Origin of the sequence: Yokenella regensburgei ATCC 49455, from assembly GCF_000735455.1 — a bacterium.
GTDB classification, from domain to species: domain Bacteria; phylum Pseudomonadota; class Gammaproteobacteria; order Enterobacterales; family Enterobacteriaceae; genus Yokenella; species Yokenella regensburgei.
In genome coordinates, this window is sequence record NZ_JMPS01000064.1 from 56,358 (window position 1) to 113,394 (window position 57,037).

The 57,037-nt window shown below is 54.9% G+C and carries 56 protein-coding genes and 1 pseudogene (2 of these 57 only partly in view); 42 read left to right on the top strand and 15 right to left on the bottom strand.

What is annotated here, in order from left to right; translation table 11 throughout:
• Positions 1-1,405: the 5' portion of a sigma-54 interaction domain-containing protein gene (locus tag GYRE_RS14665; RefSeq protein ID WP_006820990.1), read on the bottom strand. The gene continues 17 nt to the left of window position 1, outside the view; the window shows 1,405 of its 1,422 coding nt (coding positions 1-1,405); the start codon lies at positions 1,403-1,405; the stop codon falls past the left edge of the window.
• Positions 1,406-1,615: 210 nt separating this feature from the next.
• Between GYRE_RS14665 and dokD the strand changes: the two genes are divergently transcribed.
• From dokD to hisP, 10 genes and pseudogenes are all read left to right on the top strand, one after another.
• Entirely contained in the window at positions 1,616-3,010 is a 1,395-nt protein-coding gene (gene dokD / locus GYRE_RS14670) for an ornithine/lysine decarboxylase DokD (RefSeq protein ID WP_038256237.1), read from the top strand.
• Positions 3,011-3,058: 48 nt separating this feature from the next.
• Positions 3,059-4,480 (top strand): APC family permease, encoded by a 1,422-nt coding sequence (locus GYRE_RS14675; RefSeq protein ID WP_038256239.1) that lies wholly within the window; start codon positions 3,059-3,061, stop codon positions 4,478-4,480.
• Positions 4,481-4,482: 2 nt separating this feature from the next.
• Positions 4,483-5,586 (top strand): alanine/ornithine racemase family PLP-dependent enzyme, encoded by a 1,104-nt coding sequence (locus tag GYRE_RS14680; protein WP_006820987.1) that lies wholly within the window; start codon positions 4,483-4,485, stop codon positions 5,584-5,586.
• Between the two features lie 60 nt (positions 5,587-5,646).
• Positions 5,647-7,038, top strand: a complete 1,392-nt coding sequence (locus GYRE_RS14685) for an amino acid permease (RefSeq protein ID WP_038256242.1) — start codon at positions 5,647-5,649, stop codon at positions 7,036-7,038.
• A gap of 61 nt (positions 7,039-7,099) precedes the next feature.
• Complete coding sequence (locus tag GYRE_RS14690; protein ID WP_038256391.1) at positions 7,100-7,669, top strand: UbiX family flavin prenyltransferase; 570 nt, start codon at positions 7,100-7,102, stop codon at positions 7,667-7,669.
• A gap of 283 nt (positions 7,670-7,952) precedes the next feature.
• Entirely contained in the window at positions 7,953-8,735 is a 783-nt protein-coding gene (argT, locus tag GYRE_RS14695) for a lysine/arginine/ornithine ABC transporter substrate-binding protein ArgT (protein ID WP_006820984.1), read from the top strand.
• A 239-nt stretch (positions 8,736-8,974) separates the two neighbouring features.
• Positions 8,975-9,758, top strand: a pseudogene (gene hisJ, locus GYRE_RS14700) (histidine ABC transporter substrate-binding protein HisJ).
• A 62-nt stretch (positions 9,759-9,820) separates the two neighbouring features.
• A complete protein-coding gene (locus GYRE_RS14705; protein WP_006820981.1) occupies positions 9,821-10,507 on the top strand; it encodes a histidine ABC transporter permease HisQ in 687 nt (228 codons plus the stop codon).
• The gene (locus tag GYRE_RS14710; RefSeq protein ID WP_006820980.1) at positions 10,504-11,220 is read left to right on the top strand and encodes an ABC transporter permease; all 717 of its coding nucleotides are present in this window, start codon (positions 10,504-10,506) and stop codon (positions 11,218-11,220) included. The genes GYRE_RS14705 and GYRE_RS14710 overlap by 4 nt, the downstream gene beginning before the upstream one ends.
• Positions 11,221-11,227: 7 nt before the next feature.
• Complete coding sequence (hisP, locus tag GYRE_RS14715) at positions 11,228-12,001, top strand: histidine ABC transporter ATP-binding protein HisP (protein ID WP_006820979.1); 774 nt, start codon at positions 11,228-11,230, stop codon at positions 11,999-12,001.
• A 25-nt stretch (positions 12,002-12,026) separates the two neighbouring features.
• Here the strand turns inward: hisP and GYRE_RS14720 are convergent, their stop codons facing one another.
• From GYRE_RS14720 to yfcG, 6 genes are all read right to left on the bottom strand, one after another.
• Positions 12,027-12,587 carry a helix-turn-helix transcriptional regulator gene (locus tag GYRE_RS14720; protein ID WP_038256244.1) on the bottom strand — a complete coding sequence of 187 codons (561 nt, stop codon included), beginning with the start codon at positions 12,585-12,587 and terminating at the stop codon, positions 12,027-12,029.
• 43 nt (positions 12,588-12,630) lie between these two features.
• Entirely contained in the window at positions 12,631-12,852 is a 222-nt protein-coding gene (locus GYRE_RS23855; protein ID WP_071777551.1) for a hypothetical protein, read from the bottom strand.
• 209 nt (positions 12,853-13,061) lie between these two features.
• Positions 13,062-13,571 carry a GNAT family N-acetyltransferase gene (locus GYRE_RS14725; protein ID WP_038256246.1) on the bottom strand — a complete coding sequence of 170 codons (510 nt, stop codon included), beginning with the start codon at positions 13,569-13,571 and terminating at the stop codon, positions 13,062-13,064.
• Positions 13,572-13,629: 58 nt separating this feature from the next.
• Positions 13,630-14,523: a TIGR01777 family oxidoreductase gene (locus GYRE_RS14730; RefSeq protein ID WP_006820975.1), complete on the bottom strand. Its 894-nt coding sequence runs from the start codon at positions 14,521-14,523 to the stop codon at positions 13,630-13,632.
• A 19-nt stretch (positions 14,524-14,542) separates the two neighbouring features.
• Complete coding sequence (gene folX, locus GYRE_RS14735) at positions 14,543-14,905, bottom strand: dihydroneopterin triphosphate 2'-epimerase (protein ID WP_006820974.1); 363 nt, start codon at positions 14,903-14,905, stop codon at positions 14,543-14,545.
• Between the two features lie 55 nt (positions 14,906-14,960).
• Entirely contained in the window at positions 14,961-15,590 is a 630-nt protein-coding gene (gene yfcG / locus GYRE_RS14740; protein ID WP_038256248.1) for a GSH-dependent disulfide bond oxidoreductase, read from the bottom strand.
• Positions 15,591-15,727: 137 nt separating this feature from the next.
• Between yfcG and yfcF the strand changes: the two genes are divergently transcribed.
• Genes yfcF through yfcD form a run of 3 tightly spaced genes read left to right on the top strand, consistent with a single transcriptional unit; the run spans position 15,728 to position 17,579 of the window.
• On the top strand, positions 15,728-16,372 hold the full coding sequence (gene yfcF, locus GYRE_RS14745) for a glutathione transferase (protein ID WP_006820972.1): 645 nt from the start codon (positions 15,728-15,730) through the stop codon (positions 16,370-16,372).
• 50 nt (positions 16,373-16,422) lie between these two features.
• Positions 16,423-16,977, top strand: coding sequence for a phosphodiesterase (gene yfcE, locus GYRE_RS14750; protein ID WP_087943290.1), 555 nt, complete (start codon positions 16,423-16,425; stop codon positions 16,975-16,977).
• A gap of 59 nt (positions 16,978-17,036) precedes the next feature.
• Positions 17,037-17,579 carry an NUDIX hydrolase YfcD gene (yfcD, locus tag GYRE_RS14755; protein WP_038256395.1) on the top strand — a complete coding sequence of 181 codons (543 nt, stop codon included), beginning with the start codon at positions 17,037-17,039 and terminating at the stop codon, positions 17,577-17,579.
• A 4-nt stretch (positions 17,580-17,583) separates the two neighbouring features.
• On the opposite strand, the gene GYRE_RS14760 is transcribed toward yfcD, so the two are convergent.
• On the bottom strand, positions 17,584-18,600 hold the full coding sequence (locus GYRE_RS14760; RefSeq protein ID WP_038256250.1) for a LacI family DNA-binding transcriptional regulator: 1,017 nt from the start codon (positions 18,598-18,600) through the stop codon (positions 17,584-17,586).
• Between the two features lie 216 nt (positions 18,601-18,816).
• Between GYRE_RS14760 and GYRE_RS14765 the strand changes: the two genes are divergently transcribed.
• From GYRE_RS14765 to GYRE_RS14785, 5 genes are all read left to right on the top strand, one after another.
• Complete coding sequence (locus GYRE_RS14765; protein ID WP_038256251.1) at positions 18,817-19,260, top strand: PTS sugar transporter subunit IIA; 444 nt, start codon at positions 18,817-18,819, stop codon at positions 19,258-19,260.
• Positions 19,261-19,341: 81 nt separating this feature from the next.
• Positions 19,342-19,614, top strand: coding sequence for a PTS sugar transporter subunit IIB (locus GYRE_RS14770; RefSeq protein ID WP_006820967.1), 273 nt, complete (start codon positions 19,342-19,344; stop codon positions 19,612-19,614).
• A gap of 21 nt (positions 19,615-19,635) precedes the next feature.
• A complete protein-coding gene (locus GYRE_RS14775; RefSeq protein ID WP_006820966.1) occupies positions 19,636-21,024 on the top strand; it encodes a PTS ascorbate transporter subunit IIC in 1,389 nt (462 codons plus the stop codon).
• Positions 21,021-21,851: a transketolase gene (locus GYRE_RS14780; protein WP_112471366.1), complete on the top strand. Its 831-nt coding sequence runs from the start codon at positions 21,021-21,023 to the stop codon at positions 21,849-21,851. The genes GYRE_RS14775 and GYRE_RS14780 overlap by 4 nt, the downstream gene beginning before the upstream one ends.
• On the top strand, positions 21,844-22,797 hold the full coding sequence (locus GYRE_RS14785) for a transketolase family protein (protein ID WP_038256254.1): 954 nt from the start codon (positions 21,844-21,846) through the stop codon (positions 22,795-22,797). Before GYRE_RS14780 ends, GYRE_RS14785 begins: the two co-directional genes overlap by 8 nt.
• Positions 22,798-22,840: 43 nt before the next feature.
• Here GYRE_RS14785 and GYRE_RS14790 read toward each other — a convergent pair whose 3' ends face one another.
• The 3 genes from GYRE_RS14790 to ackA all read right to left on the bottom strand — a co-directional run bounded on the left by GYRE_RS14790 (position 22,841) and on the right by ackA (position 26,870).
• Positions 22,841-23,266, bottom strand: a complete 426-nt coding sequence (locus GYRE_RS14790) for a hypothetical protein (RefSeq protein ID WP_038256256.1) — start codon at positions 23,264-23,266, stop codon at positions 22,841-22,843.
• A 180-nt stretch (positions 23,267-23,446) separates the two neighbouring features.
• The gene (gene pta / locus GYRE_RS14795) at positions 23,447-25,591 is read right to left on the bottom strand and encodes a phosphate acetyltransferase (RefSeq protein ID WP_038256258.1); all 2,145 of its coding nucleotides are present in this window, start codon (positions 25,589-25,591) and stop codon (positions 23,447-23,449) included.
• Positions 25,592-25,667: 76 nt separating this feature from the next.
• Positions 25,668-26,870 carry an acetate kinase gene (ackA, locus tag GYRE_RS14800; protein ID WP_038256260.1) on the bottom strand — a complete coding sequence of 401 codons (1,203 nt, stop codon included), beginning with the start codon at positions 26,868-26,870 and terminating at the stop codon, positions 25,668-25,670.
• 339 nt (positions 26,871-27,209) lie between these two features.
• Between ackA and yfbV the strand changes: the two genes are divergently transcribed.
• From yfbV to GYRE_RS14820, 4 genes are all read left to right on the top strand, one after another.
• Complete coding sequence (gene yfbV, locus GYRE_RS14805; RefSeq protein ID WP_038256263.1) at positions 27,210-27,665, top strand: terminus macrodomain insulation protein YfbV; 456 nt, start codon at positions 27,210-27,212, stop codon at positions 27,663-27,665.
• Positions 27,666-27,745: 80 nt separating this feature from the next.
• Entirely contained in the window at positions 27,746-28,240 is a 495-nt protein-coding gene (locus tag GYRE_RS14810; RefSeq protein WP_038256265.1) for a YfbU family protein, read from the top strand.
• 11 nt (positions 28,241-28,251) lie between these two features.
• Positions 28,252-28,911, top strand: coding sequence for a sugar phosphatase (locus tag GYRE_RS14815; RefSeq protein ID WP_038256268.1), 660 nt, complete (start codon positions 28,252-28,254; stop codon positions 28,909-28,911).
• 76 nt (positions 28,912-28,987) lie between these two features.
• Positions 28,988-30,820, top strand: coding sequence for an SLC13 family permease (locus GYRE_RS14820; protein WP_006820957.1), 1,833 nt, complete (start codon positions 28,988-28,990; stop codon positions 30,818-30,820).
• Between the two features lie 54 nt (positions 30,821-30,874).
• Here the strand turns inward: GYRE_RS14820 and yfbR are convergent, their stop codons facing one another.
• Both yfbR and alaA read right to left on the bottom strand, forming a co-directional pair.
• Entirely contained in the window at positions 30,875-31,474 is a 600-nt protein-coding gene (yfbR, locus tag GYRE_RS14825; protein WP_038256270.1) for a 5'-deoxynucleotidase, read from the bottom strand.
• 81 nt (positions 31,475-31,555) lie between these two features.
• Positions 31,556-32,773 (bottom strand): alanine transaminase AlaA, encoded by a 1,218-nt coding sequence (gene alaA, locus GYRE_RS14830; protein ID WP_006820954.1) that lies wholly within the window; start codon positions 32,771-32,773, stop codon positions 31,556-31,558.
• Positions 32,774-33,688: 915 nt separating this feature from the next.
• Here alaA and lrhA point away from each other — a divergent pair.
• The 14 genes from lrhA (at position 33,689) to nuoN (ending at position 50,196) form a co-directional block, all read left to right on the top strand.
• Positions 33,689-34,630, top strand: a complete 942-nt coding sequence (gene lrhA / locus GYRE_RS14835) for a transcriptional regulator LrhA (RefSeq protein ID WP_038256272.1) — start codon at positions 33,689-33,691, stop codon at positions 34,628-34,630.
• Positions 34,631-35,259: 629 nt separating this feature from the next.
• On the top strand, positions 35,260-35,706 hold the full coding sequence (gene nuoA / locus GYRE_RS14840) for an NADH-quinone oxidoreductase subunit NuoA (protein WP_006820951.1): 447 nt from the start codon (positions 35,260-35,262) through the stop codon (positions 35,704-35,706).
• A 15-nt stretch (positions 35,707-35,721) separates the two neighbouring features.
• The gene (gene nuoB / locus GYRE_RS14845; RefSeq protein ID WP_000386729.1) at positions 35,722-36,384 is read left to right on the top strand and encodes an NADH-quinone oxidoreductase subunit NuoB; all 663 of its coding nucleotides are present in this window, start codon (positions 35,722-35,724) and stop codon (positions 36,382-36,384) included.
• 85 nt (positions 36,385-36,469) lie between these two features.
• Positions 36,470-38,275 (top strand): NADH-quinone oxidoreductase subunit C/D, encoded by a 1,806-nt coding sequence (nuoC, locus tag GYRE_RS14850; RefSeq protein ID WP_006820950.1) that lies wholly within the window; start codon positions 36,470-36,472, stop codon positions 38,273-38,275.
• Between the two features lie 2 nt (positions 38,276-38,277).
• Complete coding sequence (nuoE, locus tag GYRE_RS14855) at positions 38,278-38,778, top strand: NADH-quinone oxidoreductase subunit NuoE (protein WP_006820949.1); 501 nt, start codon at positions 38,278-38,280, stop codon at positions 38,776-38,778.
• Positions 38,775-40,112, top strand: coding sequence for an NADH-quinone oxidoreductase subunit NuoF (gene nuoF / locus GYRE_RS14860; RefSeq protein ID WP_006820948.1), 1,338 nt, complete (start codon positions 38,775-38,777; stop codon positions 40,110-40,112). Before nuoE ends, nuoF begins: the two co-directional genes overlap by 4 nt.
• A 30-nt stretch (positions 40,113-40,142) precedes the next feature.
• A complete protein-coding gene (nuoG, locus tag GYRE_RS14865; RefSeq protein ID WP_006820947.1) occupies positions 40,143-42,869 on the top strand; it encodes an NADH-quinone oxidoreductase subunit NuoG in 2,727 nt (908 codons plus the stop codon).
• Positions 42,866-43,843 carry an NADH-quinone oxidoreductase subunit NuoH gene (nuoH, locus tag GYRE_RS14870; RefSeq protein ID WP_006820946.1) on the top strand — a complete coding sequence of 326 codons (978 nt, stop codon included), beginning with the start codon at positions 42,866-42,868 and terminating at the stop codon, positions 43,841-43,843. The genes nuoG and nuoH overlap by 4 nt, the downstream gene beginning before the upstream one ends.
• An 11-nt stretch (positions 43,844-43,854) precedes the next feature.
• The gene (nuoI, locus tag GYRE_RS14875; protein WP_038256279.1) at positions 43,855-44,397 is read left to right on the top strand and encodes an NADH-quinone oxidoreductase subunit NuoI; all 543 of its coding nucleotides are present in this window, start codon (positions 43,855-43,857) and stop codon (positions 44,395-44,397) included.
• 11 nt (positions 44,398-44,408) lie between these two features.
• Positions 44,409-44,963 carry an NADH-quinone oxidoreductase subunit J gene (gene nuoJ / locus GYRE_RS14880; RefSeq protein WP_006820944.1) on the top strand — a complete coding sequence of 185 codons (555 nt, stop codon included), beginning with the start codon at positions 44,409-44,411 and terminating at the stop codon, positions 44,961-44,963.
• The gene (gene nuoK / locus GYRE_RS14885; protein WP_006820943.1) at positions 44,960-45,262 is read left to right on the top strand and encodes an NADH-quinone oxidoreductase subunit NuoK; all 303 of its coding nucleotides are present in this window, start codon (positions 44,960-44,962) and stop codon (positions 45,260-45,262) included. Before nuoJ ends, nuoK begins: the two co-directional genes overlap by 4 nt.
• Entirely contained in the window at positions 45,259-47,100 is a 1,842-nt protein-coding gene (nuoL, locus tag GYRE_RS14890) for an NADH-quinone oxidoreductase subunit L (protein WP_038256280.1), read from the top strand. The genes nuoK and nuoL overlap by 4 nt, the downstream gene beginning before the upstream one ends.
• Before the next feature lie 102 nt (positions 47,101-47,202).
• Positions 47,203-48,732 (top strand): NADH-quinone oxidoreductase subunit M, encoded by a 1,530-nt coding sequence (nuoM, locus tag GYRE_RS14895; protein ID WP_006820941.1) that lies wholly within the window; start codon positions 47,203-47,205, stop codon positions 48,730-48,732.
• 6 nt (positions 48,733-48,738) lie between these two features.
• Positions 48,739-50,196 carry an NADH-quinone oxidoreductase subunit NuoN gene (gene nuoN / locus GYRE_RS14900; RefSeq protein WP_006820940.1) on the top strand — a complete coding sequence of 486 codons (1,458 nt, stop codon included), beginning with the start codon at positions 48,739-48,741 and terminating at the stop codon, positions 50,194-50,196.
• Between the two features lie 57 nt (positions 50,197-50,253).
• On the opposite strand, the gene GYRE_RS14905 is transcribed toward nuoN, so the two are convergent.
• Positions 50,254-51,258: a chemotaxis protein gene (locus GYRE_RS14905; protein ID WP_038256281.1), complete on the bottom strand. Its 1,005-nt coding sequence runs from the start codon at positions 51,256-51,258 to the stop codon at positions 50,254-50,256.
• Between the two features lie 78 nt (positions 51,259-51,336).
• Positions 51,337-52,254 (bottom strand): ribonuclease Z, encoded by a 918-nt coding sequence (gene rnz / locus GYRE_RS14910; RefSeq protein ID WP_038256283.1) that lies wholly within the window; start codon positions 52,252-52,254, stop codon positions 51,337-51,339.
• A 52-nt stretch (positions 52,255-52,306) separates the two neighbouring features.
• Here rnz and GYRE_RS14915 point away from each other — a divergent pair, with 52 nt between their 5' ends.
• The 6 genes from GYRE_RS14915 to menB form a co-directional block, all read left to right on the top strand.
• Positions 52,307-52,765 (top strand): GNAT family N-acetyltransferase, encoded by a 459-nt coding sequence (locus GYRE_RS14915; RefSeq protein WP_006820937.1) that lies wholly within the window; start codon positions 52,307-52,309, stop codon positions 52,763-52,765.
• 36 nt (positions 52,766-52,801) lie between these two features.
• Positions 52,802-53,107, top strand: a complete 306-nt coding sequence (gene elaB / locus GYRE_RS14920) for a stress response protein ElaB (RefSeq protein WP_006820936.1) — start codon at positions 52,802-52,804, stop codon at positions 53,105-53,107.
• 108 nt (positions 53,108-53,215) lie between these two features.
• Positions 53,216-54,508 (top strand): isochorismate synthase MenF, encoded by a 1,293-nt coding sequence (gene menF / locus GYRE_RS14925; protein WP_038256397.1) that lies wholly within the window; start codon positions 53,216-53,218, stop codon positions 54,506-54,508.
• An 80-nt stretch (positions 54,509-54,588) separates the two neighbouring features.
• Complete coding sequence (gene menD, locus GYRE_RS14930) at positions 54,589-56,259, top strand: 2-succinyl-5-enolpyruvyl-6-hydroxy-3-cyclohexene-1-carboxylic-acid synthase (protein ID WP_006820934.1); 1,671 nt, start codon at positions 54,589-54,591, stop codon at positions 56,257-56,259.
• On the top strand, positions 56,256-57,017 hold the full coding sequence (menH, locus tag GYRE_RS14935) for a 2-succinyl-6-hydroxy-2,4-cyclohexadiene-1-carboxylate synthase (protein WP_038256285.1): 762 nt from the start codon (positions 56,256-56,258) through the stop codon (positions 57,015-57,017). Before menD ends, menH begins: the two co-directional genes overlap by 4 nt.
• A gap of 14 nt (positions 57,018-57,031) precedes the next feature.
• Positions 57,032-57,037: the start of a 1,4-dihydroxy-2-naphthoyl-CoA synthase gene (gene menB / locus GYRE_RS14940; protein ID WP_006820932.1), read on the top strand. The gene runs 852 nt beyond the window's last position; 6 of the gene's 858 nt are visible here — the first part of the coding sequence; the start codon lies at positions 57,032-57,034; its stop codon lies off the right edge, out of view.

Consider the following 57,037-nt stretch of genomic DNA (forward strand, 5'->3'; position numbering starts at 1 on the left):
CAAAACGAATCGCGTATTTCTGCACTTTGTACTGCAAGGTGGTGCGTGAGATATTCAGACTTCTGGCCGCTGCCGCAATATTTCCCTGAAAACTATCCAGCGCGGACTCTATCAGCCCTTTTTCAAACTGCGCGACCCGTTGTTCAAGCGAACCATGAAACGCTTCGGTGGAGGCGGCAGAGGGGAGCGGTGCCGGGGAAGCATGGCTTTGCAGGTCGAGGCCTTCCTCCTCAAAAATGATTTTCGCCAGCATACCGTCCTGCTCCTGCATGATCATGCTGCGCACGATAGCATTTTCCAGCATTCGGACGTTGCCAGGCCAGTCGTGGGACATCAGCGTTAACCGGGCACTTTCGCTCAGGCCAAAGATATCCTGAGCCACGTCATTGCGGTATTTATCGATGAAGTAGTTGGCCAGCAGGGGAATATCTTCCGGGCGCTTGCTCAAGGGCGGCAGGGTCAGCATCCCGACGCTCAGGCGATAGAACAGGTCTGCGCGCATTTTCCCCTGATTAATCAGCTCCACCGGAGCTTCGTTTAGCGCGGCGATAATCCGCACATCGGAGCGCTGCTGCTGTTGCCCGCCGAGCTTCCAGAACGTTTTATCCTGCAGGAAGCGCAGCAGCTTGCTTTGCATCTCAAGCGGCATGGCGTTCAGTTCGTCGAGGAACAAGGTGCCACCGTGGGCAAGCTCCAGATACCCCTGGCTGTTTTCCGCACCGGTATAGGCGCCGCGCACGGTACCAAAAAGGGTGCTTTCGATGAGCGTTGGCGGCAGTGCGCCGCAGTTCAGCGCGATGAAAGGTTTATCCGCGCGGGTGCTGTACTGGTGGATAAGCCGTGAAAAGAGCTCTTTGCCGGTGCCGGTTTCACCGACAATCATCACTGGGATCTGGCTCGTTGCCAGTCGTTTTCCCTTCTCGATACACTCCAGCATGAGCGGGCTTTCAGTGATAATCGCGGGGTGTTTATCACGATCGGTGGCATAAAGCAGGCGATTAAGTTCGACCACCTGCTCCTGCAGGCGCCTGACGCCGGACATATCGCGGCCAATTTCGATAACGCCAAGCATGTCGCCGCTACTCGAGTAGAGCGGTGCGGTGGTGTGCTGGTAGTCCACTGCCTGGCCTTTGGCGTTGTGGTAGATCTGGTAGTGGCCGATGTACTCCACGCCGCTTTTGAGCGATGAGAGCATGGTGCTTTGTGTCTCTTTCATTGCCGGGTAAACGTCCAGCATGTGTTTACCCAGCGCCTGTTCAATGCTGTACCCGTCGAGCTCCGCACTTTCCTGGTTGTAGTAAATATATTCCCCACGCGAGTTGATTACCGCCAGCGGCTGGTGAATCAAATCAAAAAAACGCGAAAACATCCGCAGCGCGTTATGCAGTTCGCTTTCCCTGGTCATACCGAATGCCTTTTTCTAATATCGATAACTTGATTTTATGTCGACGAAATTTCGTCACTGTGATGAAAATCTCACTTATCGACGAAAAAATAAAAAATATATTTTTGTTATGTTTTTGAATTAGTTGGTTTTTATATCTGGCATGCGGCTTGCAAAACCATTTGCAGAGAAAGGTTACTCCATCCTGTAAACCATTAAGCAGAGGGATTTATGTCAGATACCATAACCACAAACTATAACCAACTGCGCCAGCAGCTTGCCGATGATCGCCGTTTTCAGTTCCGCGATGAACATTTATGCTTTGAAGGCGTGGACCTGGACGCGCTGGCGCGCAAATATCCCACCCCGTTCTTTGTTTTTTCCGAACCAGAAATTGTACGTAACATCCGCGAAATTGAGCAGGCATTCGCCGCTCATGCCAATACTAAAACGTTTTTCGCCTCGAAAACCTGTTCCGTGATGGGGGTGCTGGCCGCCATTCGCGATGCCGGGATCTGCGCTGAAGCTAACTCACAGTTCGAAGTTCGCAAGTGTCTTGAGATTGGGTTTAGCGGTGACCAGATAGTATTTAACGGTGTAGTGAAGAAACCCGCTGACCTTGAGTACGCCATTGATAACGAGCTGTACCTCATCAACGTCGATAGCCTGTACGAGCTTGACCACATCGACCGAATTTCCCGCAAACTCAAAAAAGTCGCCAACGTCTGCGTTCGCGTAGAGCCAAATGTGCCATCTGCCACCCACGCCGAGCTGGTGACAGCGTTCCATGCGAAATCGGGGCTTGATCTTGAGCAGGCGGAAGAGACCTGCCGGCGGATCCTCGAGATGCCGTATGTGCATCTTCGTGGTTTACATATGCACGTGGGCGATCAGGTGCCTGAAGCAGAGCCGTTTGCCAAAGCGACTAAAGTGCTGGTTGATGAATCCCGCCGCCTGGAAGAGGTGCTGGGGATCAAGTTCGATCTGATCAACGTCGGCGGCGGTATTCCGGTGCCGTACAAATATGATGAGAAAAATGGCGACCCGCTGAAAGACAACATGTACGCCGGGATCACCGCGCAGGACTTTGCCGATGCGGTGATCGGTGAAGTGCACAAATGGCGCACCGACGTGCAGATCTGCATTGAACCGGGGCGCAAAGTCACCGGGTCTGCGGCGGTACTGCTGACCGAAGTGGCCTGCGAAAAACGCAAAACCAATTACGACGTCAACGGTAATGTTGAATGCCACGTGGAGTGGAAGTTTGTCGACGCGGGCTACAGCGTGCTGTCGGATAGCCAGCACTTCGACTGGTTCTTCTACGTTTATAACGCCTCACGTATCAGCGCTGCCCACGACGAGTACATCAAGCTTGCCGGTCCTCTGTGTGACGGCGGTGACTACTTCCATATGGGGGTGAAGGGCGAAGAGTTTTTACTGCCGCACCGCACCGCACCTGGCGATATCGTCGCGTTTCTCGATGCCGGGGCTTACTCCATTGAAAGCCAGACCGTCTACAACAACCGCCCGCGTACGGCGGTGGTGATGATTGATAACGCGGGCAACGATCGTCTGATCCGCCGTGAAGATACTTATCAGGACATGGTCGGTTACGACATCTACTAATAAAAAACGGGGGCAGTGATGCCCCCAATATGAAAACAGGAGAGAGCCATGAGCAATAATCAATCTGGCTTGCTTGGCATTAAAGACATCGTCTTTATGAATGTCATTGCGATTCTGAGTTTGCGGCAAATCCCCAACGTGGCGCCTTATGGTGCATCTGCCATGTTGCTGTGGGTTATTGCCGCGTTTTGTCTGTTTTTCCCTCTCGCGATGGTGTGTGGCGAGTTATCAACGGGATGGCCGAAGGACGGTGGTATTTTTGTCTGGATCAAAGAGGCGTTTGGTAAACGTATTGCCTGGATAGTGGTGGTCTGTTTTCTTTTTTCCTGCGTACTGTTTTTCCCTTTGATGCTGCAATTCGGCTTTACCGCGCTGGGCTATATGATTGGCGGCGGTCTTGCGGACAATAAAGCCTTTATCGGCATTGGGTCTGCCGCGATATTCTGGCTACTGACGCTGATGAACATTCGTGGTCTGGAGTGGACCAAAATTATTAACGGCGTCAGCGCCTGGTGCGGCGTCTTTATCCCTTCTGCCATTCTTATTCTGCTGGCCATTGTCTGGCTGTTGACCGGGCATAAAATGCAAACCGACTACACGACCGCCAGCAACTGGGTACCCGATCTCAGCCACTGGGACACGGTGGTGTTCCTCTCCAGTATGATGTTTGCCTTCGCTGGCCTTGAAGTGGCGCCGATGATTGCCGGTCGTACCCGTAACCCGCAGCGCGACTTCCCGCGGGCGATGGCGGTGTCGGCGGCGGTGATCGTTGGTATCTACATGGTTGGCACCTGGGCTCTGAACACGTTGCTGCCTGCCGGACAGACCGACATCGTGGCCGGGGTTATGCAGGCCATGCACGCCGCAGCGGATACTCTGCACATGCCGTGGCTTATTCCGGTAATGGCAATTTGCATGTTCTTTGGCGCGCTGGGGCAAATTAACTCCTGGCTGGTTGGCCCGATCTACATGCTGCAGGAGGCCTCAAGAGAAGATAATTTGCTGGGCGACCGTATTGCCCGCCTGCATCCGGTCTATAAAACGCCGGTGTTTGCGCTGGTAGTACAGGCGATTATCGTGACCATACTGTGCTTCTCCACCTTTATCTCGCCAAGCGTAGCTGCCGCCTACTGGATGCTGACTGCGCTCACCACAATTACCTATTTTATTCCTTATCTGGTGATGTTCCCGGCCTTCTGGCGACTGCGTGTTATCCAACCTGATACGCCAAGAAGTTTTAAAATTCCGGGTAAAGTACTGCCAGCGATATTGCCTGCGCTGGGCTTCCTCTCTATCGCGTTCGCCGTATTCCTGCTGTTCATTCCACCTTCACAAATTGATATGGGCGGATATTTCCAGTACGCCGGGAAAATCATCGGCGGGGCGCTGCTGGCGGTCATTCTGGCCGAATGGATTTTTCACCGTGCGCAAAAACGTAATGCGCGCCTCGGCATGGCTGGAGGTAAATAACCATGTATATGCCCGTTCTGGAAATTAACCTACGCAAGTTGCAGGACAACGCGCGTATTGAAAAAGCGCTGCTGGAGAACAGCGGCATTGAAGTGATGGCGGTTAACAAAGTCTTCGATGGCTGCGTGGAAACCGCGCAGGCGGTATTCGACGGAGGCATTGAGGTCATTGCGGAATCCCGTACCTATAACCTGAAAAAGATAAAAGCGATTGGCTGTACCACCTGCTTACTGCGAAGCCCCTGCCTGAGCGAGATTGAAGAGGTGGTGCGCTATGCCGACATCAGCCTCAACAGTGAGCCCGCCGTGCTGCGCGCGTTGTCGACGGAGGCACAACGGCAGGGAAAAACGCATCAGGTGTTGCTGATGGTTGATATGGGCGATTTGCGTGAGGGTATCTGGTACAGCGAGTATGACCGTCTGCTGTCGGTGGTGAAGCTGATTGATGAGCTGCCCGGGCTTGCGCTGTACGGTCTTGGCACCAACTTCAACTGCTACGGTACGGTGCTGCCGACGGTGAAAAATGGTGATGATTTCCGCGATATTGCGCGCCGCATCGAGCAGGAGAGCGGGGTGCGTATTCCTCGCCTGTCGGCCGGTAACTGCACCAGCTACCATCTGCTGGATAAAGGTATCTGGCCGCAGGGGCTGAATCATCTGCGGATCGGCGGCTTGCACGAATTCGGCATCGAATACGTGGAGATGAAGTACCTCGATGAATTCCATCACTCGCAAAAGCCTGTGGAAAAAGCCTGTTCAGATATGTACGTGCTGGAGGCGGAAATCATCGAACTCAACAGTAAGCCAACGGTGCCGGTAGGGGAGCTTGGGGTCGATGCCTTCCTGCAGAGCAAAACGTTTACCGACAACGGCGTTCGCCGCCGGGCGCTGTTGGCCTTTGGCCGCCAGGATGTGCCGGCGGAAAACTGCGTTCCTTGTGACGACAGCATCAGCGTGCTCGGACAAACCAGCGATCACACGCTGGTGGATATTGAAGACTGCCAGCAGTTGCTGAAACCGGGCGACGTTGTGCGCTTTGAGCTGGACTATACCGGGCTGCTGATGGCCTGTCAGACCAAAGGCGTGGCGATGCGCTTTATTCGTTAACACAGCACCCGCCTTCACGGGCGGGTATTTACTGAGTTGAATATAAGACAGGGAGTAACGATGAGCACCCTGCAGGAGATTTCCCCCGTGGAACACGGGACCGGACTACAACGCAATCTTAAAAAACGCCATCTGCTGATGATGTCGCTCGGTGGCACTATCGGCACGGGATTATTCATCGGTATTGCTGAACCCCTTTATTCCGTAGGGCCACTCGGAACGCTGCTGGCCTATCTGTTCGCCGGGGGCATTATGCTTGCCACCATGATGTGTCTGGGGGAGCTGTCCTGCGCGTTTCCACATTCCGGCTCTTTCCAGCATTACGCGCTGCTGTTTTTACCGCATCCGCTGTGGAGTTATACCATCGGCTGGCTTTACTGGCTGAGCTGGGTATTCTCGCTCGCCGCCGACCTTACCGCCGCCGGATTCATTGCCCACCACTTTTTCCCTGACGTGCCTGTTTATCTTTTCTGTCTGTTGATACTGCTGGCGCTAACCGCCGTTAATCTGTGCTCGGCGAGAAGTTTTGGCGAGTGCGAGTACTGGCTCTCGGCGATTAAAGTCTTTGCTATCGTGCTATTTATTGCCGTTGGCGGGGTGATGATTTTCACGCTGATGGGCAAGACTGGCTGGCAGCCAACGCTTAAAACTGAAACCGGGTGGTTCCCGCACGGCGGCTGGCAAATCCTGGTTTGTATGACCATCGTGATTTACTCGTTCCAGGGGGCTGAACTGGTGGGTAACGCGGCGGGAGAAACCGAGGCACCACACAAAGTCCTGCCAAAGGTGATTAAGGGCATTGGCGTGCGGATAATTCTTTTCTACGGGCTGGCGGTGGGCGTGCTGGCACTGGTCTATCCCTGGCAAATACGGCCTGACGGCAGCAGCCCGTTTGTCTGGGTGCTGAAGAACGCCGGAATACCTGGCGCGCAACTTCTTATGACGCTGGTGATTTTTTCTGCTGCCATTTCGGCGGCCAACTCGGCAATCTATGCCAGCTCGCGCATGCTGTGGTCGATGGCAGGAGACGGTTTTGCCCCGAAGCGTTTCGGAAATGTGAATCAGAACGGTGTGCCGGTCGCCGCGATCCTCGCCACCGGGCTGCTGGCGCTGGTGTCGTTGCTTACTCGCTACATCCCTGCTCAGCAGTTTTATCTTTATCTGATTGCCAGTACCGGGCAGGTGGGTTGTCTCGCGTGGATAACCATCGGCTGGTGTCAGTATCGTTTTCGCCGTGCCGTGGCGCGGGGAGACTATTCAGCATCGCTTATCCGCTATCGTTCACCGTTGTTTCCGTGGCTGGCATGGCTGGTGATTGTCAGCAATATCGCTATTATCTTTGGTACCTGGTTTAGTGAACAGGGGGTCATCATCATGCTGGTGGAACTGCTGCTAATGCTGGTAGTGGTTGCCTCCTGGTTTTGCTGCCATCCGGCGAAAGGTGAGGGCTGAAGGTTGCAACTCGGGCGCGGTTCCGGCAGAGTTTGCGCAATGATTTTTGATGGACAACGGTATGAAACGACTCATTGTAGGCATCTCAGGCGCCAGCGGCGCGATTTACGGCGTGCGCCTTTTGCAGGTGCTGCGTGACGTTGCCGGGGTGGAAAGCCATTTAATCATGAGTCAGGCCGCCCGCCAGACCTTATCGCTTGAGACAGATTTCTCTCTGCGTGAAGTGCAGGCGCTGGCCGATGTGGTACATGATGCCCGCGATATCGCCGCCTGCGTCTCTTCCGGTTCATTCAAAACGGCGGGGATGGCGATCCTGCCGTGCTCGGTCAAAACGCTTTCCGGGATTGTCCACAGCTACACCGACGGCCTGCTAACCCGCGCGGCGGACGTGGTGCTGAAGGAGCGTCGTCCGCTGGTGCTCTGCGTGCGGGAAACGCCGCTGCACCTTGGACACCTGCGCCTGATGACCCAGGCGGCGGAAATCGGTGCCATTATCATGCCGCCCGTTCCGGCGTTTTATCATCGCCCGCAGTCGCTGGACGATGTGATTAACCAGACGGTCAACCGCGTGCTTGACCAGTTCGATATCGAATTACCCGCCGATCTTTTTACCCGCTGGCAGGGTGCCTGATAGCGCACTAAAGTAGTGCAATCTTTTTTGCTTCGCCCCGCCCTGGGGCGATTTTGCAACCCCGATCAAATCCTCGACATTTAATTTGTTTTTTTGCGGTTTGTCGCTGCGGTTTATCTGCCAATGCTGTTATCTTTCCTTTTAGAGACAATATAGCAACTTTTTATTAACATATTTAACGTCGAACCTGCGCCTCCGCGTGAATATGGCATAAAACCTGCAAAGAATTGTCCGCAACACACAACAAGACATCTACTACATCACGACATCCTAAGGGTAATGTATGAAGAAGACGGTTCTGGCTCTCTCTTTGTTGGTTGGACTCAGCAGCGCTTCCAGCGTATTCGCCGCACTGCCGCAGACGGTTCGTATTGGTACTGACGCCACCTACGCACCATTCTCTTCTAAAGACGCGAAAGGGGATTTCGTCGGCTTTGATATCGATTTGGGCAACGAGATGTGCAAACGCATGCAGGTGAAATGTACCTGGGTGGGCAGCGATTTCGACTCCCTGATCCCATCGCTTAAGGCGAAGAAAATCGATGCCATCATCTCTTCGCTCTCCATTACCGAAAAGCGTCAGCAGGAGATCGCGTTCTCTGACAAGCTGTACGCAGCAGACTCCCGCCTGATTGCAGCCAAAGGTTCGCCGATTAAGCCGACTCTTGATTCGCTGAAAGGCAAGCACGTGGGTGTGCTGCAGGGCTCTACCCAGGAAGCTTATGCCAATGAAAACTGGCGTACTAAAGGCATCGACGTGGTGGCCTACCAGAACCAGGATCTGATCTACTCCGATCTGGCTGCCGGTCGTCTGGATGCGGCATTCCAGGACGAAGTGGCCGCAAGCGAAGGGTTCCTCAAGCAGCCTGCCGGGAAAGATTTCGCTTTTGCCGGTCCTTCCGTTAAAGATAAAAAATACTTTGGTGATGGCACCGGTGTTGGCCTGCGTAAGAGCGATACCGAGCTGAAAGCCGCCTTCGACAAAGCGCTGGGTGAACTGCGTAAAGACGGCACCTATGACAAGATGGCGAAGAAGTATTTCGACTTTAACGTTTACGGCGAATAAGTCACACACAGACTAAGGTTATTAATGGGATGTCATGCACCAGAATGAGGCTCTGTTTTGGTGCATGACTGCCGTGATTGCATTATTCCGGTGCAGGTCATGATTTTTTTGTCTTGAAGTGAATAGTTAAGCATTTCTGATGCAAAAAAATATGTCCGCAAGGGCAGAAAAATGGCACGATATCCGGCTGTGCATTTGCTGACTTCCCCCGTTAGTACGACCGTCTGTTGAGGATAGATATGAAAAAACTGGCGTTTTCTCTTTCTTTGATGCTGGCACTTTCCAGTGTCTCTACCGTTTTCGCAGCAATCCCGCAAAAAATTCGTATTGGTACCGATCCGACTTATGCACCCTTCGAATCGAAGAATGCGCAGGGTCAGCTGGTGGGTTTTGATATCGATCTGGCGAAAGAGCTGTGCAAACGCATTAACACCCAGTGCACCTTTGTGGAAAACCCGCTTGATGCGCTGATCCCATCCCTTAAGGCACGCAAGATTGACGCGATTATGTCGTCGCTGTCGATTACCGAGAAGCGCCAGCAGGAAATTGCCTTTACCGACAAACTGTATGCCGCGGACTCCCGTCTGGTGGTGAAGAAGGGCAGTCCGGTGACGCCTGACCTCGCTACGCTTAAGGGTAAACGTGTTGGTGTGCTTCAGGGGACCACGCAGGAAACCTACGGCAATGAACACTGGGCGGCTCAGGGCGTCGAGATCGTCTCTTATCAGGGGCAGGATAATATCTATTCCGACCTGACTGCCGGGCGTATCGATGCGGCGTTCCAGGACGAAGTAGCGGCGAGTGAAGGCTTCCTCAAACAACCTATCGGGAAAGACTACGCCTTTGGCGGCCCGTCGATTAAAGACGTGAAGCTGTTTGGTGTGGGTACCGGTATGGGTCTGCGTAAAGAAGACAACGAGCTGCGCGAGGCGCTGAACAAAGCCTTTGCCTCGATGCGCGCTGACGGCACCTACGACAAGCTCGCGAAAAAAATACTTCGATTTTAATGTGTACGGCGACTAATCATCGCGCGTGAACCTTCGCGCCGCAGGGCGCGGAGGTGGAATTGAGATGGGGCAGACTGAATGCTGTACGGGTTCTCACAAGTCATTTTTCAGGGCGCCATCGTCACGCTGGAACTGGCAATCAGTTCTGTGCTGCTGGCTGTCATTATTGGTCTGGCAGGGGCCGGAGCGAAGCTCTCAAGCAATCGCCCGCTGGCGCTGCTGTTCGAAGCTTATACCACTCTGATTCGCGGTGTTCCGGATCTGGTGCTGATGCTGCTCATTTTCTACGGCTTACAGATTGCGCTAAACAGCGTGACGGATGCCTTAGGAATGGCGCAGTTCGACATCGACCCGATGATCGCCGGTATCATCACCCTCGGCTTTATCTACGGTGCTTATTTTACCGAAACCTTCCGCGGGGCATTCCTGGCGGTTCCGCACGGCCATATCGAGGCGGCAACGGCGTTCGGCTTCAACCATCGGCAGACCTTCCGCCGCATTATGTTCCCGGCGATGATGCGCTATGCGTTACCGGGGATTGGCAACAACTGGCAGGTTATTCTCAAAGCAACGGCGCTGGTGTCGCTGCTCGGGCTGGAAGATGTGGTGAAAGCCACGCAGCTCGCCGGCAAAAGCACGTGGGAGCCGTTCTACTTCGCGGTGGTTTGCGGGGTTATCTACCTGATATTTACGACGGTCTCTAACGGCGTGCTGCTGCTGCTCGAACGTCGCTATTCCGTAGGCGTGAAGAGGGCTGACCTGTGATAGAGATCATTCAGGAGTACTGGAAATCCCTGCTGTGGACCGACGGTTACCGTTTTACCGGCGTGGCGATCACCCTGTGGCTGCTTATCTCCTCGGTGGTGATGGGGGGCATTCTGGCCGTGTTTCTCGCCATTGCTCGAGTTTCCAGCAATAAGTTTATCAGCGGGCCGGTGTGGTTCTTTACCTACGTGTTTCGCGGTACGCCGCTTTACGTTCAGCTGCTGGTGTTTTATTCCGGTATGTACACCCTCGAAGTGGTGAAAGGCAATGAGCTGCTGAACGCCTTTTTCCGCAGCGGGCTGAACTGTACCGTGCTGGCGTTAACGTTGAACACCTGTGCTTATACCACTGAGATTTTCGCCGGGGCGATCCGCTCTGTACCGCATGGCGAAATTGAAGCGGGGCGGGCCTACGGTTTCTCAAGCTTTAAAATGTATCGCTGCATCATTCTGCCTTCCGCGCTGCGTATTGCGCTCCCTGCTTACAGCAACGAAGTTATTCTGATGCTGCACTCCACGGCGCTGGCTTTTACCGCCACGGTGCCGGATCTGCTGAAGATTGCGCGCGACATTAACTCGGCAACCTATCAGCCCTTTACCGCCTTTGGTATTGCGGCGGTGCTGTACCTGATTATTTCGTACCTGCTGATAAGTTTGTTCCGTAAAGCGGAAAGACGCTGGATGCAGCATGTCAAACCTTCTTCGACGCACTGAGAACACCATGTCTGAGAATAAATTAAACGTCATCGATCTGCACAAACGCTACGGCGAGCATGAGGTGTTGAAAGGGGTGACCCTGAAGGCCAGCGCCGGGGACGTTATTTCCATCATCGGCTCTTCCGGCTCGGGGAAAAGTACCTTCCTGCGCTGCATTAACTTCCTCGAAAAACCGAGCGCGGGCACCATCATGGTGAACGGCGAAAACATCGGCCTGGTGCGTGATAAAGACGGGCAGCTGAAGGTGGCGGATAAAAACCAGCTGCGGCTGCTGCGCACGCGACTGACGATGGTGTTCCAGCATTTCAACCTGTGGAGCCACATGACGGTGCTGGAAAACGTGATGGAAGCACCGATTCAGGTGCTGGGGCTTAGCAAGCAGGACGCGCGGGACAGGGCAGTCAAATACCTGGCGAAGGTCGGTATTGATGAGCGTCAGCAGAACAAATACCCGGTTCATCTCTCCGGCGGCCAGCAGCAGCGTGTCTCTATTGCTCGCGCATTAGCGATGGAGCCGGAAGTGCTGCTGTTTGATGAGCCAACCTCAGCGCTTGACCCGGAGCTGGTCGGGGAAGTTCTGCGTATCATGCAGAAACTCGCCGAAGAGGGTAAAACCATGGTGGTGGTCACCCACGAAATGGGCTTCGCCCGCCATGTTTCATCCCACGTTATTTTCCTCCATCAGGGGAAAATTGAGGAAGAAGGCCACCCGGATCAGCTGTTTGGCAACCCGCAAAGCCCGCGTCTACAGCAATTCCTTAAAGGGTCGCTGAAGTAATCCCCTCGTAGCCCGGCTTGCCGGGCTACGCTGTTTTACCGCGAGAAGCACGATTTTCAATTTGCTCTACGTAGTGCAGGATGGTTTTTACCTCCATCGAGGTGCGTAGCTGCAGCGCCAGATTCAGGCTATCAAGGGTTTCGGCGCTTGCGACCAGCGGTGAATCCACAGGTAGCCGCTTTTCACTCACCAGCCACTCGACAATTTTTCGCCAGCTCCAGAGCGGAGAGTTACCTTTCACCCGCTGCACCGGGCCTGGGAAGTTGCCGCTGCCACGAGCCCCATCCTTCAGTAATGCAACCGCCTGGCGGGAAAGACCGGTCAGTTCTGCAATATCGCTCAGCCCCACCAGGGTTGAATCAACTGACTCTACCCGAATCTGAAGCCCCGAGGATTCCACGTCATGGATTGCTGAGAGCACCGCATGCTGCAGCGAGTCGCTTTCCCGGTCAAATTCCAGATACACCGACGTACCGTAGAAATGCACCAGCGCATCGTCGCAGTGGTTGGCAAACAGTGCATCTTCAAGCCCTGGTGTGGTGGCGGTTACCCCAGAGAGCGTCAGAGTAAAATGATACAGTGGCATTCTTGTGCCTCCTTCAAGTGAGATACTTAAGCTCAGGGTCGCGTCAGGGCCTGCAGCGATCGACCAGCCTGGTGATTTGCCTGGCATGGTTCTGCGTGTTACCCGGCGTTGACCAGACGCTCATCATGTGTTCTTGATGCCCGGCAATACCGCATCGCAGACGGCCAAAACAATGAGCGCTTCTCCCGGCAGGGATAAACACCCAGCCATGAAACACGGCGTAGCGGATAGCTTCTCGTATATGTTTATCTGGATGTTCCTTCATCAATTTTTTTCTCGCTCAGTGTGAATAGTGTGTTGACGAATGTCAACGGAGTTCGATGTGTTTAGTTCGCGAAAGACATTTATCGCTAAACATTTTTATCGTTCCGGAAACAGCTTCACAATTCGTACAGGCGAGCGGGACAAAGGTTTGGGGTTTGCGAGCGTTATTCCACCACAAGGGGGCGGAATAAGCCCGAAGAGAGGTAAAACTTAAAAAGCGTCAGCTTCCAGCCGGTAGACCCAGTCGTCGTAGCAAACTCCGTTGATTTCGTAGGCTTGCTCAAGCATCTGGGTACGTATAAATCCCAGCTTTTCCAGCACACGTACCGAACCGATGTTATCGGCCAGAACCCACGCATTCAGCGCTTTCACTCCCGCCTGTGTGAAAGCATATTCGCATAAAGCACGTATCGCTTCGGTGGCTATCCCCTTTCCCTGTGCTTCTGGCATGAACATGTACCCGACGTCTGCCTCTTCGCGGTTATGGGGGCTTATTTTCAGGCCGATATCGCCAAGCGGGGTGGGAGAGTTGTGCAGACGAACCACAAAGGTATGCGGTGCCGTCAGACGGGTTGCGAACAGCAGGCGGTTATCTTTTTCAGAGGCCACGGCCGCAATGTAGCGCATGACCCTGGTATCTTCGCGCAGCAGGCGGAAGAAATTCCAGTCCGAAGGCTGGAAGGGAGAGAGGTGGAGCCTTGGGGTAGTCACTGTCGCCATCGGTTCGCCATTCTTGTGAGCCTGGCGTTTCACTCTACCACGAGACGACAGTATTTAATCAACTGACTACGTTCTCCAGGGCTTCATCAAGGGAGTACCAACGGAACACAAAGCCAGCCTCTTCAAGACGCTTGGGTAAAGCACGTTGGCCACCCAGCACCAGCACTGAAGATTCTCCCATCATCAGGCGTATGGCCGCCGCAGGCGCGCGGAGCACCGCCGGACGGTTTAACGCATGGCCCAGGGTATGGGCGAACTGTTCGTTGCGGACCGGATAAGGAGAGACCATGTTAAATGGCCCACGGAGATCGTTATCAAGCAGCCACAGGATGCCATTGACCATATCGTCGATATGGATCCATGCCAGGTACTGCCTGCCATTGCCCATTGGACCGCCAAGGCCCAGTTTAAAAATGGGCAGCATTTTCGCCAGAATGCCACCTTCCGGTGCCAGCACCACGCCGGTACGCAGCAGGCAAACGCGGGTTTTATCGCTTTGGGCTGTGCAGGCGATTTGCTCCCAGCGGGCGCAAAGTTTGTGGGTGAATTCGTTATGCGGCGGTTCTTCTTCGGTCACGACGACCTCACCTAAGTCGCCGTAGTAACCCGCGGCGGAACCACTGATGAGAATCGCTGGTGGGGATTCGCTGGCATTAATGAGATCGGCGATTTTTTGCGTGATGTTCCAGCGGCTATTACACAGCCGCTGTTTTTGCTGTTCCGTCCAGCGTTTATCGGCGATGGGCTCGCCCGCGAGGTTGATGACTGCATCAAAGCCGTCTAACGACGTTTTATCGTTCAGGCTCTTGCAGAGGGTGACGCGACTATCCAGTAGCTGGCGGGCTTTATCCGGATGGCGTGTGACCACGGTAACCTCATGGCCCAGCGTAAACAGGCGAGGGATCAGGTGACGACCAATCAGACCAGTACCGCCGGTTATCAGAATATTCATGCAACCTCCTGGGCTGCGCTTATCGTCGCCAGCTCATCGTCATCGACACCGAGTCGGCATAACGTAGCGCGTGAAGTTTATCGATCTCTACTTCAGCATAAGTGACCCAGTGATGTTCGCGTGCGATATCGAGCACATCCTGAGTTAATTTTTCTAATAACGAGAACCGGTTATCCTCGATATGGCGAATGATGCTCTTGGTGATTGTGCGATAGTTCAGGGCATCGTTGATATCTTCACTACCGCGGGCTTTGTCTGCCGGGTAGTGGATGACGACGTTAATGACCACGTCCTGACGGTTGGCTCGTTCTTCCTCATTGATTCCGATAAAAGTACGCAGGCGCAGATTTTTAATGCGAATAATGGCGTCTGGCTGAGACATTGCAGGCTTCCTCCGTTTATTGTCTCAGCCATCATACATGAAAGTGTGCAGCACCTTAATTTGCTTGCGCCTTCTGCATCGCCAGGATGGTCGCAGGGCGGTTTTTGATGCGTTCGTACCAGTTGTTGACCGCCGGGAAGTTGTTCAGATCGATGCGCTGGCGCTGGTGGGCGTTTATCCACGGCCAGCAGGCGATATCCGCAATGCTGTAATGATCGCCGCCGAGCCAGGGCGTCGCCTCCAGACGCTTATTCATCACGTTATACAAGCGCAACGTCTCCACCTGAAAACGCTCTATGGCGTACGGCACCGGTTGCGGTGCGAAGTGATTGAAATGGTGATTTTGCCCCAGCATCGGCCCAAGCCCTCCCACCTGCCAGAACAGCCATTGCAGCGTGACGTGTCGTTCACGCAGTTCACCGCTCAGCAGTGCCCCTGTTTTCTCGGCCAGATAGAGCAGGATCTCACCGGACTCAAACAGGCTCAGCGGCGCACCCCCGTCGGCTGGCAGATGATCGACGATCGCCGGGATCTTATTATTGGGCGATATCGACAGATAATCGGGGCGAAATTGCTCGCCTTTACTGATATCTACGCGGATCAGTCGATAGTCCAGCCGGGCTTCTTCGAGAAACAGCGTTATCTTGTGTCCATTGGGTGTTGGAGCGTAATACAGATCGATCATGATGGCTTCCTTCATGGCGACTGAGGGCTTTCACATGGAGTATAGAAGCAGATCTGAAGGAGTGAATTTTGATCAGGTGACAGCTTTCACAAGAGAAGATATGGTGAGGGAATTGCCCGTCAATCGCTGAGGAAATCATGAGTAAGCCTGTTATTACGCTGTGGTCTGATGCCAATTTCTTTTCGCCTTATGTGATGTCTGTGTATGTAGCCCTGCAGGAAAAAGGCTTGCCTTTCAGCCTGAAAACGGTGGATCTCAATCGGGGAGACCACCTGAAGACTGACTGGAAAGGGTTTTCCGTGACACGGCGGGTACCGCTGCTGGAAGTCGACGCCTTCGAACTTGGCGAATCCTCCGCTATTACCGAATACCTTGATGAGCGATTTGCACCGCCGCAGTGGGAGCGACTGTACCCGCACTCGCTGGAGAATCGCGCGCTGGCGCGACAGATTCAGGCGTGGCTACGTAGCGATTTAATGCCCATTCGCGAAGAGCGTTCAACCGACGTTATTTTTGGTGGCGCTAAAAAGCCTGCGCTGAGCGAAGCCGGGCGGCAAAGTGCAGAAAAATTGTTCAGCACCGCAGAAAAATTGCTGGCCCACGGCAAACCGAATTTGTTTGGAGAGTGGTGCATTGCTGATGCCGATCTGGCGCTGATGCTCAATCGCCTGGTCATTCACGGCGACGAGGTGCCAGAGCGTCTTGCCGATTACGCCGGGTTCCAGTGGCAACGAGCCTCTGTCCAGCGCTACGTGGCGCTTTCCGCTAAACGTGCAGGCTGAATCACCTTCTGAAATCCGTTAAAATGGGGGCAGTTACTCAGGAGGATGAAATGATGAAACTGATGTTTGCATCGGATATTCATGGGTCGCTGCCCGCAGCGGAACGCGTTCTGGACATTTTTGCTAAAAGCGACGCGCAATGGCTGGTGTTGCTGGGCGACCTGCTTTATCACGGCCCGCGCAACGCGCTGCCAGAGGGGTATAACCCCGCCGGCGTCGCGGAAGTACTCAATCGTGAGGCTGCGCGAGTCATTGCTGTGCGTGGCAACTGCGACAGCGAAGTCGACCAGATGCTGCTCCACTTTCCCATTACGGCACCATGGCAGCAGATACTGACCGAACGGCAGCGCCTTTTTCTGACCCACGGCCATCTGTTTGGACCAGATAATCTTCCCGCGCTCGCCGCTGGCGATGTGCTGGTTTATGGTCATACTCATATTCCGGTTGCCGAAAAACGCGGTGAGATTTTTCATTTCAATCCTGGCTCCGTCAGCATCCCCAAAGGCGGCTTTGCCGCCAGCTACGGCGTGCTTGAGGGTGATTATTTGCAGGTTTTAGCACTCAATGATCAACAGGTTATTGCACAGGTTGCGATTAACCCGTAATTTACCCGTCAATCTTAAGACGCGCCGCAAGAGCGCTTTTAACAGAAGGTTTCCCGATGGTGGAGCAGAGTCCTTTGGCAAGCACAGAATGGGTGGATATCGTCAGTGAAGATAACGAGGTGATCGCGCAAGCGAGCCGCGAACAGATGCGTCAGCAATGCCTGCGTCATCGCGCCACCTACATTGTTGTTCACGACGGGATGGGCAAAATCCTGGTGCAGCGCCGCACCGAGACGAAAGATTTCATGCCCGGTATGCTGGATGCCACCGCAGGCGGTGTCGTTCAGGCAGATGAGCAACTGCTGGATTCTGCACGCCGCGAAGCGGAAGAGGAGCTCGGCATTGCCGGAGTACCTTTTGCCGACCACGGTCAGTTTTACTTCGAAGATAAAAACTGCCGCGTCTGGGGAAGCCTGTTCAGTTGCGTTTCTCACGGTCCGTTTGCGCTGCAGGAAGAAGAGGTCAGCGAAGTGTGCTGGCTGACGCCGGAAGAGATAACCGCGCGTTGCGACGAGTTCACGCCAGATTCACTCAAGGCGCTGGCGCTGTGGATGAGCCGCAACGCCAGCAATGAGTCTCAGGTTGTGGAAGACGACGAGTAAGTCGTTAGCAGCTATCGCGCAGACACAGCGTTGACGCGATAGCTGAACTCTCCCGTTGTTCTTCATTCAGGCGAGCCAGCAGCGCCTTACCCGCTTCAATACCTATCTTTCTGTGCGGTACCGCCATCGTGGTCAGGGGCGGCTGACACACCCGGCTGACATCGCTGTCACCAAATCCCACAATCGCCAGATCGTCCGGCACTTTAATGCGGCGACGCTGGCATTCATACAACGCACCGCACGCCAGTTCATCAGACACGCACACCAGGGCATCCAGTTCCGGCCACGCGAGCAGAAACTCGGGCAGCTGCGCGGCTCCGGTCGAAAAGGTAGGCGGCATCGCGGCGTTAATCACCCGATTCGGCGACATATGATGACGCAGCATGGCTTTATACCAGCCCTGCAGATGCTGCTGAAAAATCCACTGCTCCTGATTGGCGCACAGCAGGCCGATATTCTGGTAGCCGCGCTGAATGAGCATCTGGGTTAGTTCGAACATCGCTGCTACGTTGTCGATGCCAATATTCATATCGATGGGATCGATACGCGTCGCACCGATCTCGATGACCGGGATCGAGGCGTTTTTGAGCCACTGGCGCACGGTATCGCTGTGCTCAACGCTCAGCAATACGGCAGCCGCAATGTTTGAGGCCAGCAGCGTTTCCAGCAGCTTCTCTTCCTGCTCAAGACGATGGCGCGACTCCGCCAGCATAATCTGATAACCCGCAGGCTGCAGCACCTCCTGCAGGCCGGCAAACATCTCCGCGCAGCCGGATTCTCCCAGATTAGGTACCACCATGGCGATGGTCCACGACGAGGCCGAGGCGAGGGCGCTGGCGGCAAGATTTGGCATATAACCGAGCGTTTCTACCGCGGCTTCAATTTTCTCGCGTAGCTTGTCGGAAACCTGTTCAGGTGTGCGCAGCGCTCGGGAAACCGTCATCGTTCCTACACCGGCCAGCTGCGCGACATCCGCGAGGGTGACTTTGCCGGTACTGCGACGTTTTCGGGTAAGTGACATGCTTCTTCCTGAGTGAAATCACAACATTAAGTGCATGCAGTATACGCCGGAAATCCCTCTTTTTGCTGAGTAATTGCACGATGATTACGTTTTGATAGCGCTATCACAATTCTGTGATACGGATTTTTGGTAGCGCTATCTTTGTGATTATCATCACGGTTAGTCGCCGCGCCCTTGCATAAAGTTTGTTCACCTTGTTACGGGAAGGAGAACAGAATGCTAAGTCAGTGGATCCATGACGGGACAATCATGCTGGAAGAGACGGTCTCTGACTGGAGACAGGCGCTGGAACGCTGCGCGCAGCCGTTGCTAAATGCGGGGGTGATTACATCGGATTATATTACCACCATCGTTGCCCAGCAGCAGAAACTCGGCCCCTGGTATGTGCTGGCTCCCGGCCTTGCCATGCCGCATGCGCGTCCGGAAGAAGGGGCTACGGGAATGGGACTTTCACTGCTGAAACTGCATAAAGGAGTAGCTTTTGGGGCCGGGGAGTTTGACCCGGTTGACGTTATCGTGATGTTGGCCGCCCCCGACAATCACAGCCATATTGAAATGATTTCTGCGCTGGCAGAGCTATTTTCCAGCGAGGACGATTTGCAGCAACTACATCAGGCACACACCGTGGAGGAAATTAAAAACATTATTAGCCGCTTCTGATTTTTAAAATTACATCCTGACTTCTGGCATTTTACCTGCGGGTAAGATGCGGGCGACTCTACGTTAAATTAGGTGACAATAATGAAAATAATGGCGATTTGCGGATCCGGGCTCGGCAGCAGTTTTATGGTCGAGATGAATATTAAAAAAATTCTTAAAAAACTGAATATCGATGCTGATGTAGAGCACTCTGACTTATCTTCAGCGACACCAGGGGCAGCAGACCTGTTTGTGATGGCCAAAGATATTGCTGAAAGCGCCAGCGTGCCGGCACATCAACTGGTGGTCATCAGCAATATTATCGATATCAACGAGCTCGAAGAAAAATTGAGCGCCTGGTTTAGTCAACAATAACCCTGATTGCGCGAGGTGGATATGTTTATCCTTGAAACGCTAAATTTCGTTGTTGATATATTAAAAGTTCCTTCCGTGCTGGTTGGTCTTATTGCATTAATAGGCCTGGTCGCGCAGAAAAAATCATTCTCTGATGTTGTCAAAGGCACAATTAAAACCATTCTTGGTTTTATTGTTCTTGGCGGTGGCGCCACCGTACTGGTGGGTTCGTTAAATCCACTCGGCGGTATGTTTGAACATGCTTTCAGTATTCAGGGAATTATCCCGAATAATGAGGCGATAGTCTCCATTGCCCTCGAGAAATACGGTGCCTCTACGGCACTTATCATGGCATTCGGGATGGTGGCGAACATCATCGTGGCTCGCTTTACACGCCTGAAATACATCTTCCTCACCGGGCATCACACGTTCTACATGGCCTGTATGATTGGCGTGATCCTGACGGTTGCGGGATTTGAGGGGGTAGGCCTGGTCTTTACCGGTTCGCTTATCCTGGGTCTGGTAATGGCATTTTTCCCGGCGCTGGCGCAGCGCTACATGAAGCGTATTACGGGGACCGATGATATCGCTTTCGGGCACTTTGGCACTCTGGGTTATGTGCTTTCTGGCTGGATTGGCAGCGTGTGTGGCAAAGGGTCGCGTTCGACAGAAGAGATGAATCTGCCGAAGAACCTGAGCTTCCTGCGCGACAGCTCCATTTCTATTTCACTGACCATGATGGTGATTTACCTGATTATGGCGGTGAGCGCCGGTCGCGAATACGTTGAGAGCCAGTTCAGCGGCGGTCAGAACTACCTCGTATACGCCATCATTATGGCTATTACCTTCGCTGCCGGCGTGTTCATCATCCTGCAGGGCGTGCGGTTGATCCTTGCGGAAATCGTACCGGCATTTACCGGCTTTTCTGAAAAACTGGTGCCCAACGCTCGTCCGGCGCTGGATTGCCCGGTGGTTTATCCCTATGCACCAAACGCCGTGCTGATTGGCTTTCTGTTCAGCTTCCTCGGTGGGCTGGTGGGGCTGTTCCTGCTCGGGCAGATGAAGCTGGTACTGATCCTGCCGGGCGTTGTCCCACACTTCTTTACCGGCGCGACTGCCGGGGTATTTGGCAACGCCACCGGCGGCCGTCGTGGCGCAATGCTTGGCGCGTTTGCCAATGGTTTGCTCATTACCTTCCTGCCTGTGCTGCTGCTGCCGGTTCTCGGGGCCATTGGCTTTGCTAACACGACGTTCTCTGACGCCGATTTCGGTGCGGTGGGCATCGTGCTTGGGAATCTGGCGCGCTATCTCTCACCGCTGGCAATTAGTGGGCTGGTGGTGGCGCTGTTCATCATCCTCGTGGCGTACAACGTCGTGAAAGGTAAATCTGCCGGCAACGGCGCACAGCAAAAAACGGGGGCGAAATCATAATGTCTGCTGAAATTACTCAACTGGCGCGCGATATCCGCGTGGCTACCCTGAAGTCGCTGACCCAGCTTGGCTTTGGTCACTACGGCGGCTGTATGTCGGTGGTGGAAACGCTGGCGGTGCTATACGGCGACGTGATGCGTATTGACCCGGCCGACCCGGACTGGCCCGAGCGCGACTACTTTGTGCTGTCGAAGGGGCATGCTGGTCCGGCGCTGTACAGTACGCTTGCGATTAAGGGCTACTTTCCTGTTGCAGAGTTGAGCACGCTTAACCAGAACGGTACCCGGCTGCCGAGCCATCCGGACCGGTTGAAAACCCGCGGCGTGGATGCGACCACCGGTTCACTGGGGCAGGGGATTTCGATTGCCGCCGGGATGGCGCTTTCCCATAAGCTTGCCGGACGTCGCAATCGCGTGTTCTGTATCGTCGGCGACGGCGAGCTTAACGAGGGGCAGTGCTGGGAGGCGTTCCAGTTTATCGCCCACCATCAGCTCAACAACCTGCTGGTATTCGTGGACTGGAACAAACAGCAGCTCGACGGCGAGCTCGACGACATCATCCGTCCGTTCGATCTCGAGGGTAAATTCCACGCCTTTGGTTTTGACGTCCACACCGTAAAGGGCGATGACATCCCCGCGCTGCAGGCGATTGCCAGACCGGTGCTGGAGCCAGGTGCGCGACCACGGCTGGTCATTCTCGACAGTATTAAAGGCCAGGGCGTGCCGTATCTTGAGCAGCTCAGCAATTCTCACCATCTGCGCCTGACGGAAGCAACGAAGCAGATACTCAACGAGACTATTCAACAACTGGAGGCCACACATGATTAAGGTTGCCCCGGGCGGGGAAAAAGACGCCATCGAAATGCGCAAAGTGTACGCCGGGTTTGTTGCCGGGCAGATAGCGGCGAACAGCGGCATTATTGCGCTTGAGGCGGATCTGATGAGCTCAATGGCGATGGATGGCGTGCAGCGTGAGCATCCGCAGCATGTAATTAACTGTGGGATCATGGAAGCGAACGTGATTGGAACGGCGGCAGGGCTTTCGCTCACCGGGCGTAAACCTTTCGTGCACACCTTTACCGCTTTCGCCAGCCGCCGCTGTTTTGACCAGTTATTCATGTCGCTCGACTATCAGCGCAACAACGTGAAAGTGATTGCCTCGGACGCCGGGGTTACGGCCTGCCATAACGGCGGTACCCATATGTCGTTTGAAGATATGGGGATTGTTCGCGGGCTGGCGCATTCCGTGGTCCTCGAAGTTACCGATGCGGTGATGTTTAAGGACATCCTCAATCAGCTTATCGATCTTGAAGGATTCTACTGGGTGCGCACCATCCGCAAGCAGGCACCGACGGTCTATCAGGAAGGTTCACACTTCACGATTGGCAAGGGGAATGTGCTGCGCGAGGGGGAAGATATCACGCTCATCGCCAACGGCATCATGGTGGCAGAAGCGCTAGAAGCCGCACGACGGCTGGAGCGAGACGGTATCAGCGCCGCAGTTATTGACATGTTTACGCTGAAACCTATCGATCGCATGCTGGTAAAAAACTATGCCGAGAAAACCGGGCGTATCGTCACCTGTGAAAACCACAGTATTCATAACGGACTTGGGTCGGCGGTGGCTGAAGTGCTGGTGGAAACCTGTCCGGTGCCGATGCGCCGTGTGGGGGTGAAAGAGCGCTATGGCCAGGTGGGAACGCAGGATTTCCTGCAACAGGAGTATGGCCTGACGGCGGATGACATCGTGAAGGCGGCGAGAGAGCTGCTGTAGTAAATAAACCCGCCTCTGAGGTTTCAGAGGCGGGTGTTTATTATTATTGTTTCGTTACGCTAACATTGGTGAACATAAAGGTCGTTTGGTACGAGGCATAAAACTCAACTTTAAATTCAGTATATTTTTCAGCTACGTTAAAATTAAAAGTGTTGGTATTCCAGATGTTTTGATTATAATTCACAGGCATATTCGGAAAAATAATAAATTCCCAACCACCGCTTTGATTTTGTCCCCAGACTCGAACGGAACAATTCGGGCCTACGTAGCAACTACGGAACGTCAGCGTGTAGTCACCTGCTGCACGGGGCACGACTTGGGTTAATCCTGTTGCATTACCAACGGCGATTTTTGCATAGTTATCCCCTGGAGGATTATGCACAATAGTCACGTATTCTGGTGAACTGGTACGCCAGTGGACCAGTTCTTCTGCAAAGCTGCCGTCAATAATTAAATTCTCAGTACTCATTTTTCTACTCCAGTCAGCGATAATTAAGAAACATACATTCGAGAATGGTAATTTACTGGAGATTGAGATCGGAGGTTGACTAGCGGAGAGGCAGTGTTGCCTTATTTTTGGTCATTTCAGTTTGAACGCAAATAAAAAGGCCGGTCATTGCTGACCGGCCTTTTTGATTAAAAAGAAAAATTACTTCTCTTGCTGTGAAGACTGGATCGCGGTCAGTGCGATGGTGTAGACAATATCGTCTACCAGCGCGCCACGAGACAGGTCGTTCACCGGCTTGCGCATACCCTGCAGCATCGGCCCGATGGAGATCAGGTCGGCAGAACGCTGTACCGCTTTGTAGGTGGTGTTACCGGTGTTCAGATCCGGGAAGATGAACACGGTAGCGCGACCAGCAACCGGCGAGTTCGGCGCTTTGGATTTCGCAACGTCAGCCATCACGGCGGCATCGTACTGCAGCGGGCCGTCGATCATCAGGTCAGGACGTTTTTCCTGAGCGATACGAGTTGCTTCACGAACTTTCTCTACGTCGCTACCTGCACCAGAGGTGCCGGTGGAGTAGGAGAGCATCGCTACGCGCGGTTCGATACCGAAGGCGATCGCGGAGTCAGCAGACTGGATGGCGATTTCAGCCAGCTGTTCTGCGGTTGGATCCGGGTTGATCGCACAGTCACCGTAAACGTAAACCTGTTCCGGCAGCAGCATGAAGAACACGGAAGAAACCAGCGAGCTGCCTGGCGCAGTTTTGATAAGCTGCAGCGGCGGACGGATGGTGTTTGCGGTGGTGTGAACAGCACCGGAAACCAGACCGTCAACTTCATCCTGCTCCAGCATCAGGGTGCCCAGCACCACGTTGTCTTCCAGCTGTTCGCGGGCAACGGCTTCAGTCATGCCTTTGCTCTTACGCAGCTCAACCAGACGACCCACATAGCTCTCGCGAACCACTTCCGGATCGACGATTTCGATGCCAGCGCCCAACTCAACGCCCTGGTCAGCCGCAACGCGGTTGATAGCGTCCGGGTTGCCCAGCAGTACGCAGGTCGCGATACCACGTTCAGCACAGATAGCTGCTGCTTTCACGGTACGCGGCTCGTCGCCTTCTGGCAGAACAACACGTTTGCCGGCTTTACGCGCCAGCTCGGTCAGCTGGTAGCGGAAGGCTGGCGGAGACAGACGACGGCTGCGCTCGGAGGTAGCGGTCAGAGACTCAACCCAGTCGGCGTTAACGTAGTTAGCGACGTACTCCTGAACTTTCTCGATGCGTGCGAGGTCATCAACCGGAACTTCCAGGTTGAAGCTCTGCAGGCTCAGAGAGGTCTGCCAGGTGTTGGTGTTCACCATGAATACCGGCAGGCCAGTCGCGAATGCACGCTCGCACAGCTTGGAGATGCGCGCGTCCATGTCGTAACCACCGGTCAGCAGGATGGCACCGATCTCAACGCCGTTCATCGCTGCCAGGCAGGCTGCAACCAGCACGTCCGGACGGTCAGCGGAGGTCACCAGCAGGGAGCCCGGGCGGAAGTGTTCCAGCATGTGCGGGATGCTGCGTGCACAGAAGGTCACGGATTTCACGCGGCGGGTTTTGATATCGCCTTCGTTAACCACGGTCGCATTCAGATGACGCGCCATATCGATAGCACGGGTAGCGATCAGATCGAAGCTCCACGGCACCGCGCCCAGAATTGGCAGCGGGCTGGAAGCCTGCAGCGCAGCCGGGTCAATCTTCACGACTTTCGCTTTGGAAGAATCGTCAAAGATTTCGGACAGGTCAGGACGAGTACGGCCCTGCTCATCAACCGGAGCGTTCAGCTTGTTGATGATAACACCGGTGATGCTGGTGTTTTTCGCGCCGCCGAAGCTGCTGCGAGTCAGTTCGATACGCTCGTTCAGCTGTTCCTGGGTATCAGTACCCTGGGACATCACGAACACGATTTCCGCGTTCAGCGTTTTGGCGATTTCGTAGTTCAGAGACTGCGCGAACTGATGTTTGCGAGTCGGCACCAGGCCTTCAACCAGCACCACTTCAGCATCCTGAGTGTTGGCGTGGTAGTTGGCGATGATCTCTTCCATCAGCACGTCTTTCTGGTTGCTGGAGAGCAGAGATTCAACGTGGTTCATGTTCATCGGCTCTGCAGCCGGAACTGAAGAGTTGGCGCGAACGATAGCGGTGGTCTGGTCTGGCGCATCGCCACCAGCACGCGGCTGGGCGATAGGTTTGAATACGCTCAGACGAACGCCTTTACGTTCCATCGCGCGGATAACACCGAGGCTGACGCTGGTCAGGCCTACGCTGGTACCTGTCGGGATCAGCATAATAGTACGGGACACGATTTATCCTCTTTCGTAACCGCCAGGACGGCGGGTGACAAAAACAGCACCGCCAGCGTAGGCTGGCGGTGTGGAATCAGGCGGTCAGACGGCTGGCGTCTTGCGCGATAACCAGTTCTTCGTTGGTCGGGATGACCACGGCAGGACGGGTACCTTCTTTGTTGATGAAGCCAGACTTGCCGAAACGGGCAGCCAGGTTACGCTCGTGATCAACTTCGAAGCCCAGTACGCCCAGTTTGCCCAGGGAGAGCTCGCGTACCATTGCCGCGTTTTCACCGATACCACCGGTGAAGACAACGGCGTCCAGACGACCGTCCATCAGTGCACTGTAGGAACCGATGTACTTCGCCAGACGGTGGCAGTAAACGTCCATTGCACGTTTAGCGTCTTCTTTCGTCGCGTAGTTGTCTTCAACGTAGCGGCAATCGCTGGTGACTTCGGTCAGACCCAGCAGACCAGATTCTTTGGTCAGCATTTTGTTGATCTGATCGATGCTCATGCCTAAGTTGTCGTGCAGGAAGAAAATGATTGCCGGGTCGATGTCACCGGTACGGGTGCCCATCACCAGGCCTTCCAGCGGGGTCAGACCCATAGAGGTGTCGACACACTGGCCGTTACGGATAGCGGAAACGGAACCACCGTTGCCCAGGTGGCAGGTGATGATGTTCAGTTCTTCAACCGGCTTGTTCAGCATTTTCGCGGCTTCTTGAGTCACGAAGTAGTGGCTGGTGCCGTGGAAACCGTAACGACGAACGCCGTGCTCTCTGTACAGGTTGTACGGCAGGGCGTACAGGTAAGATTCTTCCGGCATGGTCTGGTGGAACGCGGTGTCGAACACGGCAACGTTCTTATCTTTCAGACCCGGGAAGGATTTCAGCGCTTCGGTGATACCGATCAGGTGAGCCGGGTTGTGCAGCGGTGCAAACGGCGCCGCGTCTTTGATACCCTGGATGACGGTTTCGTCGATAACCACGGAGCTGGTGTATTTTTCGCCGCCGTGAACAATACGGTGACCAATTGCGGTCAGCTGGGCGGACAGTTCTGGTTTTTGTGCCAGAATAGTGTTAACGATAAAGTTCAGCGCTTCGCTGTGAGCTGCTCCTGCACCGAGGGCTGCTTCTTGCTTGCTACCGTCTAATTTCCATTTGATGCGTGCTTCAGGCAGATGGAAACATTCGGCCAAACCAGAGAGATACTCTTCACCGTTGGTCGCATCGATGATGGCGAATTTCAGAGAGGAGCTACCGCAGTTCAGAACCAGTACTAACTTACTCGACATGGAAGTACCTATTAGTGATACGTGGCTAAAAAAACGTCAGTGAGTCATAAAGCGTAGCGCAGGATGAGGCTGACATTTATGATTAACATCATGCCTTGTTCTTGTTTTGGGCACGATGAAGGAAATACCTGTTGATTCTATGTCATTTTGCACAATTTTCAGCCAGTGGCATAATATGCAATAATTTGACAAGCCAGGAGAACGGGTCTATGCCCATCTCAGGCTGGCACAGGATACCCGATCGTAGGGGGCAATGACAAAATCTTTTGAACGTTGTCAAACCCAGTTGTGGTTTTGTAAGTTTTTTTTAATTTTTGCATGTGAAGTTGAGGTAACGCCATGTCGACATCCGAAAATCGCCCGGTTAGTTTTTTTAGCTTGTTCCGCCGGGGACAGCACTATTCAAAGACGTGGCCAATGGATAAACGCCTGGCGCCGGTGTTTGTTGAGAACCGCGCCATTCGTATGACGAAATATGCCATTCGCCTGATGCCGCCGATTGCGGTCTTCACCCTCTGCTGGCAAATTGCGCTGGGGGGACAACTGGGCCCGGCGGTTGCCACGGCGCTGTTTGCCCTGAGCCTGCCAATGCAGGGACTCTGGTGGTTGGGTAAGCGTTCGGTTACGCCGTTACCACCGACCATTCTCAACTGGTTCTACGAAGTTCGCGGGAAATTACAGGAAGCGGGGCAGGCGCTGGCGCCGGTCGAAGGCAAGCCAGATTACCAGGCTTTAGCTGACACGCTTAAGCGCGCCTTCAAACAACTGGATAAAACTTTCCTTGATGATTTGTAATTGACGCGCAAAAACGCATATAAAAGAAGACACACAATGTGTGTCTTTTTTTTTGCTGCGAAAAGCAACAGGAGTCAAAAATGGAAATGACTAACGCTCAACGCCTCATTTTGTCGAACCAGTACAAAATGATGACCATGCTCGATCCCGACAACGCCGAGCGTTACCGCCGTCTGCAAACGATCATTGAGCGCGGTTATGGGCTACAGATGCGCGAACTGGATCGTGAGTTCGGCCAACTGACGGAAGAGACCTGCCGCACGATCATCGACATCATGGAGATGTATCACGCGCTGCACGTTTCGTGGACTAACCTGAAAGATGCCAGCACCATTGATGAGCGTCGCGTGACGTTCCTGGGCTTCGACGCCGCCACAGAAGCCCGCTACCTTGGTTATGTACGCTTTATGGTCAACGTGGAAGGACGCTATGCGCACTTCGACGCCGGGACCCACGGCTTCAACGCCCAGACCCCGATGTGGGAAAAATACCAGCGCATGCTGAGCGCCTGGCACGCCTGCCCGCGTCAGTATCACCTGAGCAGCAACGAGATTAACCAGATTATTAATGCCTGACGGAGGCGCTTGTGCAGTGTAAAGGTTTCCTGTTTGATTTGGATGGCACGCTGGTGGATTCCCTGCCGGTAGTCGAACGTTCATGGTGCCATTGGGCGGACAGGCACGGCCTGAGCCATGAAGAAGTACTTGATTTTATTCATGGTAAACAAGCGATTACCTCTTTGCGACACTTCCTGCCGGGAAAAAACGAGGAGGAAATCAAAGCCGAGTTCGCTTTCCTCGAGCAAATGGAAGCCGCTGATACGGATGGGATTACTGCGCTGCCTGGGGCACTGGCGCTACTGACCCACCTTAACGACAAGGGCATTCCGTGGGCCATTGTGACGTCCGGGACGGTACCGGTCGCCCATGCGCGTCACAGGGCCGCAGGTTTGCCGAAGCCGGAAGTGTTTGTCACCGCTGAACGCGTGGCGCGCGGTAAGCCGGAGCCGGATGCTTACCTGCTGGGGGCTGAACTGCTCGGCCTGACACCCGCGGAGTGTGTGGTGGTAGAAGATGCCGAGGCGGGCGTTATCTCAGGGCTGGCGGCAGGATGTCATGTTATTGCCGTCAATGTCCCCGCCGGGTCGCCCTGCCTTGCGCAGGTGGACCTGGTGCTGACGTCACTCACTGCGCTTGAGGTCGTCAAACAGGCCGACGGCACGGCGAGCGTGGCGCTGAAAGCGTAAAGCTATGATTTAGCCCCGGTTCACCGGGGCTTTTTTATGGCACTATTTCTTTCCCCTCATCTGACAAGGACATGTTGTGAATGGTGAACTGATTTGGGTGCTGTGTTTGCTGGCGGTTGCCGTCGTGCTTTTTGCCACTGGCAAAGTCCGCATGGATGCGGTGGCGCTGCTGGTTATCGTCGCATTTGTTTTAAGCGACACCCTCACGCTTAGCGAAGCCTTCTCTGGCTTCAGCGATCCCAACGTTATTCTTATCGCCGCGCTGTTTATTATCGGCGACGGACTGGTGCGCACCGGTGTGGCTACCAAAATGGGTGCCTGGCTGGTGAAGATTGCCGGTAGCAGCGAAACCAAAATGTTGATTTACCTGATGCTGACCGTGGCCGGGCTCGGGGCGTTTATGAGCTCTACCGGGGTGGTGGCGATTTTTATTCCGGTGGTGCTGAGTGTCTCCATGAAGATGCAGACCTCGCCGTCCCGGCTGATGATGCCGCTCAGCTTCGCCGGGCTTATCAGTGGCATGATGACGCTTGTCGCGACGCCGCCAAACCTGGTGGTAAACAGTGAGCTTGTCCGCGAAGGGCTGCACGGTTTTAGCTTCTTTAGCGTCACCCCGATCGGGCTGATAGTGCTGGTACTGGGTATCATCTACATGCTGCTGATGCGCTTTATGCTCAAAGGAGAGGATCCACAGGCGCAGCGAGATGGCTGGCGTCGGCGCACTTTCCGCGATCTGATTCGTGACTACGGGCTCACCGGCCGTGCGCGTCGCCTTGCGATCCGCCCCGGTTCGCCGATGATTGGCCAGCGGCTCGACGATCTTCGCCTGCGTGAACGTTACGGTGCGAACGTTATCGGGGTAGAGCGCTGGCGGCGTTTTCGCCGGGTTATCGTCAACGTGAACGGTGTCTCTGAGTTCCGTGCTCGCGACGTACTGCTGATTGATATGTCGGCGGCGGAGGTCGATCTGCGCCAGTTCTGTAGCGAACAAATGCTCGAGCCTATGGTGCTGCGCGGAGAGTATTTCTCCGATCAGGCGCTGGACGTCGGCATGGCGGAAGTGTCGCTGATACCGGATTCTGAATTATTAGGGAAAACGGTGCGTGAAATTGGGTTTCGTACCCGCTACGGTCTTAACATTGTTGGCTTAAAGCGCGGCGGTGAAGCGCTGGAGGGCACGGTGGTGGATGAACCCATCGAGCTGGGTGACATTCTACTGGTGGTGGGTAACTGGAAGCTCATTACTCAGCTGGCGCAAAAAGGACGCGATTTTGTGGTGCTTAACCTGCCGGTTGAAGAGAGCGAGGCATCGCCTGCCCACAGCCAGGCACCGCACGCTATTTTCTGCCTGGTACTGATGGTGGCGCTGATGCTGACGGATGAAATCCCGAACCCGGTGGCCGCGATTATAGCCTGTCTGCTGATGGCGAAGTTTCGTTGCGTTGATGCCGAGAGCGCTTACAAGGCGATCCACTGGCCGAGCATTATTCTGATTGTCGGGATGATGCCTTTTGCCCTTGCGTTACAGAAAACCGGTGGGGTTGATCTTATTGTTCACGGATTGATGAGCGTGGGGGGTGACCAGGGGCCGTACCTGATGCTCGGCTGCCTGTTCGTGATGTGTGCCGCGATTGGCCTCTTTATTTCGAACACCGCGACAGCGGTGCTAATGGCACCGATTGCCCTGGCGGCGGCAAAATCGATGGGGGTGTCGCCGTATCCGTTTGCAATGGTGGTGGCGATGGCGGCTTCGGCGGCCTTTATGACTCCGGTATCGTCGCCGGTGAATACGCTGGTGCTGGGGCCTGGTAACTACACCTTCAGTGATTTCGTAAAAATTGGCGTACCGTTCACCCTGCTGGTGATGGTGGTGTCGGTGCTGTTCATCCCGGTGTTATTCCCGTTCTGAGTGTCACTCTGAAATCCCCCTCTCCTGCGGGAGAGGGGTTCAGGCAACTTAGTCCTACAGCGGTGAATCCTGGCTGATTTCATCCAGCGACAGATGGAAGCTTGGAACGAACACCTGTACAAAGTAGTCCATCTCATCGCTTCGGCGCTCTTCCAGCGTTTTCTCCAGCCGGGATTTCGCCAGCAGGAACTCGTTATTACCGGCAGAGAGTTCCTCCAGACATTTCAGGTAGGCGCACAGGGCATCGGCCTGTTTGACTATCGACTTTTCCTCGGCGCTGTACTGGCTTTCGTCGATCAGCGGCTCGAAGATATCCCGCAGCTCATCGGGCACCATATCAACCAGCTTCTGCTGGGCAATCTTTTCGATGGCTTTATATTCCTGGGCGATCTGCGAATTGAAATACTTCACCGGGGTTGGGAGATCGCCGGTCAGCACCTCTGAGGCGTCGTGATACATCGCCAGCAGAGCAATGCGCTCGGCGTTGACGTGACCATTAAATTTACGGTTCTTAATTGCTGCCAGCGCGTGGGCCACCATGGCGACCTGCAGACTATGTTCAGAGACGTTTTCAGTCCGCACATTGCGCATTAGCGGCCAGCGGTTGATTAACTTCAGACGGGAGAGATGGGCAAAGAAATGGCTCTGGCTCATAGTTTTCCTGATATCCGTTACAACATCAGAACCATTGTGCGCAGAGTTGACCGCCGGATGCAAATCCGACGGCCAAGAGGATTATCGCTGATGATATCCGGAAAGGAAGCGACCGAAGCGGGAGATGGACATCTCCAGATCGTCGATGCGCGGCAGGGTCACGATACGCACGTGATCCGGCCACGGCCAGTTAAAGGCCGTTCCCTGGACCAGCAGCACTTTTTCCTGCAGCAGGAAGTCGAGCACCATTTTCTGGTCATCGTGGATGTTAAAGCGTTTGGCATCAATTTTCGGGAACATGTACAGCGCGCCTTTCGGCTTCACGCAGGAGACGCCGGGGATCTCGTTGATAAGCTCCCACGCGCGGTTGCGCTGCTCGTACAGACGGCCGCCGGGAACGATGAACTCGCTGATGCTCTGATAGCCACCGAGCGCGGTCTGAATCGCGTGCTGGGCAGGGACGTTGGCGCAAAGGCGCATAGAGGCGAGCATCTCCAGCCCCTCAATGTAGCCTTTGGCGTGTTTTTTCGGGCCGTTCAGTACCATCCACCCCTGACGGAATCCCGCCACACGGTAGGTTTTCGACAGGCCGTTAAACGTGATGGTCAGCAGGTCCGGCGCCAGGGCAGCGATGGAGTGGTGCTGCGCTTCATCGTAAAGAATTTTGTCGTAGATTTCGTCGGCGAAAATAATCAGGTTGTGCTCGCGGGCGATCTCGACAATCTCCAGCAGCAGTTCTTTGGAGTACACCGCGCCGGTTGGGTTGTTCGGGTTTATGATCACAATACCGCGGGTACGCGGAGTGATTTTAGCGCGAATATCATCGAGGTCCGGGAACCAGTCTGACTCTTCGTCGCACAGGTAATGCACCGCTTTGCCGCTGGAGAGCGATACCGCTGCGGTCCACAGCGGATAATCCGGGGCAGGGACCAGCATTTCATCACCGCTGTTCAGCAGTGCCTGCATCGCCTGCACGATAAGCTCGGAAACGCCGTTACCGATGTAGATATCTTCAACGGTCACATCACGCATACCACGCGCCTGATAATGCTGCATGATAGCTTTACGGGCGGAGTAAAGACCTTTTGAGTCGCAGTAGCCCTGCGCGGTTGGCAGGTTACGAATCACGTCAACCAGGATTTCGTCCGGGGCGTCAAAGCCGAAGGGCGCGGGGTTGCCGATGTTCAGTTTAAGAACTTTGTTGCCTTCTTCTTCAAGACGTTTGGCTTCTTTAAGAACCGGGCCGCGGATGTCGTAACAGACATTATCAAGTTTGCTGGATTTTTCGATGGGTGACATGAATCGTTGACCTTTTAGCTATTGTCGTGACTCCCTGCCGTGGAAGTCAGCACGGAATAATGTACTCCCCATAGGGGGGATTTTGAAGGGTCAACAGAAGAAGATTTTGTGTTGTTAGAATATTCCACCTAATCTCTTTCGCTGCAATGCTCTGTTACTGTGGCGTTATCTTGCGGATAAATGCGTTTTGTCTGGTGATATCTGCGGCTTTATGCCGGTTGTGTTGAATTTTATGCTGATTAAAAAATGTTGTTTCTCACAGGCTGGGTAAAGCAGGGGGTGTGATATGGGAGGTTTTTGCGTAGTCAGCGATTCGGTTTAATACTGATAACTGTGAAGGCATTGTTAAGTAATGTTAATGAAAGAATATTTAAACAATTAATAAATTTTATTATTTGCAAAGATATTTGTCTCTTTTGTTATTTAGATTAAAGAGCTTTGATTCTTAACAGAAATTTTGTGTAAGATTATACCCAATAACACTTATAAATATAATGGTTTTGGGTTAGGATACAGAGGTTAATTACTATAAAGGCGTGTTTAAACAGCCTATAAACAGTGAATTAACTATATAACTATTTGTTATTGTTAGTATTTTTGTTTTTTCTTGTTCTGGATAGAATTATCCTGGCTGCGCCAGGCCTGTAAAGAAAGTATGCCGTGCCTGCAAATTTCTTGCATGACTTCACATTAATTTGAAGACTTCGATTATTTCAGAAAAGCAAGAATAAACAAAAATATAGCTAGGGGTCTGCCCGTGCGCGGCAGACAGGCAAATTGCGTGCAATAACGCTTCATTCAGGTGTTCTTCTGGCATCACGTGTCTGAAAGAATCGATTCAAACGGTAATGCCTGAAGTTTTGAGCACAGCATTAACCAGGCAGGTAAGCACCAGCAACCTGTAAGTGAATAAATATGATAACTGCAAATCGTCCGATACTGAATCTCGACCTCGATCTGCTAAGAACTTTCGTTGCGGTCGCTGATCTGAATACTTTCGCTGCTGCAGCCTCTGCAGTAGGTCGTACCCAGTCCGCCGTTAGTCAGCAGATGCAGAGACTGGAACAACTCGTAGGTAAAGAGTTATTTGCCCGTCACGGGCGGAACAAATTGTTGACGGAGCATGGGATCCAGCTGTTGGGATACGCCAGAAAGATTCTCCGTTTTAATGATGAAGCATGCACATCGCTAATGTTTAGCAACCTGCAGGGCACGCTGACGATAGGTGCTTCTGATGAATCTGCAGATACTATCCTGCCGTTTCTCCTTAATCGGATAAGTTCGGTTTACCCTAAGCTAGCGCTGGATGTTCGCGTGAAACGTCATGCTGAAATGGCGGATATGCTGCACAGTAACGAGGTGGATCTGGTGCTGACCTCTCATCGTCTGGCGTCGTTTGACAGCCACACGCTGAGAACATCGCCAACGCTCTGGTACTGTGCCGCAGAATATGTGATGCAACCGGGCGAAGCCGTACCGCTGGTGCTGCTGGATGACCCCAGCCCGTTTCGCGACATCATTCTTGAATCGCTTGATGCGGCGCGTATTCCGTGGCGCCTGGCGTATGTCGCCTCAACGCTTGCTGCCGTTCGTGCTGCCGTTAAGGCCGGGTTAGGCGTAACTGCGCGTCCGGTTGAGATGATGAGCCCGGACCTGCGGGTACTGGGAAAATCTGACGGGCTTCCCGTATTACCCGATACCGAGTATCTGTTGAGCCGCAACGGTCAGAGCCAGAACGAACTGGTTGATGTGATTTTTCAGGCGATTGAAGAGCAGCATAACCCGTGGTCGCAGTTCCGCCATTATACCCCGGAAGGGGGAGGGGATACCCGTACGGTTGAAGAGGATTTTGGGTAACAAACTCGCCGAAATCTGGTAACAAAATGTAAGTTTAAAAAATAGCCGTCGTCGCTGGTTTTCTGCACGATGGCTTTTTTTTTGCATGTTTAACCAGCAACTGTTGGAATCTCCGCCGCTTTGTTGCTGATTTTCATTCACTTAGTGAACACTTTCGCGACGTGATGTTTATTTTCTCTCCCTGCTCAGAACGGGCTGCTAATGTTAAAAAAACGGCTTTTTTGTTGCTGTTTTCTTGGGGCAATTAACAGAAGCGTGTCTCAGATCAAGAAAATACTCCTCAATAGGGGGAGGAATCGCGGTCAAATCCTGTCAAAATAGAAGGGCAAATCTCGTTTACGCCTGGCACGGACACGATTCAACAGCGTTAAATCCTGATGGTGATTTCGAAAAAATCGCGCTAAAGGGCATTTAATGTTAATGAAATGCATCCGGTGTAAACTAATGTGAGGAAACTTTTGTTAAAGTTGACAAAAGGTTATAGAAAGGAGTAAAAAGCCACAGCGTTTTGCTGTCTAAGTCACTTTTTCAGACAGTCTTTGTAAGGCTTTTTTATTCCTCCCCATGAATCTGTGGCGTTCATCTGCCAGCAAGAGCAGAGATTTTGGCGCTACCTATTTGGTTAAGCAATGCGTATGTCAACATCCACTGAAGTCATCGCTCATCACTGGGCTTTCGCTATATTTCTCATCATCGCCATCGGCTTGTGCTGTTTCATGTTGATTGGTGGTTGGTTCCTTGGCGGTCGCGCCCGCGCGCGTAGTAAAAACACCCCATTTGAATCGGGCATCGACTCCGTTGGCTCTGCCCGCTTACGCCTTTCTGCGAAGTTCTATCTGGTCGCCATGTTCTTCGTCATCTTCGACGTGGAAGCGCTCTATCTGTACGCATGGTCAACCTCCATCCGTGAAAGCGGCTGGGTAGGATTTGTAGAAGCAGCTATTTTCATTTTAGTGCTGCTGGCTGGTCTGGTTTACCTCGTTCGTATTGGCGCGCTGGACTGGACGCCTGCACGTTCACGCCGCACGCTGGTAAATCAGGAAACCGACAGCGCCACTAACCGTCATATGCAGTAAAAGCGAGGCAATAAGATGGATTATACGCTCACCCGCATAGATCCTAACGGTGAGAACGACCGTTACCCCCTGCAAAAACAGGAGATCGTAACTGACCCCCTGGAGCAAGAAGTTAATAAAAATGTGTTCATGGGTAAGCTCCATGACATGGTGAACTGGGGCCGTAAGAACTCAATCTGGCCGTATAACTTCGGCCTTTCTTGCTGCTACGTGGAAATGGTGACGTCATTCACTGCGGTGCATGACGTTGCGCGTTTTGGTGCCGAGGTACTTCGTGCTTCCCCGCGTCAGGCTGACCTGATGGTGGTTGCGGGTACTTGCTTCACCAAAATGGCGCCGGTTATTCAGCGTCTTTATGACCAGATGCTGGAGCCTAAGTGGGTCATTTCCATGGGGGCCTGTGCGAACTCCGGCGGCATGTACGACATTTATTCTGTTGTACAGGGCGTGGATAAGTTTATTCCGGTGGATGTTTACATCCCTGGCTGCCCGCCGCGTCCGGAAGCCTACATGCAAGCGCTGATGCTGCTGCAGGAGTCCATCGGTAAAGAGCGCCGTCCGCTGTCGTGGGTGGTTGGCGATCAGGGTGTGTACCGCGCCAATATGCAGTCCGAACGCGAGCGTAAGCGCGGCGAACGTATTGCAGTAACGAATCTGCGTACACCAGACGAGATTTAATTTGCGCCTGTGGGCCGTGGAATCACTCTTCGCAGACGACAATAAATAGCGCGAAGCCACGCCCAACCACCACAGACCTTTTGCAATGGTGAACAATATGACCGATTTAACCGCGCACGACGCACCAGCATGGAGCACCCGGGACCACCTGGATGATCCAGTGATTGGCGAACTGCGCAACCGTTTTGGGCCGGATGCCTTTACTGTTCAGCCTACCCGCACCGGGGTACCCGTTGTTTGGGTTAAACGCGAACAGCTGCTCGAAGTGGTCGATTTCCTGAAGAAATTGCCAAAGCCTTATGTGATGCTGTTTGACTTACACGGCATGGACGAGCGCCTGCGCACCCACCGCGACGGTTTACCGGCCGCGGATTTTTCCGTTTTCTACCATCTGATTTCAGTAGACCGCAACCGCGACATCATGCTCAAGGTGGCGTTGTCTGAAAACGATCTGCACGTCCAGACCCTCACCAAACTGTTCCCGAACGCCAACTGGTATGAGCGTGAAACCTGGGAAATGTTTGGTATTACCTTCGATGGCCACCCGCACCTGACGCGTCTGCTGATGCCGCCGACCTGGGAAGGCCACCCGCTGCGTAAAGACTACCCGGCGCGCGCCACCGAATTCGATCCGTTTGAGCTGACTAAAGCAAAACAAGATCTGGAGATGGAAGCGCTGACCTTCAAGCCGGAAGACTGGGGCATGAAGCGCAGCACCGAGAACGAGGACTTCATGTTCCTTAACCTCGGCCCAAACCACCCGTCCTCGCACGGTGCGTTCCGTATCGTTCTTCAGCTCGACGGTGAAGAGATAGTCGACTGCGTTCCAGACATCGGCTACCACCACCGTGGCGCTGAGAAGATGGGCGAGCGTCAGTCCTGGCACAGCTACATTCCGTATACCGACCGTATCGAATACCTCGGCGGCTGTGTGAACGAAATGCCATACGTACTGGCCGTTGAAAAACTGGCAGGTATTACTACCCCGGATCGCGTTAACGTGATTCGCGTGATGCTCTCCGAACTGTTCCGCATCAACAGCCACCTGCTGTATATCTCCACGTTCATTCAGGACGTCGGCGCGATGACCCCCGTGTTCTTCGCCTTTACCGACCGTCAGAAGATTTATGATGTGGTGGAAGCGATCACCGGTTTCCGTATGCACCCGGCCTGGTTCCGTATCGGCGGCGTCGCGCACGACCTGCCGCGCGGCTGGGACAAGCTGCTGCGTGATTTCCTCGACTGGATGCCGAAGCGTCTGGACTCTTACGAGAAAGCCGCGCTGCGTAACACCATTCTCAAAGGTCGTTCCCAGGGCGTTGCCGCTTACGGCAAGAAAGAGGCGCTGGACTGGGGTTGTACCGGCGCTGCGCTGCGCGCCACCGGTATCGACTTCGACGTGCGTAAAGCGCGTCCATACTCTGGCTACGAAAACTTCGACTTTGAAGTCCCGGTTGGCGGCGGCGTGTCCGACTGCTATACCCGCGTGATGCTGAAAGTGGAAGAGCTGCGTCAGAGCCTGCGCATTCTTGAGCAGTGCCTCAAGAACATGCCGGAAGGGCCGTTCAAAGCGGATCACCCGCTGACGACTCCCCCGCCGAAAGAGCGCACGCTGCAGCATATCGAAACCCTGATTACCCACTTCCTGCAGGTTTCCTGGGGCCCGGTAATGCCGGCGCAGGAGTCCTTCCAGATGGTGGAAGCAACCAAGGGTATTAACAGCTACTACCTGACAAGCGACGGCAGCACCATGAGCTACCGTACCCGTATCCGTACTCCGAGCTACGCGCACCTGCAGCAGATCCCGGTAGCGGTACGCGGCAGCCTGGTGTCCGACCTGATTGTCCATCTGGGTAGTATCGATTTTGTTATGTCAGACGTGGACCGCTAATTATGCACGAGAATCAACAACCACAAACCGAGGCTTTTGAGCTGAGTGCGGCAGAGCGTGATGCCATTGAGCACGAGAAGCACCACTACGAAGACCCGCGTGCGGCGTCCATTGAAGCGCTGAAAATCGTTCAGAAGCAGCGCGGATGGGTACCGGACGGCGCGATTTACGCGATTGCTGATGTTCTGGGGATCCCGGCGAGCGACGTAGAAGGTGTGGCAACGTTCTACAGCCAGATCTTCCGCCAGCCGGTAGGTCGTCACGTGATTCGCTACTGCGACAGCGTGGTGTGCCACATCACGGGTTATCAGGGCATTCAGGCTGCGATTGAGAAGAAACTCAATATCAAGCCGGGCCAGACCACCTTTGATGGCCGCTTTACCCTGCTGCCAACCTGCTGCCTGGGTAACTGCGACAAAGGGCCAACCATGATGATTGATGAGGACACTCACAGCCATCTGACGCCTGATGCCATCCCGGACCTGCTGGAGCAGTACAAATGAAGAACATCATTCTGACTCCTGAGAACCATCCGCTGACGTGGCGCTTGCGTGAAGACAAGCAGCCGGTCTGGCTGGATGAGTACCAAAGTAAAAACGGTTATGCCGGTGCGCGTAAAGCGCTGACCGGCATGGCGCCGGATGAAATCGTCAACGTCGTGAAAGACGCCGGCCTGAAAGGGCGCGGCGGTGCGGGCTTTTCCACGGGTCTTAAGTGGAGCCTGATGCCGAAAGACGAATCCATGAACATCCGTTACCTGCTGTGTAACGCCGATGAAATGGAGCCGGGCACCTACAAAGACCGCCTGTTGATGGAACAGCTGCCACACCTGCTGGTGGAAGGCATGCTGATTTCTGCATTTGCGCTGAAGGCCTACCGTGGCTACATCTTCCTGCGCGGTGAATACATCGAAGCTGCTCAGCATCTGCGTCGTGCTATTGCCGAAGCCACCGAAGCGGGCCTGCTTGGGAAAAACATTCTCGGCACCGGTTTTGATTTCGAGCTGTTCGTGCACACCGGGGCCGGGCGTTATATCTGTGGTGAAGAAACCGCGCTGATTAACTCCCTCGAAGGTCGTCGTGCTAACCCGCGTTCCAAGCCGCCGTTCCCGGCAAGCTCTGGTGTATGGGGTAAGCCGACCTGCGTGAACAACGTAGAAACCCTGTGTAACGTACCCGCTATCCTTGAGCATGGTGTGGAATGGTATCAGGGCATCTCTAAGAGCAAAGATGCCGGTACCAAGCTGATGGGCTTCTCCGGGCGCGTGAAGAATCCGGGCCTGTGGGAACTGCCGTTTGGTACCACCGCGCGTGAAATCCTTGAAGATTATGCCGGCGGTATGCGTGACGGCCTGAAGTTCAAAGCCTGGCAGCCTGGCGGCGCGGGTACTGACTTCCTCACTGAGGCGCATCTCGACCTGCCGATGGAATTTGAAAGCATCGGTAAAGCGGGCAGCCGTCTGGGTACTGCGCTGGCGATGGCCGTCGACCACGAGATCAACATGGTATCGCTGGTGCGTAACCTGGAAGAGTTCTTTGCTCGTGAGTCCTGTGGCTGGTGTACGCCGTGCCGTGATGGTCTGCCGTGGAGCGTCAAGATCCTGCGCGCTATCGAACGTGGCGAAGGCCAGCCGGGTGATATCGAAACGCTGGAGCAGCTGTGCCGCTTCTTAGGCCCAGGCAAAACCTTCTGTGCGCATGCGCCAGGTGCGGTTGAGCCGCTGCAGAGCGCGATTAAATATTTCCGTGACGAGTTCGAAGCAGGTATCAAGCAACAGTTCAGCAATACCCATCTGATTAATGGGATTCAGCCGAACCTGCTCAAGACGCGCTGGTGAGTTAACGATTTTAATTTTGGAAGCACGCTAATGGCTACGATTCATGTAGACGGCAAAGAATACGAGGTTAACGGAGCGGACAACCTGTTACAGGCTTGCCTCTCTCTTGGTCTTGATATTCCTTATTTTTGCTGGCATCCGGCGCTGGGAAGCGTTGGGGCTTGCCGCCAGTGTGCGGTGAAGCAATATCAGAACGCGGAAGACACGCGTGGCCGCCTGGTGATGTCCTGTATGACACCGGCAACCGAAGGCACCTTTATTTCTATTGATGACGAAGAAGCGAAGCAGTTCCGCGAAAGCGTTGTCGAGTGGTTGATGACCAACCACCCGCACGACTGCCCGGTCTGCGAAGAGGGCGGTAACTGCCACCTTCAGGATATGACCGTGATGACCGGTCACAGCTTCCGTCGCTACCGTTTCACCAAACGTACCCACCGCAATCAGGATCTGGGGCCGTTCATCTCTCACGAAATGAACCGCTGCATCGCCTGCTACCGCTGTGTGCGTTACTACAAAGATTATGCGGACGGCACCGATCTGGGCGTATATGGCGCTCACGACAACGTCTACTTTGGTCGCCCGGAAGACGGTACGCTGGAAAGCGAATTCTCCGGTAACCTGGTAGAGATTTGCCCGACCGGCGTATTCACCGACAAAACCCACTCTGAGCGTTACAACCGTAAATGGGACATGCAGTTTGCACCAAGCATCTGCCAGCAGTGTTCTATTGGCTGTAACACCAGCCCGGGTGAACGTTATGGCGAGCTGCGTCGTATCGAAAACCGTTACAACGGTACCGTAAACCACTACTTCCTCTGCGACCGTGGTCGTTTCGGCTATGGCTATGTGAACCTGAAAGACCGTCCGCGTCAGCCGGTTCAGCGCCGCGGCGACGACCTGATCTCCCTCAACGCCGAGCAGGCGATGCAGGGTGCAGCAGATATTCTGCGTCAGTCGAAGAAAGTGATTGGTATCGGCTCCCCGCGCGCCAGCATCGAGAGCAACTTTGCGCTGCGTGAGCTGGTGGGTGCAGAGAATTTCTACACCGGTATCGCCAAAGGCGAGCAGGCACGTTTGCAGCTGATGCTGAAAGTGCTGCGTGAAGGCGGGGTACACACTCCGGCGCTGCGTGACATCGAATCTTACGATGCGGTGCTGGTGCTGGGTGAAGACATTACCCAGACCGGTGCTCGTGTGGCGCTGGCAGTGCGTCAGGCGGTGAAAGGCAAAGCGCGCGAAATGGCAGCAGCACAGAAAGTGGCTGACTGGCAGATTGCGGCAATCCTTAACATCGGCCAGCGTGCCAAACATCCGCTGTTTGTTACCAACATTGATGACACTCGTCTGGACGACATCGCGGCGTGGACCTACCGCGCACCGGTTGAAGATCAGGCGCGCTTAGGTTTCGCGATTGCCCATGCTCTGGACAACACCGCTCCGGCAGTGGAAGGTCTCAGCAACGACCTGAAAGGCAAAGTGGACGTTATCGTGCAGGCGCTGTCCGGCGCGAAGAAACCGCTGATTATCTCTGGTACTAACGCCGGTAGCGAAGCGATGCTTCAGGCTGCTGCAAACGTGGCGACAGCGTTGAAAAAACGCGGTGCCGACGTTGGCGTGACCATGATTGCCCGTGCGGTCAACAGCGTTGGCCTCGGCATGATGGGCGGTGGCTCTCTTGAAGAGGCGCTGAGCGAACTGGAAAGCGGTGCTGCCGATGCGGTTGTAGTGCTGGAAAACGACCTGCATCGTCATGCTTCTGCAGCGCGCGTTGACGCCGCGCTGGCGAAAGCGCCGTTGGTAATGGTTATCGACCACCAGCGCACGGCCATTATGGACAAAGCGCACCTGGTGCTGTCGGCAGCAAGCTTTGCCGAAAGCGACGGTACGGTCATCAACAACGAAGGTCGCGCCCAGCGCTTCTTCCAGGTTTACGACCCGTCTTACTACGATTCCAACACCGTGATGCTCGAAAGCTGGCGCTGGCTGCACTCGCTGTACAGCACCGTCCAGAGCCGCGAAGTGGACTGGACTCAGCTCGATCACGTTATCGACGCCGTCATCGAAAAACTGCCGCAGCTGGCAGGTATTAAAGATGCCGCGCCGGAAGCCTCTTTCCGCATTCGTGGTCAGAAGCTGGCCCGTGAACCGCATCGTTACAGCGGCCGCACGGCAATGCGCGCGAACATCAGCGTGCACGAGCCGCGTCAGCCGCAGGATAAAGACACCATGTTTGCCTTCTCTATGGAAGGGAACAACCAGCCAAACGCACCGCGTTCGCAAATTCCGTTCGCATGGGCACCGGGCTGGAACTCCCCGCAGGCGTGGAACAAGTTCCAGGCGGAAGTGGGTGGCAAACTGCGTCATGGCGATCCGGGCGTGCGTCTGATTGAAGCCTCTGAGGCTGGTCTCGACTACTTCACCACCGTTCCGGCGGGCTTTGAAGCGGAGAAAGGTCAGTGGCGTATCGCGCCGTACTATCACCTGTTTGGTAGTGATGAACTGTCCCAGCGTGCTCCGGTCTTCCAGACCCGCATGCCGCAGCCGTACATCAAGCTCAACCCGGCAGATGCCGCCGCGCTTGGCGTTAACGCCGGTGCGCATGTGTCATTCAGCTATGAAGGTCAGACCCTGAGCTTACCGCTGCTGCTTTCAGAAGGCCTGGCGGCAGGGCAGGTGGGCTTACCGATGGGCTTGCCGGGTATTGCACCGGTACTGACCGGCGCGCGTATTGATAATCTGCAGGAGGCGAAAGCATGAGTTGGTTAACACCGGATGTTATCGACATTCTGTTAAGCATCCTGAAAGCGGTTGTCATTTTGCTGGTGGTAGTCACCTGCGGCGCGTTCATGAGCTTCGGCGAACGTCGTCTGCTGGGTCTGTTCCAGAACCGTTATGGACCGAACCGTGTGGGCTGGGGTGGTTCACTTCAGCTGGTTGCGGACATGATCAAAATGTTCTTCAAAGAGGACTGGATCCCGAAATTCTCCGACCGCGTGATCTTCACGCTGGCGCCGATGATCGCGTTCACCTCTTTGCTGCTGGCATTTGCTATCGTTCCGGTCAGTCCGAGCTGGGTGGTTGCCGACCTTAACATCGGGATCCTGTTCTTCCTGATGATGGCGGGTCTCGCGGTATACGCGGTGCTGTTCGCTGGCTGGTCAAGCAACAACAAATACTCGCTGCTGGGGGCGATGCGTGCTTCTGCGCAAACCCTGAGCTACGAAGTATTCCTTGGTCTCTCCCTGATGGGCGTGGTGGCGCAGGCCGGTTCATTCAACATGACCGACATCGTCAACAACCAGGCGCATCTGTGGAACGTCATTCCGCAGTTCTTTGGCTTCGTCACTTTCGCTATCGCGGGCGTTGCGGTGTGTCACCGTCACCCGTTTGACCAGCCGGAAGCGGAGCAGGAACTGGCCGATGGTTACCACATCGAATATTCCGGCATGAAGTTCGGTCTGTTCTTCGTGGGTGAGTACATCGGTATTGTTACCGTATCGGCGCTGATCGTCACGCTGTTCTTCGGTGGCTGGAATGGTCCGCTCTTACCTCCGTTCATCTGGTTTGCGCTGAAAACCGCATTCTTCATGATGATGTTCATTTTGATTCGCGCCTCATTGCCTCGTCCGCGTTATGACCAGGTGATGTCCTTCGGCTGGAAAATTTGCCTGCCGCTGACGCTTATCAACTTGTTGGGTACGGCGGCTGTCATTCTGTGGCAGGCGCAATAAGGGAAAAGACCATGACCTTAAAAGAATTATTGGTAGGTTTCGGCACCCAGGTACGCAGTATCTGGATGATCGGCCTGCACGCGTTCGCAAAACGCGAAACCCAGATGTACCCGGAAGAACCGGTATATCTGCCGCCGCGCTACCGTGGCCGTATCGTGCTGACGCGCGATCCGGACGGTTCCGAGCGCTGCGTTGCCTGTAACCTGTGTGCGGTAGCCTGCCCGGTTGGCTGTATCTCTCTGCAGAAAGCAGAGACCAAAGACGGCCGCTGGTACCCGGAGTTCTTCCGCATCAACTTCTCACGCTGCATTTTCTGTGGTCTGTGTGAAGAAGCGTGCCCAACCACGGCGATTCAGTTGACCCCGGACTTCGAGCTGGGCGAATACAAGCGTCAGGATCTGGTGTACGAAAAAGAGGATCTGCTGATTTCCGGTCCGGGCAAATACCCGGAATATAACTTCTACCGGATGGCGGGTATGGCAATCGACGGCAAAGATAAGGGCGAGGCGGAAAACGAAGCCAAACCTATCGACGTCAAGAGCCTGTTACCGTAAGGAGAGGGGCAATGGAATTCGCTTTTTATATCTGTGGCCTGATCGCCATCCTGGCCACCCTACGGGTTATCACCCACACCAATCCGGTGCACGCATTGCTGTACCTGATTATTTCGCTGCTGGCGATCTCCGGGGTGTTCTTCTCGCTTGGTGCCTACTTCGCGGGTGCGCTTGAAATCATCGTGTACGCCGGTGCCATCATGGTGCTGTTCGTCTTCGTGGTGATGATGCTGAACCTTGGCGGTGCCGAGATCCAGCAGGAGCGCCAGTGGCTGAAACCGCAAATCTGGATTGGTCCGGCCATCCTCTCTGCGGTACTGCTGGTGGTTATCGTCTACGCTATCGTCGGCCTGAACGATCAGGGCATCGACGGTGCGGCAATTAGCGCGAAAGCAGTGGGTATCACGCTGTTTGGACCTTATGTCCTGGCCGTCGAGCTGGCATCTATGCTGCTGCTGGCGGGTCTGGTGGTTGCCTTCCATATCGGTCGTGAAGACCGCATGGGTGAAGTGCTGAGCAACCGCACCGAGGACCGCGAGAAAAGAAAAACGGAGGAACACGCATGATCCCCTTAACACATGGACTGATCCTCGCCGCTGTCCTGTTTGTTCTTGGTCTGACCGGTCTGGTTATCCGCCGCAATCTGCTGTTTATGCTGATTAGCCTGGAAATCATGATCAACGCCGCGGCGCTGGCTTTTGTGGTTGCCGGCAGCTACTGGGGCCAGACTGACGGCCAGGTGATGTATATCCTCGCGATTAGCCTTGCGGCTGCGGAAGCGAGTATTGGTCTGGCGCTGCTGCTGCAGCTCCATCGTCGCCGCCAGAATCTGAACATCGATTCAGTAAGTGAGTTGCGTGGATGAACATGCTTGCCTTAACCATTATTTTGCCATTGATTGGCTTTATCCTGCTGGCCTTCTCCCGCGGCCGCTGGTCGGAGAACCTCTCCGCCACGGTGGGTGTCGGTTCGATTGGTCTTGCTGCACTGGTGACCGCTTACGTTGGCGTTGATTTCTTCGCTAACGGCAAACAGGCGTTCAGCGTTCCGTTGTGGACCTGGATGTCAGTGGGTGACTTCAACATCGGTTTCAACCTCGTGCTGGACGGCCTGTCGCTGACCATGCTCTCCGTGGTGACCGGCGTTGGCTTCCTGATCCACATGTTTGCTTCCTGGTACATGCGTGGGGAAGAGGGCTACTCCCGCTTCTTCGCCTACACCAACCTGTTCATCGCGAGCATGGTGGTGCTGGTACTGGCGGACAACCTGCTGCTGATGTACCTCGGCTGGGAAGGCGTGGGCCTGTGCTCTTATCTGCTGATCGGTTTCTACTACACCGATCCGAAGAACGGTGCTGCAGCAATGAAAGCGTTTGTCGTGACCCGTGTGGGTGACGTGTTCCTCGCTTTCGCGCTGTTCATCCTCTACAACGAGCTGGGTACGCTGAACTTCCGTGAAATGGTCGAGCTGGCTCCGGCGCACTTTGCCGCTGGCAACAACATGCTGATGTGGGCAACCCTGATGCTGCTGGGCGGCGCGGTCGGTAAATCGGCGCAGCTGCCGTTGCAGACCTGGCTTGCGGATGCAATGGCGGGCCCGACTCCGGTTTCTGCACTGATCCACGCGGCAACCATGGTAACCGCCGGTGTGTACCTGATTGCCCGTACGCACGGCCTGTTCCTGATGACCCCGGAGATCCTGCATCTGGTCGGTATCGTTGGTGCGGTAACGCTGGTGCTGGCAGGCTTTGCGGCGCTGGTACAGACCGACATCAAACGTGTTCTCGCTTACTCCACCATGAGCCAGATTGGCTACATGTTCCTGGCGCTCGGCGTTCAGGCGTGGGATGCGGCGATTTTCCACCTGATGACCCATGCGTTCTTCAAAGCGCTGCTGTTCCTGGCGTCCGGCTCGGTGATCCTCGCCTGCCACCACGAACAGAACATCTTCAAAATGGGTGGCCTGCGTAAATCAATTCCGCTGGTGTATGTCTGCTTCCTGGTGGGGGGCGCGGCGCTTTCCGCACTGCCGCTTATCACCGCAGGCTTCTTCAGTAAGGACGAAATCCTTGCCGGTGCGATGGCGAATGGTCATATGAACCTGATGGTTGCGGGTCTGGTCGGTGCGTTCATGACCTCACTGTATACCTTCCGTATGATCTTCATCGTCTTCCACGGTAAAGAGCAGATCCACGCTCACGCAGGAAAGGGGATTACCCATCACCTGCCGCTGATTGTGCTGCTGATTCTGTCTACCTTTGTGGGCGCAATGATCGTTCCGCCGCTGGCTGGCGTACTGCCGGCTACGACCGAAATGGACCATGGTCAGGTGATGACGCTGGAAATCACCTCCGGTGTGATTGCTATCGCGGGCATTCTGATTGCGGCCTGGCTGTGGCTTGGGAAACGTACTCTGGTTACCGCGATTGCCAACAGCGCGCCGGGCCGTCTGCTGGGTACCTGGTGGTACAACGCATGGGGCTTCGACTGGTTGTATGACAAAGTCTTCGTGAAGCCGTTCCTCGGCATTGCCTGGCTGCTCAAGCGCGACCCGCTGAACTCGATGATGAACACCCCGGCGATTCTGTCCCGCTTTGCAGGCAAAGGTCTGCTGCTGAGCGAGAACGGTTACCTGCGTTGGTATGTGGCGTCCATGAGCATCGGTGCCGTCGTAGTTCTGGCGCTGTTGATGGTATTGCGTTGATTTTATAACCTAAAATGCTTCAGGTTGCACAAAGCAACTCGGATGTAACCTGAAGTATGACGGGTAAGTACAGAATTTAGAAAATAAGGGACATACGCAGCTATGTTATTACCTTGGTTAATTTTAATCCCGTTCATCGGCGGCTTCCTGTGCTGGCAGACCGAACGCTTCGGCGTGAAGATGCCGCGCTGGATCGCGCTGATTACAATGGGACTGACGCTCGCGCTCGGTCTGCAACTGTGGTTGCAGGGCGGTTACTCTCTGACGCAATCTGCGGGTATTCCGCAATGGCAGTCAGAGTTCATTCTGCCGTGGATCCCACGCTTTGGTATCTCTATCCATCTGGCTATCGACGGTCTGTCGCTGCTGATGGTGGTGCTGACCGGCCTGCTGGGTGTGCTGGCGGTGCTCTGTTCCTGGCGTGAAATTGAAAAGTACCAGGGCTTCTTCCACCTCAACCTGATGTGGATCCTGGGCGGCGTTATCGGCGTGTTCCTTGCCATCGACATGTTCCTGTTCTTCTTCTTCTGGGAAATGATGCTGGTGCCGATGTACTTCCTGATTGCGCTGTGGGGACACAAAGCGTCTGACGGTAAAACGCGTATCACCGCGGCCACCAAGTTCTTCATCTATACCCAGGCAAGTGGTCTGGTGATGTTGATTGCCATCCTTGGACTGGTGTTCGTGCACTACAATGCCACCGGCGTCTGGACCTTCAACTACGAACAGCTGCTGAAAACCCCGATGTCGCACGGCGTTGAATACCTGCTGATGCTGGGCTTCTTCATCGCCTTCGCGGTGAAAATGCCGGTGGTTCCGCTGCACGGCTGGCTGCCGGATGCCCACTCTCAGGCACCGACCGCAGGTTCCGTTGACCTCGCGGGGATCTTGCTGAAAACCGCAGCCTACGGTCTGCTGCGTTTCGCGCTGCCGCTGTTCCCGAACGCCTCTGCTGAATTCGCCCCGATTGCCATGTGGCTCGGTGTGATTGGTATTTTCTACGGCGCGTGGATGGCCTTCGCTCAGTACGATATCAAACGTCTGATTGCTTACACCTCCGTGTCCCACATGGGCTTCGTACTGATTGCTATCTACACCGGCAGCCAGCTCGCCTACCAGGGTGCGGTGATTCAGATGATCGCGCACGGTCTGTCCGCGGCGGGTCTGTTCATTCTCTGTGGTCAGCTGTACGAGCGCCTGCACACCCGTGACATGCGTATGATGGGCGGCCTGTGGGGCAAAATGAAATGGCTGCCAGCGATGTCGATGTTCTTCGCTGTTGCCACGCTGGGTATGCCGGGTACCGGTAACTTCGTGGGTGAATTCATGATCCTGTTCGGCAGCTTCAAGGTTGTGCCGGTCATTACCGTGATTTCCACCTTCGGCCTGGTGTTCGCTTCCGTGTACTCGCTGTCGATGCTGCACCGCGCGTACTTCGGTAAAGCGAAGAGCGAAATCGCAGCCAAAGAGCTGCCAGGGATGTCGCTGCGTGAGCTGTTCATCATCCTGCTGCTGGTCGTACTGCTGGTGCTGTTGGGCTTCTGGCCACAGCCGATTCTGGATACGTCGCATTCTGCGATGAGCAATATTCAGCAGTGGTTTGTTAATTCTGTTTCTACTACAAGGCCGTAAATCGCCATGACAATAACTCCACAACAACTGATTGCGCTGCTACCGCTGCTGATCGTCGGCTTGACGGTGGTGGTTGTGATGCTGTCCATTGCGTGGCGACGCAACCATTTTCTGAATGCCACGCTGTCCGTCATCGGTCTTAACGCCGCGCTGGTCTCCCTCTGGTTTGTTGGGCAGGCAGGTAGCATGGACGTCACCCCGCTGATGCGGGTTGACGGTTACGCCATGCTCTACACCGGGCTGGTACTGTTGGCGAGCCTCGCCACCTGTACCTTTGCCTACCCATGGCTTGAAGGCTATACCGACAACAAAGAAGAGTTCTACCTGCTGGTGCTGATTGCCGCGCTAGGTGGGATCCTGCTGGCAAATGCCAACCATCTGGCTGCGCTGTTCCTCGGTATCGAGCTTATCTCGCTGCCGCTGTTCGGCCTGATTGGTTACGCCTTCCGTCAGAAGCGCTCACTCGAAGCGAGCATCAAATACACCATTCTGTCTGCCGCAGCATCTTCATTCCTGCTGTTCGGTATGGCGCTGGTGTACGCGAACTCTGGCAACCTGTCGTTCGTTGCGCTGGGCAAGGCGCTGGCAGACAACATGCTGCACGAGCCGTTGCTGCTGGCGGGTCTTGGCATGATGATCGTTGGCCTTGGCTTTAAACTTTCGCTGGTGCCGTTCCATCTGTGGACGCCAGACGTGTATCAGGGTGCGCCTGCGCCGGTCTCCACCTTCCTGGCGACCGCCAGCAAAATCGCCATCTTTGGCGTGGTGATGCGTCTGTTCCTGTACATGCCGGTGGGTAACAGCGAAGCAGTACGCATCGTGCTGGGCCTGATTGCTTTCGCCTCCATCATCTTCGGTAACCTGATGGCGCTGAGCCAGACCAACATCAAGCGTCTGCTCGGCTACTCTTCTATCTCTCACCTCGGCTACCTGCTGGTGGCGCTGATTGCGCTGCACAGCGGCGAAATGTCGATGGAAGCGGTAGGCGTGTATCTGGCCGGTTATCTGTTCAGCAGCCTCGGCGCCTTCGGCGTGGTGAGCCTGATGTCCAGCCCGTACCGTGGCCCGGATGCAGACTCACTGTTCTCCTACCGTGGTCTGTTCTGGCATCGTCCGATCCTGTCGGCGGTGATGACGGTGATGATGCTGTCGCTGGCGGGTATCCCGATGACGCTCGGCTTTATTGGTAAGTTCTACGTGCTGGCAGTGGGTGTGAAAGCGCACCTGTGGTGGCTGGTTGCGGCGGTGGTTATCGGCTCCGCGATTGGTCTCTACTACTACCTGCGCGTAGCGGTGAGCCTGTACCTGAGCGCGCCGCAGCAGCTGAACCGTGATGCCCCGAGCAACTGGCAGTACAGCGCCGGTGGTATCGTGGTACTGATCTCGGCACTGCTGGTGCTGATCCTCGGTATCTGGCCACAGCCGCTTATCAGCATCGTGCAGCATGCGCTGCCGATGATGTAAGGGCTAACGCCGAAATAAAAAAACCGCCGAAGGCGGTTTTTTTATGGGAGTAACAATTTAAGCGCGCTGCTGGCGGCTGATGAGAGGGCCACCGACCTTCTTGTCTGCGCGCTCCAGCACTTCCTGAATCACCGACGACAGCTCGTTGATTTCAAACTTGGCGACGTAACCATCGGCGCGGACTTTGCGGATATGGTCTTCGTTAGCATTGCCGGAAAGCGAGGAGTGGATAACAACCGGGATGTTTTTGAAGCGCTCATCGGTTTTGATTTTACGGGTCAGGGTAAAACCATCCATCTCCGGCATCTCAAGGTCGGTCAACACCAGCGCGATTTTGTCGCTAATAGGTACGCCCTGCGCCTGCGCTTCTTCCGCCAGCTTCTCGATTTTCTCCCAGGCTTCTTTGCCGGTCACGTGCATCTGCGCCGGGATTTCCATCGCTTTCAGGCCTTTCTCCAGCAGCGCACGCGCGACTTTGGAGTCTTCTGCCACGATAGCTGTAGCACCTGGCTTAATCTTCATCTTCGGCGCTTCAACGTGGGTGGCGTGCAGATCGTGGTCGGCTGGAACAATATCGTAAAGGATTTGCTCAACGTCGATAACCATCGCCAGGTTATTGCTGTCTTTATCGTCATCAAGGCACGCAATACTGGTGATGTACTGACCATTAATCGCTTTCTCGGCGGTATGAATTTGCGTCCAGTCGAGACGAATAATGTTTTCGACCGACTCCACCGCAAAGGCCTGCACGCTGCGGGCATACTCGGTGATGAGCAGAATATTCAGCCCGTTAGTCGGTTTGCAGCCTGCGACAGAAGGCAGGTCAATCACCGGGATGATTTGATCGCGGATGTTCACCATGCCCAGCACCGGATGCTTAATGCCCGCCGGTTTGGTAAAGGCAGGCATTGGCACGATTTCACGCAGTTTGAAGACGTTGATGCCAAACAGCTCTGATTTTTCCCCTTGCATGGATTCGCCAAGGCGGAACAGCAGCAGTTCAAAACGGTTGGACAGGGTCAGATTCGCCCTGTCATCGATATCTTTCTGGAAATTATCCATCGTGCCCTCAGAAGAAAGAAGAAGATCTATTTTCTGGTTATCGGCAGTGACGGGCAAAAGTGCAGCAGATCTTAGTGATTAAAGTGAAATGACCTTGAAATCCTCGGCGAGTTCGCAGTTCGCAAAGCAGGAACGTGATTCTTCCAGCAGGCGTCTGCATCCTTCTGCGTCGTAGCGTGAGCTGACGTGAGTGATGACGAGTTTTGTCGCTCCCGCTTCTTTGGCGAGTGCCGCCGCCTGCCGCGCGGTGGAGTGTCCGCGGCTGTTGGCTTTTTCCGCCATGGCATCTTCAAGCGTGGCTTCGTGTACCATCAGGTCAACGTCTCGGGCAAGCGCAAGGGCACCTTCACAGGGGGCGGTGTCGCCAAAAATCGCAAGCGTCTTACCAGGCGTTGCCGGGCCGAGATAGTGGCTGCCGTCAATCATCCGACCATCTTCCAGCGTGACGGTTAAACCCTGTTTAAGCTGCTGGAACAGCGGGCCAGGAGAGATACCATCCGCCTTCAGCGCTGCGGCGTTCAGCGTGCCCGGTTTGTCATGCTCTTCAATACGATAGCCATAGCACTCGACCGGATGATTCAGCTGATATGCCGTTACGCGGAAATGCCCGTCATCGAACAGCTCACCAGGACCAATCTCCTCAATGGTCAGCGGATAATCGGTCCATGAACCGCTCAGCTGTAAGGCGGTTTCCACAAACGTTTTCAGCCCTTTTGGCCCATAAATCGTGAGCGGCAGGGTATTGCCCTGCATGGAGCGACTGCACAGCAAACCCGGCAGGCCAAACAGATGATCACCATGCAGATGAGTAATGAATATCTTATTGAGCTTGCCTGGATGAAATTCGGTGCGTAAAAACTGGTGCTGCGTGCCTTCTCCGCAGTCAAAAAGCCACATCTGTGACACGGTTGGTTGTTGCAAATTCAGCAGTATCGACGTCATATTACGGGTACGGGTCGGTACGCCGGCGGATGTCCCCAAAAAAATCAATTCCAAAACCTGGTCCCCTTACCGCGCTTTCGAAAGTGACAGTATAACGGAGCTCAATATGATTCAGTGGCAGGATCTTCATCATTCACAACTTTCTGTTCCTCAACTCTATGCACTACTGCAATTGCGCTGCGCTGTTTTTGTCGTGGAGCAAACGTGCCCGTATCAGGATGTCGATGGCGACGACCTGATCGGGGAGAACCGCCATATTCTCGGCTGGCGCGGCGACGAGCTGGTGGCGTATGCGAGGATTCTGAAAAGCGCCGACGAACTGGATCCGGTAGTCATTGGCCGCGTCATCATAAGCCCGGCCGCCCGCGGGGAAAAACTCGGCTACCAGTTGATGGAGCAAACGCTCGCAAGCTGCGTCAAACACTGGCCGCAGAAGGCGTTATATCTTGGCGCCCAGGCGCACCTGCAGGCGTTTTATCAGCACTTTGGTTTTGCTACCGTAACGGATGTCTATGATGAAGATGGTATTCCGCACATCGGCATGGCACGCGAGGTTGAACTATAGTTAGCGCACGGGTTTAAAAAACATGGAGATAACGTAATGTCTTATCATGCTTACGATTCACGTATCGATGACGATTTGGCTCTGCTGAGCGACACGCTGGAAGAGGTGCTACGCTCCTCTGGCGACCCCGCAGACCAGAAATACATTGAGCTCAAAGAGCGCGCTGAGCAGGCGCTGGAAGAGGTGAAAAATCGCGTCAGCCAGGCTTCGGATAGCTATTACTACCGTGCCAAACAGGCAATCTATCGCACCGATGATTACGTTCGCGAAAGGCCATGGCAGGGGATCGGCGTGGGTGCCGCCGTTGGCCTGGTCATGGGGCTGTTACTGGCGCGTCGCTGAGACGATGTTCCTCCCTAAACGGAGGTACTGCTTTTTTACGGTAGTACCCTGTATAATATGTGGTTTTTGAACCTGCCTCAGGCAGGTTCTTCGTTCAGGGAGGTTGGTGTGCAATCCATTACCACTGCGCTGGAAAGCCTGCAGAATGCATTAACTGCTGAGTTTCCAGACACTTCTGGCGTGCGTGCCATTGATGTAGCCTTCCCCCTGAAAGATGCATTCGACTCGCTCCCCTGGCTTTGCAGTCAGCCGGTCTGGCCGCAGTTTTACTGGCAGCAGCGCAATGGCGATGAAGAGATTGCCGCGCTTGGGGCGGTTAAACCATTCCGTTCTCTTGAAGACGCCAACGCATTTTTGCAGATGCCGGCCATTCCGGAAGATCTGCGTATTTGCGGGCTGAACGCCTTTAACCCGCAGCAGGGGGCTTTGTTCCTGCCGCGCCTGGAGTGGCGGCGTAGCGGCGGACAGGCGGTACTGCGTCTGGTGCTGCAAAGCGACCATTCACTGCGGGAAGATGCCGGGCTTGCCCGCGCGTTTATCGATGCACTACAGCCTGTGAAGCCGCTCCCGGCACTGCATGTCGTGCTGCGTGAAGAGCAGCATCATCCTGATAAAGCGGGCTGGATGTCGCTTATCTCCCGGGCAACGGAGACCATTGCCCGCAGCGAACTTGAGAAAGTGGTCCTCGCGCGTGCTACCGACCTGCGTTTTGCAACCGCGCTCAACGCCGGGGCGATGATGGCCGCCAGTCGGCGTATGAATCATCACTGCTATCATTTTTATCAGGCCTTTGATGCCAGTACGGCGTTTCTTGGTTCCTCCCCGGAACGGTTGTGGCGTCGACGCGGGTATCATCTGCGCACCGAAGCGCTGGCCGGGACGGTTGCCAGCCATCCTGACGGCGAGCAAAACAGACAGCTCGCCGACTGGCTGATGAAAGACGACAAAAATCAGCGTGAAAACATGCTGGTGGTGGAGGATATCTGCCAGCGTCTGCAGGATGCAGTGCAAACGCTTGAAGTGCTGCCGCCGCAGGTGGTGGCGCTGCGTAAAGTTCAGCATCTGCGCCGCTGTATCTGGACGGAGCTTAGCGTGGCAGACGACGCACAGTGTCTGCATCTTCTGCAGCCTACGGCGGCGGTAGCCGGTTTGCCGCGGGCAATGGCGCGGGAATGGATTGAACGTCATGAGCCCTTTACCCGTGAATGGTACGCCGGGTCGGCGGGCTATCTTTCGCGTCAGCAGAGTGAGTTCTGCGTGGCGCTGCGTTCGGCGATGGTCAGCGGTGAAACGCTGCGCCTGTATGCCGGAGCCGGTATTGTCCGGGGTTCAGACCCGGAGCTTGAATGGCAGGAAATTGAAAATAAAGCGGCAGGTCTTAAGACGCTGCTCATCGAATAATTATTATTGACGACTCATATCAATAACCCAGCTTTCTGTATTAACTATACTGAGTCGCACTATTGATACCGGACAATTACATGTCAGTAAGCGCATTTAACCGACGCTGGGCGGCGGTCATTCTGGAAGCACTCACGCGTCATGGTGTACAGCACATTTGCATAGCACCCGGCTCGCGCTCAACGCCACTGACGCTCGCGGCAGCGGAAAACCGAACCTTTATTCATCACACCCATTTTGACGAGCGTGGCCTTGGCCATCTGGCGCTGGGGCTGGCAAAAGTGAGCCAACGGCCCGTTGCGGTGATCGTCACCTCCGGCACGGCGGTGGCTAACCTGTATCCGGCACTGATTGAAGCCGGGCTGACCGGCGAAAAACTTATCCTGCTGACGGCGGATCGTCCGCCGGAGCTGATTGACTGCGGGGCAAACCAGGCTATCCGTCAGGCCGGTATGTTTGCCTCACACCCGTCGCAGACCCTTTCCTTACCGCGCCCGAGTCAGGATATTCCTGCGCGCTGGCTGGTTTCCTCCATCGATAATGCCCTTGGGCAGCTGCACGCCGGTGGGGTACACATTAACTGTCCGTTTGCCGAACCGCTGTATGGCGAAATGGACGACACCGGGCTTGAGTGGCAGCAGCAGCTGGGCGACTGGTGGCAAAGCGATAAACCCTGGCTGCGTGAAAGCCTGCAGCTCGCAAGCGATAAGCAGCGTGACTGGTTCTTCTGGCGGCAGAAGCGCGGCGTAGTGGTTGCCGGGCGAATGAGCGCGGAGGAGGGGCGGCTGGTGGCTGACTGGGCGCGAACCCTCGGCTGGCCGCTGATTAGCGATGTGCTGTCGCAAACCGGGCAACCGTTGCCGTGTGCTGACCTCTGGCTTGGGAATGCTGAAGCGGTGAGTGAGCTCGCGCAGGCGCAAATCGTGGTGCAGTTCGGCAGCAGCCTGACCGGCAAACGCCTGCTGCAGTGGCAGGCAAGCTGCGAGCCAGACGAGTACTGGCTGGTAGATAATCTGACCGGACGCCTCGATCCGGCGCATCATCGTGGTCGCCGTCTGGTCAGCACCGTTGCACACTGGCTTGAACAGCACCCGGCGGAAAAACGCCAGCCGTGGTGTCACGAAGTCCCGCGCCTTTCCGCGCTTGCCTGGGAAGCGGTTAATGCTAAACGCGAGCCCTTCGGTGAAGCACAGCTGGCGCACCGCATCAGCGACTACCTGCCCGAACAGGGACAGCTTTTTGTTGGTAACAGCCTGGTGGTGCGTCTGATTGACGCCCTCGGGCAGTTGCCTGCGGGCTACCCGGTTTACAGTAACCGCGGTGCCAGCGGCATCGACGGGCTGGTTTCCACCGCCGCAGGGGTTCAGCGCGCCAGCGCACGGCCAACCCTCGCGGTGATTGGCGATCTTTCCGCACTGTACGACATGAACGCACTAGCGCTGCTGCGCCAGGTGTCTGCACCGCTGGTGCTGATTATCGTCAACAACAACGGCGGGCAGATCTTCTCGCTGCTGCCAACCCCGGTTGAAGAGCGTGAGCGCTTCTACTGCATGCCGCAGAACGTGCACTTTGATCACGCGGCGGCCATGTTTGGCCTGCGCTACCAGCGCCCGCAAAGCTGGGACGAGCTGGATGAGGTCATGAACAGCGCCTGGCACGCGCCGGTGTCGACCATTGTTGAACTGGTGGTGAACGATACCGACGGGGCGAATACCCTGCAGCAGTTACTGGCGCAGGTCAGTCAGCTATGACACTGCATGCGGTGGTGGCTGAGGGCGAAGTCTCTCGCCCGTGGCTGGTGTTTCTCCACGGCTTCTCCGGCGACTGTCGTGAGTGGCAGACCGTGGGTGAAGGGCTGGCAGACTATCCGCGACTGTACGTCGACCTTCCCGGACACGGTGGTTCGGGTGATATTCGGGTCAGCAACTTTGCGCAGGTTTCTGCGCTGCTGCACGATACGCTACTTAGTTACAACATACTAAACTACTGGCTGGTGGGGTACTCCCTCGGCGGCCGGGTGGCGATGAATTTCGCCGGTAAGCACCGCCACCCCGGTCTTCAGGGGCTGGTAGTGGAAGGCGGTCATCCGGGACTGCTGCATGATGAAGCGCGTGCGGTCCGGCAAAAAAATGACGAGACCTGGGCCATGCGCTTTCGCCATGAGCCTCTTGAACAGGTCTTTGCCGACTGGTATCAGCAGCCGGTTTTCGCCTCGTTGACCGCGCCGCAGCGCGCCGCATTGGTGGCGCTTCGTGCGCAAAATAACGGTGAAGCGCTTGCGGATATGCTGCTGGCGACCTCGCTTGCGGTGCAGGATGACCTGCGCCCGATGCTGGCAAAGCGTCATTACCCGTTCTGGTATTTATGCGGTGAGCGTGACGGTAAGTTCCGCGCGATAGCGGAAGAACTGACCGTACCTTGCCAGATTATTCACAACGCCGGACACAACGCCCATCGGGAAAACCCGCAGGGCGTCACTGATTGTCTGGCGCAGATACTGCGTCTCTGACTAAAGGACTCACCATGATC

Bases quoted from the DNA above. Each gene is read 5' to 3' on its own strand.
- GYRE_RS14770 (WP_006820967.1), top strand. From the start codon at position 19,342: ATGAAAATAATGGCGATTTGCGGATCCGGGCTCGGCAGCAGTTTTATG.
- hisP (WP_006820979.1), top strand. From the start codon at position 11,228: ATGTCTGAGAATAAATTAAACGTCATCGATCTGCACAAACGCTACGGC.
- GYRE_RS14675 (WP_038256239.1), top strand. From the start codon at position 3,059: ATGAGCAATAATCAATCTGGCTTGCTTGGCATTAAAGACATCGTCTTT.
- GYRE_RS14905 (WP_038256281.1), bottom strand. From the start codon at position 51,258: ATGGATAATTTCCAGAAAGATATCGATGACAGGGCGAATCTGACCCTG.
- yfcG (WP_038256248.1), bottom strand. From the start codon at position 15,590: ATGATCGATCTGTATTACGCTCCAACACCCAATGGACACAAGATAACG.
- yfbV (WP_038256263.1), top strand. From the start codon at position 27,210: ATGTCGACATCCGAAAATCGCCCGGTTAGTTTTTTTAGCTTGTTCCGC.
- GYRE_RS14725 (WP_038256246.1), bottom strand. From the start codon at position 13,571: ATGGCGACAGTGACTACCCCAAGGCTCCACCTCTCTCCCTTCCAGCCT.
- argT (WP_006820984.1), top strand. From the start codon at position 7,953: ATGAAGAAGACGGTTCTGGCTCTCTCTTTGTTGGTTGGACTCAGCAGC.
- nuoN (WP_006820940.1), top strand. From the start codon at position 48,739: ATGACAATAACTCCACAACAACTGATTGCGCTGCTACCGCTGCTGATC.
- elaB (WP_006820936.1), top strand. From the start codon at position 52,802: ATGTCTTATCATGCTTACGATTCACGTATCGATGACGATTTGGCTCTG.
- GYRE_RS23855 (WP_071777551.1), bottom strand. From the start codon at position 12,852: ATGAAGGAACATCCAGATAAACATATACGAGAAGCTATCCGCTACGCC.
- GYRE_RS14765 (WP_038256251.1), top strand. From the start codon at position 18,817: ATGCTAAGTCAGTGGATCCATGACGGGACAATCATGCTGGAAGAGACG.
- nuoI (WP_038256279.1), top strand. From the start codon at position 43,855: ATGACCTTAAAAGAATTATTGGTAGGTTTCGGCACCCAGGTACGCAGT.
- GYRE_RS14685 (WP_038256242.1), top strand. From the start codon at position 5,647: ATGAGCACCCTGCAGGAGATTTCCCCCGTGGAACACGGGACCGGACTA.
- alaA (WP_006820954.1), bottom strand. From the start codon at position 32,773: ATGTCACCCATCGAAAAATCCAGCAAACTTGATAATGTCTGTTACGAC.
- ackA (WP_038256260.1), bottom strand. From the start codon at position 26,870: ATGTCGAGTAAGTTAGTACTGGTTCTGAACTGCGGTAGCTCCTCTCTG.
- GYRE_RS14680 (WP_006820987.1), top strand. From the start codon at position 4,483: ATGTATATGCCCGTTCTGGAAATTAACCTACGCAAGTTGCAGGACAAC.
- menD (WP_006820934.1), top strand. From the start codon at position 54,589: ATGTCAGTAAGCGCATTTAACCGACGCTGGGCGGCGGTCATTCTGGAA.
- GYRE_RS14775 (WP_006820966.1), top strand. From the start codon at position 19,636: ATGTTTATCCTTGAAACGCTAAATTTCGTTGTTGATATATTAAAAGTT.
- folX (WP_006820974.1), bottom strand. From the start codon at position 14,905: ATGTCTCAGCCAGACGCCATTATTCGCATTAAAAATCTGCGCCTGCGT.
- menH (WP_038256285.1), top strand. From the start codon at position 56,256: ATGACACTGCATGCGGTGGTGGCTGAGGGCGAAGTCTCTCGCCCGTGG.
- GYRE_RS14915 (WP_006820937.1), top strand. From the start codon at position 52,307: ATGATTCAGTGGCAGGATCTTCATCATTCACAACTTTCTGTTCCTCAA.
- GYRE_RS14810 (WP_038256265.1), top strand. From the start codon at position 27,746: ATGGAAATGACTAACGCTCAACGCCTCATTTTGTCGAACCAGTACAAA.
- GYRE_RS14730 (WP_006820975.1), bottom strand. From the start codon at position 14,523: ATGAATATTCTGATAACCGGCGGTACTGGTCTGATTGGTCGTCACCTG.
- nuoB (WP_000386729.1), top strand. From the start codon at position 35,722: ATGGATTATACGCTCACCCGCATAGATCCTAACGGTGAGAACGACCGT.
- yfbR (WP_038256270.1), bottom strand. From the start codon at position 31,474: ATGAGCCAGAGCCATTTCTTTGCCCATCTCTCCCGTCTGAAGTTAATC.
- nuoM (WP_006820941.1), top strand. From the start codon at position 47,203: ATGTTATTACCTTGGTTAATTTTAATCCCGTTCATCGGCGGCTTCCTG.
- nuoC (WP_006820950.1), top strand. From the start codon at position 36,470: ATGGTGAACAATATGACCGATTTAACCGCGCACGACGCACCAGCATGG.
- nuoK (WP_006820943.1), top strand. From the start codon at position 44,960: ATGATCCCCTTAACACATGGACTGATCCTCGCCGCTGTCCTGTTTGTT.
- nuoA (WP_006820951.1), top strand. From the start codon at position 35,260: ATGCGTATGTCAACATCCACTGAAGTCATCGCTCATCACTGGGCTTTC.
- nuoE (WP_006820949.1), top strand. From the start codon at position 38,278: ATGCACGAGAATCAACAACCACAAACCGAGGCTTTTGAGCTGAGTGCG.
- GYRE_RS14790 (WP_038256256.1), bottom strand. From the start codon at position 23,266: ATGAGTACTGAGAATTTAATTATTGACGGCAGCTTTGCAGAAGAACTG.
- dokD (WP_038256237.1), top strand. From the start codon at position 1,616: ATGTCAGATACCATAACCACAAACTATAACCAACTGCGCCAGCAGCTT.
- nuoH (WP_006820946.1), top strand. From the start codon at position 42,866: ATGAGTTGGTTAACACCGGATGTTATCGACATTCTGTTAAGCATCCTG.
- lrhA (WP_038256272.1), top strand. From the start codon at position 33,689: ATGATAACTGCAAATCGTCCGATACTGAATCTCGACCTCGATCTGCTA.
- yfcE (WP_087943290.1), top strand. From the start codon at position 16,423: ATGATGAAACTGATGTTTGCATCGGATATTCATGGGTCGCTGCCCGCA.
- nuoG (WP_006820947.1), top strand. From the start codon at position 40,143: ATGGCTACGATTCATGTAGACGGCAAAGAATACGAGGTTAACGGAGCG.
- GYRE_RS14690 (WP_038256391.1), top strand. From the start codon at position 7,100: ATGAAACGACTCATTGTAGGCATCTCAGGCGCCAGCGGCGCGATTTAC.
- nuoJ (WP_006820944.1), top strand. From the start codon at position 44,409: ATGGAATTCGCTTTTTATATCTGTGGCCTGATCGCCATCCTGGCCACC.
- nuoF (WP_006820948.1), top strand. From the start codon at position 38,775: ATGAAGAACATCATTCTGACTCCTGAGAACCATCCGCTGACGTGGCGC.
- yfcF (WP_006820972.1), top strand. From the start codon at position 15,728: ATGAGTAAGCCTGTTATTACGCTGTGGTCTGATGCCAATTTCTTTTCG.
- GYRE_RS14785 (WP_038256254.1), top strand. From the start codon at position 21,844: ATGATTAAGGTTGCCCCGGGCGGGGAAAAAGACGCCATCGAAATGCGC.
- GYRE_RS14720 (WP_038256244.1), bottom strand. From the start codon at position 12,587: ATGCCACTGTATCATTTTACTCTGACGCTCTCTGGGGTAACCGCCACC.
- nuoL (WP_038256280.1), top strand. From the start codon at position 45,259: ATGAACATGCTTGCCTTAACCATTATTTTGCCATTGATTGGCTTTATC.
- GYRE_RS14705 (WP_006820981.1), top strand. From the start codon at position 9,821: ATGCTGTACGGGTTCTCACAAGTCATTTTTCAGGGCGCCATCGTCACG.
- GYRE_RS14760 (WP_038256250.1), bottom strand. From the start codon at position 18,600: ATGTCACTTACCCGAAAACGTCGCAGTACCGGCAAAGTCACCCTCGCG.